Source organism: Umezawaea sp., from assembly GCF_036375055.1.
In the GTDB taxonomy this organism is placed as follows: domain Bacteria; phylum Actinomycetota; class Actinomycetes; order Mycobacteriales; family Pseudonocardiaceae; genus Umezawaea.
On sequence record NZ_DASUSQ010000023.1, the window covers coordinates 1 to 57,671 of the forward strand.

50 protein-coding genes and 2 pseudogenes (1 of these 52 running past the window's edge) are annotated in these 57,671 nt (G+C 70.2%); 30 read left to right on the forward strand and 22 right to left on the reverse strand.

The genetic code is table 11. From position 1 onward, the window contains the following. Window positions 1-123 precede the first annotated feature (123 nt). Both VFZ92_RS07540 and VFZ92_RS07545 read left to right on the forward strand, forming a co-directional pair. Window positions 124-1,236, forward strand: coding sequence for an IS630 family transposase (locus tag VFZ92_RS07540; RefSeq protein ID WP_330875072.1), 1,113 nt, complete (start codon window positions 124-126; stop codon window positions 1,234-1,236). 153 nt (window positions 1,237-1,389) lie between these two features. Next, complete coding sequence (locus VFZ92_RS07545; RefSeq protein WP_330875073.1) at window positions 1,390-2,337, forward strand: cold-shock protein; 948 nt, start codon at window positions 1,390-1,392, stop codon at window positions 2,335-2,337. Between the two features lie 92 nt (window positions 2,338-2,429). Here VFZ92_RS07545 and VFZ92_RS07550 read toward each other — a convergent pair. The 4 genes and pseudogenes from VFZ92_RS07550 to VFZ92_RS07565 all read right to left on the reverse strand — a co-directional run. Further along, a pseudogene (locus VFZ92_RS07550) lies at window positions 2,430-3,225 on the reverse strand (IS5 family transposase); the annotation flags it as partial. Window positions 3,226-3,295: 70 nt separating this feature from the next. Continuing rightward, window positions 3,296-4,123 (reverse strand): MerR family transcriptional regulator, encoded by an 828-nt coding sequence (locus VFZ92_RS07555; protein WP_330875074.1) that lies wholly within the window; start codon window positions 4,121-4,123, stop codon window positions 3,296-3,298. Between the two features lie 29 nt (window positions 4,124-4,152). Further along, window positions 4,153-4,965, reverse strand: a complete 813-nt coding sequence (locus tag VFZ92_RS07560) for an alpha/beta fold hydrolase (RefSeq protein WP_330875075.1) — start codon at window positions 4,963-4,965, stop codon at window positions 4,153-4,155. Between the two features lie 98 nt (window positions 4,966-5,063). Beyond that, window positions 5,064-5,552 carry a hypothetical protein gene (locus tag VFZ92_RS07565; RefSeq protein ID WP_330875076.1) on the reverse strand — a complete coding sequence of 163 codons (489 nt, stop codon included), beginning with the start codon at window positions 5,550-5,552 and terminating at the stop codon, window positions 5,064-5,066. A 203-nt stretch (window positions 5,553-5,755) separates the two neighbouring features. On the opposite strand from VFZ92_RS07565, the pseudogene VFZ92_RS42440 reads away from it, so the two are divergent. Further along, a pseudogene (locus tag VFZ92_RS42440) lies at window positions 5,756-6,220 on the forward strand (type I-E CRISPR-associated protein Cas6/Cse3/CasE); the annotation flags it as partial. Window positions 6,221-6,378: 158 nt separating this feature from the next. On the opposite strand, the gene VFZ92_RS07575 reads toward VFZ92_RS42440, so the two are convergent. Together VFZ92_RS07575 and VFZ92_RS07580 are read right to left on the reverse strand one after the other, a co-directional pair. Beyond that, window positions 6,379-6,729 carry a hypothetical protein gene (locus VFZ92_RS07575; protein WP_330875078.1) on the reverse strand — a complete coding sequence of 117 codons (351 nt, stop codon included), beginning with the start codon at window positions 6,727-6,729 and terminating at the stop codon, window positions 6,379-6,381. 464 nt (window positions 6,730-7,193) lie between these two features. Next, a complete protein-coding gene (locus VFZ92_RS07580) occupies window positions 7,194-7,376 on the reverse strand; it encodes a hypothetical protein (RefSeq protein WP_330875079.1) in 183 nt (60 codons plus the stop codon). Window positions 7,377-7,934: 558 nt separating this feature from the next. Between VFZ92_RS07580 and VFZ92_RS07585 the strand changes: the two genes are divergently transcribed. The 16 genes from VFZ92_RS07585 to VFZ92_RS07660 all read left to right on the forward strand — a co-directional run bounded on the left by VFZ92_RS07585 (window position 7,935) and on the right by VFZ92_RS07660 (window position 23,064). Beyond that, window positions 7,935-9,341: a hypothetical protein gene (locus VFZ92_RS07585; protein ID WP_330875080.1), complete on the forward strand. Its 1,407-nt coding sequence runs from the start codon at window positions 7,935-7,937 to the stop codon at window positions 9,339-9,341. Next, window positions 9,338-10,069 carry a class I SAM-dependent methyltransferase gene (locus VFZ92_RS07590; RefSeq protein ID WP_330875081.1) on the forward strand — a complete coding sequence of 244 codons (732 nt, stop codon included), beginning with the start codon at window positions 9,338-9,340 and terminating at the stop codon, window positions 10,067-10,069. The genes VFZ92_RS07585 and VFZ92_RS07590 overlap by 4 nt, the downstream gene beginning before the upstream one ends. Next, window positions 10,066-11,358: an adenylosuccinate lyase gene (purB, locus tag VFZ92_RS07595; RefSeq protein ID WP_330875082.1), complete on the forward strand. Its 1,293-nt coding sequence runs from the start codon at window positions 10,066-10,068 to the stop codon at window positions 11,356-11,358. The genes VFZ92_RS07590 and purB overlap by 4 nt, the downstream gene beginning before the upstream one ends. Then, window positions 11,345-11,752 (forward strand): GNAT family N-acetyltransferase, encoded by a 408-nt coding sequence (locus VFZ92_RS07600; RefSeq protein ID WP_330875083.1) that lies wholly within the window; start codon window positions 11,345-11,347, stop codon window positions 11,750-11,752. Before purB ends, VFZ92_RS07600 begins: the two co-directional genes overlap by 14 nt. Then, window positions 11,749-12,459, forward strand: coding sequence for a gamma-glutamyl-gamma-aminobutyrate hydrolase family protein (locus VFZ92_RS07605; protein WP_330875084.1), 711 nt, complete (start codon window positions 11,749-11,751; stop codon window positions 12,457-12,459). Before VFZ92_RS07600 ends, VFZ92_RS07605 begins: the two co-directional genes overlap by 4 nt. Beyond that, window positions 12,453-13,682 carry an MFS transporter gene (locus tag VFZ92_RS07610; RefSeq protein ID WP_330875085.1) on the forward strand — a complete coding sequence of 410 codons (1,230 nt, stop codon included), beginning with the start codon at window positions 12,453-12,455 and terminating at the stop codon, window positions 13,680-13,682. The genes VFZ92_RS07605 and VFZ92_RS07610 overlap by 7 nt, the downstream gene beginning before the upstream one ends. Before the next feature lie 73 nt (window positions 13,683-13,755). Further along, the gene (locus VFZ92_RS07615; RefSeq protein WP_330875086.1) at window positions 13,756-15,477 is read left to right on the forward strand and encodes a hypothetical protein; all 1,722 of its coding nucleotides are present in this window, start codon (window positions 13,756-13,758) and stop codon (window positions 15,475-15,477) included. Beyond that, on the forward strand, window positions 15,470-16,840 hold the full coding sequence (locus tag VFZ92_RS07620) for an amidase (RefSeq protein ID WP_330875087.1): 1,371 nt from the start codon (window positions 15,470-15,472) through the stop codon (window positions 16,838-16,840). The genes VFZ92_RS07615 and VFZ92_RS07620 overlap by 8 nt, the downstream gene beginning before the upstream one ends. Further along, entirely contained in the window at window positions 16,837-18,348 is a 1,512-nt protein-coding gene (locus tag VFZ92_RS07625) for a glutamine synthetase family protein (RefSeq protein WP_330875088.1), read from the forward strand. Before VFZ92_RS07620 ends, VFZ92_RS07625 begins: the two co-directional genes overlap by 4 nt. A 19-nt stretch (window positions 18,349-18,367) precedes the next feature. Then, complete coding sequence (locus tag VFZ92_RS07630; RefSeq protein WP_330875089.1) at window positions 18,368-19,339, forward strand: GNAT family N-acetyltransferase; 972 nt, start codon at window positions 18,368-18,370, stop codon at window positions 19,337-19,339. Continuing rightward, a complete protein-coding gene (locus VFZ92_RS07635; protein WP_330875090.1) occupies window positions 19,339-20,397 on the forward strand; it encodes a GNAT family N-acetyltransferase in 1,059 nt (352 codons plus the stop codon). The genes VFZ92_RS07630 and VFZ92_RS07635 overlap by 1 nt, the downstream gene beginning before the upstream one ends. Window positions 20,398-20,892: 495 nt before the next feature. Then, complete coding sequence (locus tag VFZ92_RS07640) at window positions 20,893-21,063, forward strand: hypothetical protein (RefSeq protein ID WP_330875091.1); 171 nt, start codon at window positions 20,893-20,895, stop codon at window positions 21,061-21,063. After that, entirely contained in the window at window positions 21,051-21,305 is a 255-nt protein-coding gene (locus tag VFZ92_RS07645; protein WP_330875092.1) for a GNAT family N-acetyltransferase, read from the forward strand. The genes VFZ92_RS07640 and VFZ92_RS07645 overlap by 13 nt, the downstream gene beginning before the upstream one ends. A 294-nt stretch (window positions 21,306-21,599) precedes the next feature. Further along, complete coding sequence (locus VFZ92_RS07650) at window positions 21,600-21,992, forward strand: hypothetical protein (protein ID WP_330875093.1); 393 nt, start codon at window positions 21,600-21,602, stop codon at window positions 21,990-21,992. Window positions 21,993-22,061: 69 nt separating this feature from the next. Beyond that, on the forward strand, window positions 22,062-22,346 hold the full coding sequence (locus tag VFZ92_RS07655; protein ID WP_330875094.1) for a hypothetical protein: 285 nt from the start codon (window positions 22,062-22,064) through the stop codon (window positions 22,344-22,346). Further along, window positions 22,309-23,064, forward strand: coding sequence for a class I SAM-dependent methyltransferase (locus tag VFZ92_RS07660; RefSeq protein WP_330875095.1), 756 nt, complete (start codon window positions 22,309-22,311; stop codon window positions 23,062-23,064). The genes VFZ92_RS07655 and VFZ92_RS07660 overlap by 38 nt, the downstream gene beginning before the upstream one ends. Before the next feature lie 162 nt (window positions 23,065-23,226). Here the strand turns inward: VFZ92_RS07660 and VFZ92_RS07665 are convergent, their stop codons facing one another. Then, window positions 23,227-23,664, reverse strand: coding sequence for a hypothetical protein (locus VFZ92_RS07665; RefSeq protein WP_330875096.1), 438 nt, complete (start codon window positions 23,662-23,664; stop codon window positions 23,227-23,229). A gap of 62 nt (window positions 23,665-23,726) precedes the next feature. Continuing rightward, window positions 23,727-26,510: a BTAD domain-containing putative transcriptional regulator gene (locus VFZ92_RS07670; RefSeq protein ID WP_330875097.1), complete on the reverse strand. Its 2,784-nt coding sequence runs from the start codon at window positions 26,508-26,510 to the stop codon at window positions 23,727-23,729. A gap of 861 nt (window positions 26,511-27,371) precedes the next feature. On the opposite strand from VFZ92_RS07670, the gene VFZ92_RS07675 reads away from it, so the two are divergent. Further along, complete coding sequence (locus VFZ92_RS07675; RefSeq protein ID WP_330875098.1) at window positions 27,372-28,532, forward strand: tetratricopeptide repeat protein; 1,161 nt, start codon at window positions 27,372-27,374, stop codon at window positions 28,530-28,532. A 189-nt stretch (window positions 28,533-28,721) separates the two neighbouring features. Here VFZ92_RS07675 and VFZ92_RS07680 read toward each other — a convergent pair whose 3' ends face one another. Next, window positions 28,722-29,942 (reverse strand): hypothetical protein, encoded by a 1,221-nt coding sequence (locus VFZ92_RS07680; RefSeq protein WP_330875099.1) that lies wholly within the window; start codon window positions 29,940-29,942, stop codon window positions 28,722-28,724. A gap of 642 nt (window positions 29,943-30,584) precedes the next feature. On the opposite strand from VFZ92_RS07680, the gene VFZ92_RS07685 reads away from it, so the two are divergent. Next, window positions 30,585-30,983 (forward strand): hypothetical protein, encoded by a 399-nt coding sequence (locus VFZ92_RS07685; protein ID WP_330875100.1) that lies wholly within the window; start codon window positions 30,585-30,587, stop codon window positions 30,981-30,983. 36 nt (window positions 30,984-31,019) lie between these two features. On the opposite strand, the gene VFZ92_RS07690 is transcribed toward VFZ92_RS07685, so the two are convergent. The 3 genes from VFZ92_RS07690 to VFZ92_RS07700 form a co-directional block, all read right to left on the reverse strand. Further along, complete coding sequence (locus tag VFZ92_RS07690; RefSeq protein WP_330875101.1) at window positions 31,020-32,363, reverse strand: NucA/NucB deoxyribonuclease domain-containing protein; 1,344 nt, start codon at window positions 32,361-32,363, stop codon at window positions 31,020-31,022. Between the two features lie 490 nt (window positions 32,364-32,853). Continuing rightward, window positions 32,854-33,393: an AfsR/SARP family transcriptional regulator gene (locus tag VFZ92_RS07695; protein ID WP_330875102.1), complete on the reverse strand. Its 540-nt coding sequence runs from the start codon at window positions 33,391-33,393 to the stop codon at window positions 32,854-32,856. A gap of 523 nt (window positions 33,394-33,916) precedes the next feature. Next, complete coding sequence (locus VFZ92_RS07700; RefSeq protein WP_330875103.1) at window positions 33,917-34,600, reverse strand: TetR/AcrR family transcriptional regulator; 684 nt, start codon at window positions 34,598-34,600, stop codon at window positions 33,917-33,919. A gap of 149 nt (window positions 34,601-34,749) precedes the next feature. Between VFZ92_RS07700 and VFZ92_RS07705 the strand changes: the two genes are divergently transcribed. Together VFZ92_RS07705 and VFZ92_RS07710 are read left to right on the forward strand one after the other, a co-directional pair. Further along, window positions 34,750-34,989 (forward strand): hypothetical protein, encoded by a 240-nt coding sequence (locus tag VFZ92_RS07705; protein WP_330875104.1) that lies wholly within the window; start codon window positions 34,750-34,752, stop codon window positions 34,987-34,989. A gap of 699 nt (window positions 34,990-35,688) precedes the next feature. Next, entirely contained in the window at window positions 35,689-36,375 is a 687-nt protein-coding gene (locus tag VFZ92_RS07710; RefSeq protein ID WP_330875105.1) for a response regulator transcription factor, read from the forward strand. 177 nt (window positions 36,376-36,552) lie between these two features. On the opposite strand, the gene VFZ92_RS07715 is transcribed toward VFZ92_RS07710, so the two are convergent. Both VFZ92_RS07715 and VFZ92_RS07720 read right to left on the reverse strand, forming a co-directional pair. Next, window positions 36,553-36,978 (reverse strand): Rieske (2Fe-2S) protein, encoded by a 426-nt coding sequence (locus VFZ92_RS07715; RefSeq protein ID WP_330875106.1) that lies wholly within the window; start codon window positions 36,976-36,978, stop codon window positions 36,553-36,555. 74 nt (window positions 36,979-37,052) lie between these two features. Continuing rightward, window positions 37,053-38,264 (reverse strand): hypothetical protein, encoded by a 1,212-nt coding sequence (locus VFZ92_RS07720; RefSeq protein ID WP_330875107.1) that lies wholly within the window; start codon window positions 38,262-38,264, stop codon window positions 37,053-37,055. Window positions 38,265-38,610: 346 nt separating this feature from the next. On the opposite strand from VFZ92_RS07720, the gene VFZ92_RS07725 reads away from it, so the two are divergent. Continuing rightward, window positions 38,611-40,686, forward strand: coding sequence for an MMPL family transporter (locus tag VFZ92_RS07725; RefSeq protein WP_330875108.1), 2,076 nt, complete (start codon window positions 38,611-38,613; stop codon window positions 40,684-40,686). A 55-nt stretch (window positions 40,687-40,741) separates the two neighbouring features. On the opposite strand, the gene VFZ92_RS07730 is transcribed toward VFZ92_RS07725, so the two are convergent. From VFZ92_RS07730 to VFZ92_RS07745, 4 genes are all read right to left on the reverse strand, one after another. Beyond that, the gene (locus VFZ92_RS07730) at window positions 40,742-42,175 is read right to left on the reverse strand and encodes a HAMP domain-containing sensor histidine kinase (protein WP_330875109.1); all 1,434 of its coding nucleotides are present in this window, start codon (window positions 42,173-42,175) and stop codon (window positions 40,742-40,744) included. After that, complete coding sequence (locus VFZ92_RS07735) at window positions 42,172-42,855, reverse strand: response regulator transcription factor (RefSeq protein WP_330875136.1); 684 nt, start codon at window positions 42,853-42,855, stop codon at window positions 42,172-42,174. The genes VFZ92_RS07730 and VFZ92_RS07735 overlap by 4 nt, the downstream gene beginning before the upstream one ends. Before the next feature lie 581 nt (window positions 42,856-43,436). Further along, a complete protein-coding gene (locus VFZ92_RS07740) occupies window positions 43,437-44,150 on the reverse strand; it encodes a hypothetical protein (protein WP_330875110.1) in 714 nt (237 codons plus the stop codon). A gap of 194 nt (window positions 44,151-44,344) precedes the next feature. Further along, a complete protein-coding gene (locus tag VFZ92_RS07745) occupies window positions 44,345-45,640 on the reverse strand; it encodes a VCBS repeat domain-containing M23 family metallopeptidase (RefSeq protein ID WP_330875111.1) in 1,296 nt (431 codons plus the stop codon). Window positions 45,641-45,914: 274 nt separating this feature from the next. Between VFZ92_RS07745 and VFZ92_RS07750 the strand changes: the two genes are divergently transcribed. From VFZ92_RS07750 to VFZ92_RS07760, 3 genes are all read left to right on the forward strand, one after another. After that, window positions 45,915-47,009 (forward strand): helix-turn-helix domain-containing protein, encoded by a 1,095-nt coding sequence (locus VFZ92_RS07750; protein WP_330875112.1) that lies wholly within the window; start codon window positions 45,915-45,917, stop codon window positions 47,007-47,009. Between the two features lie 275 nt (window positions 47,010-47,284). After that, window positions 47,285-48,229 carry a MerR family transcriptional regulator gene (locus VFZ92_RS07755; protein ID WP_330875113.1) on the forward strand — a complete coding sequence of 315 codons (945 nt, stop codon included), beginning with the start codon at window positions 47,285-47,287 and terminating at the stop codon, window positions 48,227-48,229. A 92-nt stretch (window positions 48,230-48,321) separates the two neighbouring features. Further along, window positions 48,322-49,503, forward strand: coding sequence for a fumarylacetoacetate hydrolase family protein (locus VFZ92_RS07760; RefSeq protein WP_330875114.1), 1,182 nt, complete (start codon window positions 48,322-48,324; stop codon window positions 49,501-49,503). A 139-nt stretch (window positions 49,504-49,642) separates the two neighbouring features. On the opposite strand, the gene VFZ92_RS07765 is transcribed toward VFZ92_RS07760, so the two are convergent. Beyond that, the gene (locus VFZ92_RS07765) at window positions 49,643-49,978 is read right to left on the reverse strand and encodes an ArsR family transcriptional regulator (RefSeq protein ID WP_330875115.1); all 336 of its coding nucleotides are present in this window, start codon (window positions 49,976-49,978) and stop codon (window positions 49,643-49,645) included. Between the two features lie 119 nt (window positions 49,979-50,097). Between VFZ92_RS07765 and VFZ92_RS07770 the strand changes: the two genes are divergently transcribed. Both VFZ92_RS07770 and VFZ92_RS07775 read left to right on the forward strand, forming a co-directional pair. Continuing rightward, window positions 50,098-51,249 carry an FAD-dependent monooxygenase gene (locus VFZ92_RS07770; protein WP_330875116.1) on the forward strand — a complete coding sequence of 384 codons (1,152 nt, stop codon included), beginning with the start codon at window positions 50,098-50,100 and terminating at the stop codon, window positions 51,247-51,249. 400 nt (window positions 51,250-51,649) lie between these two features. Beyond that, entirely contained in the window at window positions 51,650-52,063 is a 414-nt protein-coding gene (locus VFZ92_RS07775; protein ID WP_330875117.1) for a DUF5980 family protein, read from the forward strand. Window positions 52,064-52,195: 132 nt separating this feature from the next. Here the strand turns inward: VFZ92_RS07775 and VFZ92_RS07780 are convergent, their stop codons facing one another. Continuing rightward, complete coding sequence (locus VFZ92_RS07780) at window positions 52,196-53,905, reverse strand: ABC transporter ATP-binding protein (RefSeq protein ID WP_330875118.1); 1,710 nt, start codon at window positions 53,903-53,905, stop codon at window positions 52,196-52,198. A 65-nt stretch (window positions 53,906-53,970) separates the two neighbouring features. Then, entirely contained in the window at window positions 53,971-55,641 is a 1,671-nt protein-coding gene (locus VFZ92_RS07785) for a carbamoyltransferase family protein (protein ID WP_330875119.1), read from the reverse strand. A 232-nt stretch (window positions 55,642-55,873) separates the two neighbouring features. Here VFZ92_RS07785 and VFZ92_RS07790 point away from each other — a divergent pair, with 232 nt between their 5' ends. After that, complete coding sequence (locus tag VFZ92_RS07790) at window positions 55,874-56,932, forward strand: phytanoyl-CoA dioxygenase family protein (RefSeq protein ID WP_330875120.1); 1,059 nt, start codon at window positions 55,874-55,876, stop codon at window positions 56,930-56,932. 66 nt (window positions 56,933-56,998) lie between these two features. Here the strand turns inward: VFZ92_RS07790 and VFZ92_RS07795 are convergent, their stop codons facing one another. Then, window positions 56,999-57,671, reverse strand: the 3' portion of a protein-coding gene (locus tag VFZ92_RS07795) for a helix-turn-helix transcriptional regulator (RefSeq protein WP_330875121.1). It continues 221 nt past the right edge of the window; the window shows 673 of its 894 coding nt (coding positions 222-894); the start codon falls outside the window, past its right edge; it ends in the stop codon at window positions 56,999-57,001.

A 57,671-nucleotide genomic window follows, 5' to 3' on the forward strand; every position in this document is an offset into this window, starting at 1 on the left:
GCTAGTGCGTTGGCCACGAACGTTCACCGGGTTGGTGACACACCGGGCAAGGTCCTGGACCGCGGCCTGTGTTGATCTCACCCTCGACAGCGACGACACAGCTGTCGAGGGTGAGGAACACCGATGGCCGACCCGGTCGGAGCACGACGGTTAACCGAGGACGAAGGCCGCACACTTCTGCGGATCACTCGCCGCGGCAAGCACGAGTCGATCCGAGTGCGGCGGGCGACGATCATCATGGCCTCGGCCGCGGGGACCCCGGTACCCGCGATCGCCCGGCTGCTCGCCGCGCACGAGGACACCGTCCGCGACGTCATCCACGCCTTCAACGAACGAGGGCTGGCCGCCCTGGACCCTCGGTGGGCGGGAGGCCGTCCCCGCCTGATCAGCCACGATGACGAACTGTTCATCGTGGCGACGGCCACCACCCGGCCCACCAAGCTGGGCAAACCCTTCACCCGGTGGAGCGTGCGCAAGCTCGCCGACCACCTGACCCGCAACTCGGCCCGACGAATCAGGGTCGGCCGGGAACGACTCCGACAAATCCTGCGCGGCCACGGGATCACCTTCCAGCGCACCCGAACCTGGAAAGAGTCCACCGACCCGGACTTCGACGCGAAGCTGGACCGGATCGAACACGTCACGACCCGGTTCCCACAGCGGTGTTTCGCCTTCGACCAGTTCGGACCGCTGTCGATTCGCCCGCACCACGGATCCGGCTGGGCACCGCGCTCCAGGCCCGACCGGCTGCCCGCGACCTATCACCGCAGACATGGCATCCGCTACTTCCATGGCTGCTACTCGTTGGGGGACGATCAACTCTGGGGCGTGATGCGCCGCCGCAAAGGTGCTGATCACAGCCTTGCCGCTCTCAAGTCGATCAGAGCGGCAAGGCCGGACGGCGCACCGATCTACGTGATCATGGACAACCTGTCGGCGAACAAGACCCCGAAGATCCGTGCCTGGGCGACGCGCAACAACGTCGAGCTCTGCCTGACCCCGACCAACGCCTCCTGGGCCAACCCGATCGAGGCGCAATTCGGGCCACTGCGCACCTTCACGATGAGCAACTCCCACCACCCCAACCACACCGTGCTCGCCCGTGACACCCAGGCCTATCTGCGATGGCGCAACGCCAACGCCCGTCACCCCGACGTCCTGGCCGCCCAACGACGTGAACGAGCCCGCATCCGCAGCGAACGTCACCAGCGCTGGGGCCGACCACGAGCAGCCTGAACAACCCGGCGAACCTAAGTGGTCAACGCACTAGGTGAACCAACGGCCCGCCCCTGGCTCCGCACCGCCCGCCTTGTGGGCCCGGCCCGACGGACCGGAAGTCCGTCAGGGAGACTGGGGGCCAGTGCCCGCCCTCTCGACCTGGAGCCTTTGATGCCGCAAGGGACCGTCCGTTGGTTCGACGCCGAACGGGGTTTCGGCTTCCTCGCGCCCGAGGACGGCTCGCCGGACGTGTTCGTGCACGCCTCCGAGATCGTCGAGGACGGCGGCGCGAAAATGCTCCGCGAGGGTCAGGCCGTCGTGTTCGAGGTCGGCGAGAACGACCGCGGGCCCCAGGCGCTGCGCGTTCGCGTCACCGCCGATGCGGCCACCGGCAGCGCCGTGGGCCTGCTCGGCACCGTCAACTGGTACGAGCCGGGCAAGGGGTACGGCTTCGCGTCGCCGGACGGCGGCGGCGCCGACATCTTCGTGCACAGCTCCGCCATCGTGACCGGCGGCGTGGTCACCGAGGGGCAGCGGGTGGCCTTCCTGATCGTCGACGGCGAGCGCGGCCCGCAGGCCGGGCACGTGATCCCGCTGGGGGCAGGGGCAGGCTCACCCGCCGCGGCTGGTATCTCGGACGGTGCCGACGGCACGGTGGCCTGGTACGACGAGGACAAGGGCTTCGGCTTCATCAACCCCGACTCCGGCGCCGGGGACGTCTTCGTTCACGCCAAGGCCCTGGCCGAGGGGCTGACGTGGCTCGCGGAGGGCGACCGCGTCGCCTACGAGGTGGCTAGTGGAGACAAGGGCCCGCAGGCCCGCGACGTGCACCTGGTCCGGGGCGCCGAGCCCCGGACGGCGCCGCAGCGGTCGGCACCCGCCGCGGCCGCGGGGCCGGCCGCGCGGGGCGTGCCCGTACGAGGCGGCGAGGGCGTCGTCGCGCGCTACGACGGCGACCGCGGCTTCGGCTTCATCACCCCGGACGCAGGCGGCGCCGATCTCTTCGCCCACGTGTCCGTGATCATGGGGTCGGAGCCGCTGCAGAAGGGTGACCGGGTCCGGTACGCGGTGCGTCAGAGCGACCGGGGCCCGCAGGCCGACCGCATCGAACGCCTCTGACGAGGCGGCCCCACCGATGGCTGATCACTTCCCGACGAGAGTGCTCGTTCATCCCCGTCGATGGTGCCGTCGGCAACGCGGCTGCGGACGTTGATCACGGTGCAGGCCGGTGTGAGCAGCGCCGGCGTGGTGCGTTCGGTCCTGTCGTAGCGCAGCCCGAGGCGTGTGAACCGCAGCGGCCAGGAGATGGTGGGTTCGACGACCCAGCGGACCCGGTCGAGGCGGGACTCGCCCTCAATCCCGCGCCGGGCGATACGGACCTTGATACCGCGGCGGGTCAGGTGGCGGCGGCAGCGGCGGTAGTCGTAGCCCTTGTCGGCGTGCGGCTTGTCCGGTCGGCATCGTGGCCGGCCCGGCAGGCCGTGGTGGCCGCGCACGGTCGGGTTCGTGTCCAGCAGCGGCTCGAACAGCATGCTGTCGTGGGCGTTTGCCGCCGACAACACGCTGTGCGGCGGTAGCCCGTTCGCGTCGCGCAGAACGTGGTGCTTGGAGCCGGTTTACCCCGGTCAGCGGGGCTGCGGCCGGTCAGCTCGCCCCCCTTGTCGACCGCACCGACACCGCGTCGACGCAGCCCCTGGTCCAGTCGAGCTCGTCGATGTTGGACAGCTCGTCGAGCACGGGCTGGTGCGGCCGGTCCCACACGCCGGCGTCCTGCCACTCACGTAACCGCCGCCACGCGGTGTGCCCGGAACCGCGTCCGAGCTGCTCGGGTAGGTCTCGCCGGCGGCAGCCGGTGTCGAGCACGAACGAGATCCCCTCTGGCGCGGCACGGTCATCGATCCGGGGCCGCCCACCCGGACCGCGCGGTGCTGGTCGGGACGGGATCAGGGGTTCGATCAGCTCCCGGAGCCGGTCTTCGACCCGCCGCTGCTGCGTCGTCTTCGCCATGACCGCCCACGATCGACGACCAGGACCGGCAGGTTGCGCAGTGACACACCCTGGAGTTTTGAGACCAGGTCTAATGCGGGGGGCGTCGAAGGGTGGTGTCTTCCTTCCGTGTTCCGGCCGCACCCGGTGCCGGGTCCACGCGTTCGAGCTTCGTCCAGCCGGTCCAGCCGCGCGTCCTCAGCAGCTCGATCAGTCGACGAGCCGGCGGGGCGGTGTCGAAGGCCAGTGTGTCCATCAGTTTGGCGAACGGTGGCTCGACCTCGGTGTCGCCGACATAGTCCTCGTCCTGCTCGTCGGCCATCCACGTGATGTAGGTGGCCAGCTTGTCTGCCAGCTCGACCAGATCTGGATCGTCGTCGACTTGGTCCAGAGCCTGCCCCAGGGTGAGGTAGAAGTCGATGAGCGGTGGGTCGGCGATCTGCTCCCACTTGCGCGCCGCCCACTCCGGGACTCGCTCGGGTGAGTGCGCGGCCAGCAGGATCCAGCCGTCCCGTTCGACCTGGACGATCCGCTCGTCGACGCCGAGCGCCCGCAGCCGGTCGAGAACCTCGACCACCTCCGGGGGCAGCACCAGACTGTCCCCGGAGGCAAGGCGGGCGATCCGCTCGCGATGCCGCTGCCGCTGCCGGATCTCCGCCCGCAGCCGCTCGTCGATGTCGGTGACCGCCGCGGCGAACTCCTCCCCGTCGGCCTGGAGCAGCTCCCGCACCCTCGACAGCGGGACCCCGGCCTCGGCGAGGGTCCTGATCCTGATCAGCTCGACCACGGCACCGGCGTCGTACCTCCGGTAACCGGAGTGGTCCCGCTCGGGCTCCGGCAGCAGCCCCTTGGCGTGATAGTGCCGCACCGCGCGCACCGTCACCCCTGCGTACGACGCCAGCTCACCGATGGTCAGCATCGGTCCAGTGTCCTCAACCCTGGAGCTGGTCAGGATGCCGCCTGGCCGGCTGGCCTCCGTGTATCGCGAATCAGCCGGGCGATCTCCGGAGCGTGGGTGACGACGAGCCGGTGGTCGGCGTCGAGCCACGACGTGGAGACGTGCGGCCGTTCGCGGACGAGCCGCTCGATGCCGGCCCGCCAGTTCTGGTTGCGCCACTGCGCACGCCCTTCACCGCTGTTCCCGGCCATCGAGGTGGACATGATCATGCGTATCGGACGGTCGATCTTCCGGTACCGGTCGAGGATGCCGGAGCGCACCACTTCGATCTCGAGGTTCAGGTCGAGGAAGTCCTGAGGGGTCAGCAGCACCTGACGCGCGGTGCCCTCGGCCCGCTCGAACTCGTGCCGCAATCCCTCGGCCATCGCGCGAAACTCCGGCAGGTCGGCCTCGGTGATGAACGGTTCGGGCACCGGGTTCGCGCCGTCGATGAGGACGAGCTCGGCCACGGCGTCCGGATGCTCGGCGGCGTGGTGCACGGCCAGGTCCGCGCCCAGCGAGTGTCCCACAAGCACGGGCGCCGACGGCAGACCGCGGTTTCCCCACTCCGTCATCACGGCGTCGAAATCGCTGAGGAACGCCTCGAAGGTGTACCGGTCGGCGGGCGAGGAGAGGCCATGGCCCCTGAGGTCGAAGGTCACCACGTCGTAGTCGCGGCGTAGCAGCTCGATCAGCTCGTGCAGGTCGGCCTGTGTCGTGAGGAGCCCGGGACACAGGACCAGCAACTGTCCCCGGCCACCGCGAGAGACCCGGATCGTGACGCCGTTGTGGTGGACTTTGAAGTGACTGGCTTTCGTGGTCATGGCAACCATGCTGAGGGGTTGACCCTGCGTCAGGGTCAACCGGCGGGCAACAGGACCTCCGCGCACCTGCGGCCGCCGACCTCTGCCTCGGTGTGTGATCACGGCGCGGTGGGCTGTCGCGGTCGGTACGTGGTCATGTCGGTGACACCGCCGCGGGCGGCAAGTTCGTTGACGGGTCGGGTGTTCTCGACGGTGAGCCGCCGGATGTGTTCCTCGTAGAGCTCCACGTGCAGGCGCAGTTGTTCGTTCTCCTGCCGGAGCTTGGTGATCCGCTCGCGCAAGGCCTGCGCTGGTGTTGGTGTAGAGGGTGGTGCGGTAGTTCGGGTGGTGATCGCAGCACGGAACCGTTCGACGAGGGCTGGGTGATTGCGGTAGGGCGTGGGCCGTGTGGTGCCGGCCGTTTCGGCCCGCGCCCTGACGCTGGGTCGAGTGGTTCCGGCGTGTGCTTCGGCGATCAGCGTGTCGGCGATCGCTTGGAGCTGGGCTTCGGTGGGTTCCAGGAGTCGACTGATCTGTGTTCGCCGCTGCTGCAACCGGTCACGCACGTGGGGTGCGAGCGCGTCCCCGGTGGTGAGCGTGCTGTCCACTGTGGTCAGATCTTCCTGCCAGCGTCGCGGTCGTCGGTGGTGAGCGCGACGTTGCGACAGGCCAGTGGCTGGCAGTCGTCGAGCGAGGGGCCTTGGCGGGTGCCGTTGTGGCACAGGGCCCTGTTGGGTACTCACGCAGTCGGGTGCGGACTTCTGCGGCGGCCGGGCCGGCAAGGCGTTCGTGTTCGTGGCGGTCGACCGTCATGGCGAGGTCTTCGCCGCGAGCCAGGGCTTGTTCGGCTTCGACTTCGGCGCGGAACCCCGCGTTCGAGGTGCCGGCACAACCTTCGAACACCTGCACGCTGGACCCACATCGTCGAACAAGCCGGGTGGCCCGACGCCGAGGGCGAGCACGCCCTGGTCCGCGACTGCACTACGGCCAGGAGCGACCGTCACGCGGACTGCGGGTCGGACACCGCACCGTCGCCCACCAGATCGACTGGCTGCTGCGCCGCACCACCAAGTGGGGCTTCACCGTCCCCGCCTCCCGCACCGACACCGCAGCCCCTGGCATCACCGGCGCCGCTGGCGATTCCGCCCCGCACGAGGTGCGCGTTGCGGACACCACCGGCTACCGCGTTCAAAAGAAAGGCATGCGGCACCCCGTCACGATGCGCGCGGTCTCCTTCGAAGGACGCCTCACCATCACCGACCCGGAACTGCTCCGCACCGCGATGCTCACCGGCATCGGCCCCGACGAAGCCTACGGATGCGGACTGCTCTCCATAGGTTTTCAGGACTTGCCGTGCGTGGCCCTCAGCCATGATCAGGATGTGGTTGAGGAGTTCGCGTCGGATGGTGCGGATGACTCGTTCGCAGTGGGCGTTCATCCGGGGGCCCATGGCGCGCTTTTGAGCACGCGCAGGTCGTCGGCTTGGAAGACAGGGTCGAACGCGTGGCCGTACTTGCCGTCGCGGTCGCGGAGCAGGAATCGCAGGGACCCGATGTGGGTGCCGAGGTCGGTGGCGAGGTGTCTGGCTTGCTGGGCTGTCCATGCCTGGGTCGGGTGGGTGGTGACGCCGGTGATGTGCAGGCGTCGGGTGTGGTGTTCGAGAAGGGCCGGGGCGTGGAGGCGTGTGCCGAGCACGGTGTCGAGGTGCAGGAAGTCCGCGGCGATGATGCTCTCGGCTTGGGCGGTGAGGAATTCTCGCCAGGTCGGGCCGGTTGTCTCTGGCAAGCCGCAGCACGAGTGTCTTGACCGGTGCTCGTGTCGGTGGACGTCGGGTGCGTCGATGTGCGGTGTGGTCCCGCTTGCGGGCGATGAGCCTGCGGTGCCAGGCGAGCAGGGTGCTCGGCATGACTGGGAAGACCTCCCGCCAACGGCGTCGATCCACCAACCCGGACGAGGCGGCGAACCAGAACCGGTCCGCGGGTTCGTAGCGGATCGGACCCGTCAGCCGCCGTCGGGGTATCGCGTTCTCGTGCCGCAGCACGAGAAACTCGGCATCCTTGGCCGTCTCGGTGCTCAGCACCACCGACGGGACGGACAGCAGCTTCCTGGTCACCTTGTACAGCAGGGGGCACGATCAGGCCGTGCTCCCAGCACGGTGACACCGCCTGGCTCCACCAGCGGCGACCACTTTTCGAGCGGTACAGGCCGTTGGCATCAGGCATGCGGGTTGTGGTGATCCCGTACTCCGGTCACCGCCACTGCGTCGCCGGCCCGGCCTTCTCGCCATTGACCCACGCGCTGGCACTCAAGCCCTCCGCCTCCTGATCAGCGTGGTAGATGACCGGCAGGCAAGACTGCTGACGATCGTTGAGCCGTGCCCACCACGCGGCCCGCTGTTCGGCTTTGGTGGCCCGCTGCACCGCGGTGGCCATCGCTGGCTCCCCTCTCTGTCGTGCGGCGGTCGTGGGGGGTGCGGCCATCGATCTGCCTGGGGGTCGGCGGCGTACGGGACGCCGTCACGGCGGCGGCATCGGCATCGTCGAGGAACGCGTCCACGTCGTCCTGCCGCATACGCGTCCGCAGGCCGATTCGCCACCAGTTGGCCGGCGCCCTTATGGGCGCGATAGACATCGTGAATGAATGAACTTCGATTGGCCGCTTTCAGGTCGGTCGGCGAATGATAAAAGCCGGCGACCCGCCGACTGCCGGTCCATTTCCGGCACTGTCGCAGCGGTGGGGTCCGCGCGACTGACCTCGGGTGTTCTGGCTCAGCGCCGGACGGGTGCCCGCGTCGATCGGGGTCGCCGAAATCGACTTCCGTCGCCCTCTGTCACGTGGTTGGCGAGCCCTGCCTCAGTTGTACGCCAACTGGCTGACGTATTAACGGGAGATGTCCATTCATCATCGACAGGGTTCCACGCCGTGTATACGGTGGCCCTTGATAAGGCCCGACCGCCTGGGGGACGGCCCGTGTTCACGAATGGTTGGTCATGGGGGATTCCGCTGTGCGGTCGGCGACCGCGGTCGAACTGAGCGGCCTGTACGCCGCCTTGGCGCGGGAGGACCCGTCGTTCGACGCGGGTCTGCCCGCTGTCGTACTCGTCGGGACGCCTGCCGACGCGCTTGTGCGCAAACGGTTGCAGCACTTCGGGTTCAGCGTCCACACGCAGGATGGGCAGGCGCCCGGCGCCTACGTCCTCGGGGGCTCGCTGCACGGGACGTGCCTGACCGGCTCCGACTTCGTCGACGTGCTGGAGCGGGCCCGGCTGCGGGACTTCGCGGCCGACGTGGTGGACCAGCCGCGGTTCACCACCCTGCACAAGCCCGGTTCCGACTCGCGCGGGGTCGTCCAGTTCCACCTCGACGGCCGCGAGGTCGTGGCGAAGATCGGTGAGGCGGAGGCGATCGCGGGCGAGGTCGGGTTCGCCCGCGAGGTGAACGACCTGCTCGCCCGCGAGGGCAGGCGCGCGCTCTTCCCCGTGGTGCACGGACTCCGCGTCGAAGGTGGCCAGGCCGTCAGCCTCATGGAGGCGGGCGAGCCGATGCCCATCGCGCTCCTGTTCGCCGACGACGGGCGCACCACGCTCGCCGACGACGCCCTCGGTCGCCTGGAAGCGCACCTCGACCAGGTCTCTGCCTGGTACCGGCTCACCGTCGCGGACCGGCGGCCTACCGTCGCCGACTACCTCTACCGCGAGCGCTACCACGCGCTGCCCGTGGAACCCGCGTTCGTCTCCACGTTCCGCGCCCTGTTCGGGAACGCGGAACTGGACGACGTGCTCGACGCGCGGGTGCTCCTGCCCGGCGGTGTGGACCTGCCGTCCTACCGGGAGTCGGTGCGCGGGCTGGACGACATCGTGCCCGGCCTGCTGCCCGACCACGGCAGCGCGGTGCACGGCGACATCTACGCCGCGAACATGCTCCTGCGCGCCGACGGCAGCGCGGTGCTCATCGACCCCCGCACCGTGTGGGAGGGGCGGGACCGCCCGGACGTCGGGTACGGCGACCCGGTGTTCGACTTCTCCACGCTGCTGCACGGCGTGTTCCCGATGGCGGCGATCCTGCGGGCGGTCGAGACCGACACGACCGGCGACCTGTTCGGCGACCCGGTGCGGCCTGCGGCGGACGTGCTCGACCTGTCCTCGCTGCGCTTGCCCGTCGAGTTCCCGGATGCCGTGGAGAAGCTGAAAGCCGTGATGCTGCAAGGGCTGCCGCGTCCCGACGGGCACGCGCGCACCCGGCTGCTCATCGGCGCGGCCACGTCGCTCCTCGGGTGGCTCAAGTACGAGCGGTCACTGCGGACGCCGGAAGCCTGGCTGGCCACCTTCGGCTACGTCGCCTGGTACCTCGACCAGGCCAGGAAGTCGTGGGACGACAACGGGAGACAAGAGCTGTGACGGCACTGGACTACGACGACCTGGCCACCGAGTACGCCAAGCACCGGCGTCCCTACCCCGGCCTGGTCGAGCACATCGTCGAACGCGCGGGCGTGACGGCGGACTCCACCGTCGTGGAGGTGGGCTGCGGTACCGCGAACCACCTCGCCGCGGTGCGTCGCACCACGGGCGCGCGGTGCATCGGCGTGGAACCGTCGGCCGAGATGCGCAAGCAGGCCGCCGAGCACCCGGAGGAACTGGACCTGCGGGCGGGTCTCGCCGAGGAGCTGGACTTCCCGGCGAACAGCTTCGACCTGGTCATGTCGGTCGACATGATCCACTACGTGCGGGAGCCGCTTCGCTACTTCGAACGCGCGTTCCAGGCACTGAAGCCGGGTGGCCACTTCGTCACGGTCACCGACTCCGACTGGGCCATCCGCAACCGGATCCCGATGGCGAAGTACTTCCCCGCCACCATCGAGGTGGAGTTCGCGCGCTACCAGCCCGTTCCGGCTCTCGCGGGAGACCTCGCGCGCGCCGGGTTCATCGACCTCTACGAGCGGATGATCGAGAGCACCTATCCGCTGCACGAGGCCACCAAGTTCGAGGACAAGTCCCACTCCTGCTTGCACCTCATCGACGACGAGGCGTTCGCGACGGGCATCGTGGCCCTGCGCGCCGACTTGGCGAAGGGACCCATCGAGGCGAACCAGCGGAGCCTCGCGCTGTGGGGGCGGCGGCCGCTGTGATCGACCGGTACGCCCTCCCCGAGATGAAGGGGCTCTGGACCCCCGAGCGGAAGTACGCCTCGTGGGTCGAGGTCGAGGTCCTCGCGAGTGAGGCGCAGGTGCGGCTCGGCGTCGTGCCCGCCGAGGCGTTGCCCGCGATCCGCGCGGGCGAGGTGCCGGCGCCCGCTCGCGTCGAGGAGTTCGAACGCACCCGCGACCACGAGATCCTCGCGTTCCTGGCCGCGTACACCGAGACGATCGCCGACGGCCACGGCCGGTGGGTGCACCACGGCATGACCAGCTACGACCTCGTGGACACCGCGCTGGGCCGCACCCTGGCCGCCTCGTGCGACCTGGTGCTGGCCGAGGCCGTCCGGCTGCGGGCGGTGCTGGTCGGGCGGTCGAAGGAGCACTGGGACACGGTGTGCGTGGCCCGCACGCACGGCATCCACGCCGAGCCCACCACGTTCGGCCAGAAGTTGGCGTTGCACGCCTTCGCCGTCGACCGGAGCATCACCCGGCTGCGCGCCGCCCGCGCGGCGGTCGCCGTCGGCACGATCTCCGGCGCGGTCGGCACGTACTCCAGCATCGACCCGGCGGTCGAGCGGCACGTGTGCGACCGGCTCGGGTTGGGCGTGGAACCGGTGCCCAGCCAGGTCGTCGCCCGCGACCGGCACGCCGAGCTGATGTCGGCGCTGGCCCTGCTCGGCTCGGTCGTCGAGCAGATCGGCCTGGAACTCCGGCTGTTGCAGCGCACCGAGGTGCGCGAGGTCGAGGAACCGCGGACCAGCGAGTACCAGGGTTCCAGCGCCATGCCGCACAAGCGCAACCCGACGACGAGCGAGCGGATCAACGGTCTTGCCAGGCTGCTGCGTGCCTACGCCAACGCGGCCTACGAGAACGTGGCCCTGTGGCACGAACGCGACCTGGCGCACTCGTCGGTGGAGCGGGTGGCGTTCCCCGACGCGTTCACCATCGCGCACTACCAGGTGAGCAAGGCCGCGGACGTCATGGCGAACCTCACCGTCCACAGCGGACGGATGCGGGACAACCTCGAGGCCACTCACGGCCTGATCTACAGCTCCGAGGTGCTGCTGGACCTCGTCAACGCGGGCGAGGACCGGGACAGGGCCTACCGCGTGGTGCAGGCGGCCGCGCTGGAGTCGACCGAGACCGGGAAGCACCTCGCCGACACGCTGGCGGACCGGGGCGTCCCCACGACCGCCGCCCAGTTCCAGCCGGAACGGTTCCTCGGACGGCGGGACGTCCTTCGCGACAGAATGGAGAAGTTGCTAGATGTGGAAGTGTGAAGTCGTCCAGGGCGCCGACCTGGACGTGGCCGAGGTCGCTGCGCTCTACCACGCGTCGACCCTGGGGGAGCGCCGCCCGGTGCGGGACACCGAGCGCTTCCGGGACATGGTGCGCAACGCGAACCTCATCGTCGTGGCCCGTGTGGACGATCGACTCGTCGGTATCTCGCGGTGCGTCACCGACTGGTCGTACGCGACGTACCTGTCCGACCTGGCCGTGGACCAGGAGTTCCAGCACAAGGGGATTGGCCGCGACCTGATCGCGAAGACCAGGGAAGCCGCTCCCCGCGCCAAGATCGTGCTGCTGTCCGCGCCCGCCTCCGTGGAGTACTACCCCCACATCGGGTTCAAGCAGCACAACTCGGCCTGGGTGATGGATCCACTGACCCCATGACCACGAGCAGAGCGCCCCGGATCGGTGTCACCACGTACCAGGAGAACGCGTCCTGGCGTGGCTGGAACCGCAGTGCCTCCCTGGTGCCCAGGGACTTCCTCACCCCGCTGGCCGACGCGGGAGCGTTGCCGCTGATGGTGCCGCCCGACGGCGGACCGGCCGAGGCGGCGGACCTGGTCGCGTGGCTCGACGGGCTGCTGCTCGTCGGGGGTCCCGACGTGGACCCGGCCCGCTACGGCGCGGAGCGGGAGGAGCGCACCAGCGGCGTGGAGCCGAAGCGGGACGAGTGGGAGTTGGCGCTGCTCGCCGCCGCCATCGACGCCGGGCTGCCGGTGCTGGGCGTGTGCCGGGGCATGCAGCTGCTCAACGTGGTCCGGGGCGGCACCCTGCGCCAGGACATCGCCGCGACCGACCACCAGCCCGAGGGCAGCAGGTTCGGCACGGTGGCGGTGGACATGGTCGAGGACTTGCTGCCGGGCTCGGTGATCGGCCCGTCCACGACGGTCGCGTGCTACCACCACCAGGCGGTCGACGTGCTCGGGGCCGGTCTCGTGGCCACCGGGCGCAGCGCGGACGGCATGGTGGAGAGCCTCCAGCTCGTCGACCACGAGTTCGTGATCGGCGTGCAGTGGCACCCGGAGGTGGGCGGGGCGCAGTCGCTGTTCAAAGCCTTCGTGGTGGCGGCCGCCGGGCGGATCCCGTGCTGAGCGGCGTGCTGCCGCGCAGCCACCGCGGGCGGGTGCTGGCCGCAGGGGCGTTGCTCGACGCCGTCGCGACCGGCCTGTACCAGGCGGTGGCGACGCTGTACTTCGTCCAGCACGTGGGCATTCCCGCCGCGTCGGTCGGCCTCGCGCTCACGCTGGCCAACACGTGCGGCTTGCTCGTGCCGATGCCGATCGCCCGGCTCACCCGCCGGATCGGGGTGACCAAGGTCTACGTCGCGCTGCTGGTGCTGCGCGGCCTCGGCATGGCCGGCTACGTCCTGGTCGACGGCTACTGGCGCTACCTGCTGGTCACCGCGTTCTTCACCGCCGCGAGCCGAGCGGCGCTGCCGCTGCTGCAGGTGCTCGTGGGGCAGATGGAGGGCGAGGGTGACCGGACCCGCACGATGGCGTCGATGCGGACGGTGAACAACATCGGCCTCGCCACCGGCTTCTTCTTCGCCGCGGGTGTCCAGCTCTTCCACTCCCGCACGGCGTACCAGGTGCTGTTCGTGGTCGGTGGCATCGCTTTCGTCCTCGTTTCGTTCGTCACCGTCGCGGCGACGCGGGGGATCGAGGGGCGCGACGCCGCCGTGCCGGACAAGGCGAAGCGGCCCAAGACGGTCTATCGGGACGGCCGGTTCATGGTCGTCGCGGTCGCGAACGCGGCCCTGATGCTGCACGACAGCATGTTGTTCATCCTCATCCCGCTGTGGGTGGTGCAGCGAGCGGGCCTCTCGCCCACCGCCAGTTCGGTGCTGCTGATGCTCAACACCGCGATCACGGTGCTCATCCAGGTGCGCCTGGCCGCGTACGGCAAGGGTTTCGGCGGTGCGCTGCGGCTGCTCCGATGGTCGGTGGTGGCGCTGGGCATCGCCTCGCTGTTCCTCGGATCGGCGGGCGGCGGCGGGGACACCTGGGTGCTGATCGGCCTCCTCGCTGGGGCGGTCGTGCTCCTGACCGTGGGCGAGAACCTGCACTCGATCGCCGGGTGGGAGCTGTCGTTCCTGCTGTCGGCCCCCGAACAGCGCGCCCAGTACCTCAGCCTGTTCAGCCTCGGCTACACCGGCCAGCTCATCGTCGGCCCGGTGCTGATGACCTCCGTCGTGCTGCCCTGGGGCATGCCGGGTCTGTTGTTGATGATCCTCGTCTTCGTGCTCGCCGCGATTGCCACCTCGATCGCGGTGCGCGGTCACACGGCGGTCCGCGAAGCGGAAATGCGCGCGTGAGCACGCGGACCGGGTTCGTCTTGTCCCATCTGTCGCTCGTCAACGGACCGGCTTCCCCTGATCAATCCGGTGGATGCCAGCCACGGGAAGGGGAACTGTGGTCTCGCTCAAGTCCGAAGGATTCACCGAACTGGTCGCCGACGTCGCGCGAGTCGCGCGGTCGTCACGAGACGTCGCCGTGGTCACGAAGATCGCCCTGACCCTGGACGGCCGCCTCGGCGAGGACATCGGGTCCGCGGCGCTCACCGCCGCGGACCAGGTGCTGGTGGAGTTGCTGCGCTGTCCGGGGATCCACCTGAACACCGCCGCCCCCGACACCGACGACCGACTGTTCCTCACCCGCACCGGCAGGCTCGCCGTGCGGCTCGACGGGGCCGAGGGGCCCGACGACGCGTTCCCGCTCGGCGGGGTGAGGTGGGGCGACGTCGACCCCGCCCACGTGAAGGCGCGGGCGCGGGCCGAGCACGACCGGACCGCGCGGGCCGTCCTCGCGCTGCACGCTGAACTGGTCGCGGAGCCGGAGGCCGACGTCCACGCCCGGTTGGCGCGGATCGAGCACGCCGTGGTGCACATGGCTCCCGTGCTGATCTACGTCGACGAGCACGTCTACACCAACCTGACCAAGGCCGGCACGCTGCCGGGGAAGTCGCTGTCCGCGAGCCATCCCCGGTCGCTGCTCAACCGCCTGCGCGCGACCCCGGTCGCGGACTGGAACCCGGTGGACGCCTGCTTCGTGGCGTGCGCCGACGTCCTGCTGATGTCCGGGCCGCCGGTGCGCCTGGAGGAGTTCAACGGGACCCAACTCGACCCGGACACCCTGCGCAACTTCCTGGTCGAGCGCATCGGCACCTACGGAGGAGGGGCGCTGCCGGGGGGAACGAGCCTGCGGCAGCTGGAGGAACTCGCCGCCCGGTGCGCCGAGCTGCGCAAGCAGACCGTCGGCGGTGGCGAGTCGACGCCCTACCGCGTGATCAACGGGCTGAACCTGCACAAGTCCGAGCACCTGCTGCCGACCCCGGCGGTGCTCGGCGACGCGCCGGAGGCCGTCATGGGCCGATTAGCGGAACTCCTCGGGGTCGACTCGCCCGTCGACACCCGGATCGCCGACCTGGCCCCGCTGTTCGCCGACCTGGCCGGGCGACTCGTCGACGCGGCCGCGCCGGACGGGTTCACCACGGCGTTCGAAGCGGTCCTGCACGCGTTCGTGACCACCGCCGCCGAGGCGTTCGACGCCGACGTGGCGATGAGCAGGGGACCGGAGACCTTCGACCCGCTGCGCGTCGAGCACGAGGTGGACCCGCTCGGGCTGGGCACCGGGGACTTCTACTGCTGCGTCGCGCCCCGGCAGGCGTTCGTGGAGCGGTTCCGCGAATTCACGCCGGGCCTGACGCGGGCGCTGTCCGCCTACAGCGCCCGGATGCGGTTCAACACCTGGCACTACCTGCCCTCGACGCTGGGCATCGTGGAACGCGAGCCCGGTCGGGACGACTGGTTCTTCGCGCCGACCATGCCGGACGTGGCGTCATGGTCCGACCAGCACCACACCGGGCACGTGGCGTTCGGCGTCCGGTACGCCATCCGCGTGCCGTTCGGCATCGAGTACGACGGCCGCGCGATGCCTGGTCTCTACGACTTGCGGCTCATGCGCACGTCCCTGCCCGCGTTCACGGTGGCGGAGCTGCGCGGGGCCATCGCCACGGCCCTGCTGCTCAAGCAGCTGTACCAGGCGATGTCCGTGCACGACCCGAAGGTCGTGGACTTCGGCAAGAGTTGGTACGAGAGGTTCCATGGCTGACCTGCGCTACGCGGGCGCGGCCCAACTGCGCGCCCACTACTCGAACAGGGAAGTGTCCCCGACCGAGCACGTCCGCTCGACGCTCGACCTGCTGGAGCGAGCACAATCGGAGCTGCACGCGTTCACCACCGTCACCGCGGACCTGGCCTTGGCGCAGGCCGCCGAGGCGGAGCGGCTGATCCTCGCGCACGGCCAGGAGGCCTGGCACGGCCGTCCGCTGCTGGGCGTCCCGGTGTCGGTCAAGGACCTGACGCCGACCGCGGGGGTGCGCACGACCCGCGGGTCGCTGCTGTGCGCCGACTGGGTGCCGGACCGGGACGCGCCCGCCGTGGCGCGGCTCCGCGCCGCGGGTGCGGCGCTGCTCGGCAAGACGACCACCTCGGAGTTCGGCTGGAGCGCGGGAACCGTCAACCGGGTCACCGGGTCCGTGGCGAACCCGTGGGACCGCACCCGCAGCGCGGGAGGGTCCAGTGGCGGCGCCGCGGCAGCCACGGCGGCCGGGATCGGCGTCGCGGCACTGGGCACCGACGGCGCGGGCTCGATCCGGATTCCCGCGGCGTTCTGCGGGGTGGTCGGCTACAAGCCGACGTTCGGCCACGTGCCCTACGTGCCGCTGAGCCCCGAGGGCTTGTCGCACCTCGGCCCGCTGGCCCGTGACGTGGCCACCGCGCGGCTGGTCGCCGAGGTGATCGCCGGACCGCACCCGGACGACCCGCTGTCGGTGGTCCGCCCGCCCCGGCGTCCCGCGCCGGACCGCGTGCGGGTCGCGTGGCTGCGCTGGCCCGGCGAAACCGGCGGGTCCGCCGAGGTGGAGTCGATCGCGAGGGACGCGGCGGCCGAACTCGGCGACGTCGTCGAGGTCGACCTGCCGTTCACCGACCCGTACCCGCACCTGGTGACCATCCTCGCCGCGTTCGACGCGGGCCAGCGGCCCGAGGACGACGCGCTGTCCGACCCGTTCCGGCTACGCGTGGTCGAGCACGGGCGGCGCCTGGGGGCCGCCGACCTCGCGCACGCGCTGACCGAGCGGCAGCGGCTCGTCCAGCACGTCGACGCGCTGATGGAGCGCTTCGACGTGCTCGCCTCGCCCACCGCGTGGATCGAGCCGTTCGCGGTCGACCGGTGGCGGCCCGACACCGGCGCCGACCTCGACTGGCTGGCGTGGTGCCGCGCCGCGTACCCGTTCAACCTCACCGGCCAGCCCGCGGTCTCCGTCCCGGCGGGCTTCACCGCGGCCGGACTCCCCGTCGGGCTGCACCTCGCGGGCAGGCGACACGAGGACGACCTCGTGCTGGACCTCGCCGAACGGATCGAGAACGCCCGCCCGTGGCACCAGCAGTACCTTGGAGAGGATCAATGGTGAACAGCGACAGCTACCTCGCGCAAGCGGCGGGGCAGACGGACTTCGTCGCCCGGCACGGGTTGTGGGACGACGAGAAGCACGCCGCGGCCGCCGCGCTGGAGGCGCAGCTGGACTCGGTGGACTTCGTGCGGGTCGTGTACGGCGACCCGCACGGCGTCGCGCGCTCCAAGACCGTGAGCACGGAGGTGTTCCGCACCATCCTGCGCAACGGCATGGACTTCAGCCCCGGCCCGTTCGTCTTCGACACCGGGCACGCGGTCGCCGTCGACTTCTTCGCCGAGGGCGGCGGAATCGGCATCCCGGAGCTGACCGGGGCGGGCGACTTCATCGTGGTGCCGGACCCGCGCACCTTCCGCGTCCTGCCGCACACCGGCCGCCCCACGGGATGGGTGATCGGCGACGAACACCTCCGCGACGGATCGCCGCACCCGCTGTCGAGCCGGGCCGTGCTCAAGCGCCAGTGCGAGCTGCTCGCCGCCCGCGGCATGAGCTACGTGGTCGGGTTGGAGGTCGAGTGGTACCTCACCCGACTGACCACGCAGCCACTCCCGCCGCCCGGAGGGTTCGGCGTCCAGGGCGCGCCGCCCGCGGTGGAGCACGTCAACGGCGGCTACCAGTTCAACTCCGACTCGCTGCTCGACGCCGTCATGCCGGTGATCGACCCCGTGCTCGACGCCCTGCTGGCGCTGGGCCTGCCACTGCGGACCGTCGAGCACGAGTCGGGACCGGGGCAGCTGGAGTTCACCTTCAGCCCGATGGACGGCCTCGACGCCGCCGACGCGATGCTGCTGTTCCGCACCATCACCAAGCAGGTGCTGGCCCGCAACGGCTACCACGCGTCGTTCATGGCGCTGCCCGGCCTGCCGGGGTTCGACCCCAGCGGCTGGCACCTGCACCAGTCGCTCGCCGACCGCGAGACCGGCCGCAACCTGTTCGTCGCCGAGCCCGGCGCGGACGTGCTGTCGGAGCTCGGGATGTCCTACCTCGGCGGGCTGCTGGAGCACGCCTCCGCGGCGAGCCTGCTGTGCGTGCCGACGATCAACGGCTACCGCCGCATGCGGACCGGGTTCAGCCTGTCACCCGACCGGATCGTCTGGTCGACCGAGAACCGGGGGGCGTTCCTCCGGGTGCTGGGGGCGAACGGCGACCCCGGCAGCCACGTGGAGAACCGCACCGGCGAGCCGTCGGCCAACCCGTACCTGTACCTGGCGAGCCAGCTCAGCGCGGGGATGGACGGCGTGGACCAGCAGCTCAAACCGGGGCTGCCCGCGGGTGACCCGCACGGCACGACGTCGCTGCCACTGCCCACGACGCTCGTCGAGGCGCTGGAGGGCTTCACGGCGAGTGATCATTACCGCGTTACGCTGGGCGGGGCCCTGCACGAGGCGTTGCGGCTGATGAAGGTCAGCGAGCAGGCCAGGTACGACGAGTGGCGCACCGGAGGCGGTGCGGTACGGGACGACGAGGTCACCGAATGGGAGCACAGTGAGTACTTCGCCACTTACTAGCGGCGCTTATCGGCGTCGGGTGGTGCGCAGCGTCGACGACCTGAGCCCCGGCACGGCCGCCGTGGTCAAGGCCGCGGGCGCGAACATGAACTACAGCACCGAGTTCATGCGCGCTTACGAGCGCTACCCGATCCAGGCCGTGCACGGTTGCTACTACGTCGAGCTGCTCGACGGCGACGGCGAGGTGGTGGCGTTCGCGCCGTGCTTCGTGCAGGGCGACCCGCTCGGCGCGTTGGGCCTGGGCCCCGGCGAACACGCGCTGCTGAGCCAGGTCTGGCACTGCTCGGACACCCGGCTGGTCGCCGCCCTGGCGTCCCCGGAGATCGCCACCGAGCTGCTGGCCGCGATGCGCGAGGTGGCGGCGTCGCTGAACCTGACGCGGACCGGGTTCATCAACGTCGCCGACGGCTCACCCAGCGCCCGCGCGCTGGAAACCGCGGGTGTGAAGGGTGTCCACCTGGACACCCGGTACTGGCTCGACCTCGCCAAGTACGGCAGCGAGGAGAACGTCATCGCCTCGATCAAGCCCACCAACCGCCGCGAGTACCAGCGGCACTGGCGGCGGGCGACCGAGGCGGGCGTGCGGATCACCACCCGCCACGCGGGCCCCGATGAACAGGTGTCGAAGCTGAACCTGCTGCTCACGACGATGGACCGGGTCGGCTCGCCCGGCTACTACGACGCGGACAAGCTCGTGAAGTTCCTCGCCGAGACCCCCAGCGCCTGGATCATCGAGATCGCCTTGGACGAGAAGCTGCTGGGCTTCGCGATCCTGTTCGTGGACGACACCCGGCTGCACGCGTGGGCGCTGGGGTACGACCGCGAGGTGAAGCTGACGTTCAGCCCGTACTACCTGATGTGGGGTTCCTTCATGCGGCTCGGCTACGAGCTCGGGTTGCCGACCCTGGAGGCGGGGCGGCGCAACGGCGAGTTCAAGATGCGCCACGGCCTCGTGCCGCAGGACCTCAGCGCGTACGTGGTGGACGTGTGATGGAACTCCTGGTCACCCCCGGCCTGCCCGACGACTGGGACGCCGTGGCCGGTGACGGCCCGGCGGCGGGCCGCGGCCGCTGGGTGCGGTTCGGCCAGTCCTGGTACCCCGGCCCGTACCGGACCTTCGCGCTGCGCGATGACGACGGCGCCTGCCTGGTCGCCATGGGCGGCACGGTCCTGCCCGAACCGGCGGCGGTGCCGCGACGCGACGCGTACCACATCCTCACCGGCCGCACGGCCCACCTGGGCCTGTTCGCCGACGGCGACCACCCCTGGCCCGCGGACCTCGACCCGGCCGACGTCCACCCGTGCCTGGTGCTGATGTACCCGAACTACGCCACCTACCAGGCCGGGCCCGGTGCCGACGACCCCGAGGTGCTGCGCCGGTTCGTGGCAAAACTCGTGGCATGGGCCAAGACCGAGGGCATCGTCTCGATCGCCCTGCTGTACCTCACGCCCCGCGCCCAACCGCTGATGGACGAGCTGGCCAAGGCCGGTTTCGGCGTGCACCGCAAGGGCGACCGCTGCGACATGGCGGTCACCTGGACGGACTTCGACGGCTACCTGCGCGCGTTGCCGAAGAAGTACCGCGACGAGGCCAAGCGCGAGATCAACCGGATGAACGAGCGCGGCCTCGTCCGCGCCCACCGCCCCATGGCCGCCGACGAGCCCGAACTGCTCGACCTGAGGTGCCGCCTCATCGAGAAGTACGACGGGAAGGTCAACCGGGCCGACCAGGAGGCCATCTTCGACGGTATCCGCGAGCACGTCGCACCGGAAGACATCACGGTGTTCACCGTGTCCGACGGCGACAAGCTGCTCAGCTTCAGCCTGTTCATCCAGGACGGTCCGGAGTGGACAGTCATGCTGATCGGCTCGGACTACCGGGAACCGGACGCCTCCTACGGCTACTTCTCCTGCATGTTCTACCAACCCATCGAACTCGCGCCCGCACGCGGTGTCGAACTCCTGGCCTACGGCTACGGCACGTTGGACGCCAAGCGCCGTCGGGGGTGCCGGCTCTCGCCGTACTACACCGCCGACTTCCGCTTCTGACCGGTCGACGGTGGGGACAGGCGTTGGCACCTGCCCCCACCGTCGAAACCGGTTCAGCATCAACCGGGCCGCAGGCCGGACGAAGGCCGGGCTTGGGCCTCGCGGTGGAAGACGTCGTCCGGGCCCAGGCGCGGGCCTCAAGCCGGTTGTCCGGCACCGTGCTGGCCGAAGACCACGTCCGTGCTGGTCAGGCGGCTTGGTGGTACTCGTTGAGGATGCCGCCCAGTCGTTGTCGGCGGCGGACGTCCAAGTCGCTGGTCTGGGCTCGGTCGGTGATCGGTGGCGGCAGCGGGTGCAGTGGTCGTGCGTCGGCGGTGCCCCGTGGGGTGCCAATGACCGGCCACGTGGTCTGACCTGCGGCCAGGGCCTGTGCCGAAGTCGGCTGAGGTGACTTCGATCCAGGTTGGCGCTGTTCGGCGTGTTGGTGATCAAAAATGAGCGAGGTCTCCGGTAATCGGTTCGTCGACCAAGAAGAACCCGAACACCGGAGACCTCGTGGACACCACGAGCACGACCTCGCGCCGGGGCGACCGGCAGGACCTCGACCTGCTGCTCGCGTTCTTCGACGAGGCCGTCGAATGGACGGTCGCGCGAGGCCGGCCCACCCAGTGGGGCATCGAACCATGGTCGACCGACCCGAGCGGGTGTCCCGCGTGGGTGACCTGATCGAATCGGGGCAGCTGTGGATCGCCGAGCACGACGGCGTGCCCGCTGGCGCGTTGATCGTCGGCGACCGCCCGGACCCGCACGTGCCGCCGGCGGATGAGCCGGAACGCTACGTCCGGCTGCTGATCACCTCACGATCGCGCGCAGGCAAGGGCATCGGCTCAGTGCTGCTGGACAAAGCCGGGGACGTCGCCCGCAACGACGGCATCGAACTGCTGCTGAGTGACGTGGTGGACGGGTAGCGGGGCCCTGGTCCGTGCAGGAGCGCGCCGCCTCGGCGATCTGCGCCAGCCTCGACCACAGCGCGCGACGCGGCAAACCGGTCTTCGGTGCACGCCGGTGCTGGTGCCGACCGGCGTGCACCGCGAAGACGCACGGCCGCGAACCCATGGGTTGATAGTCGGTACACGATCGTGTGTCAGATTGAAAATGACGAGAAATTTCTGTAGTTTTCCTCGCGAGCCCTGGACTGCATGACAGCATAAGATTGCGCGTTTTGTAGTCAAGTTTTCCTGTGTCAAATTGGTGAGGGTAAATTGTTCAAGAAGATCGGTGCTGTTGTCGTCACCGCTGCGGCGGGGATGGGGGTGATGGGGGGAGTGGCCTCGGCCTCGACGGACTTCTGTGGCGACTACTGCCTCGCGGAGGATCCTGCCGACCGGGCCGAAAATATCGGACCGGAGTATCACTATCGCGCCGGCCTGGTGTTCGTCAACGGTGAGGACGTCGTCCGAAGCACGAGTTTCTCCAACGCGTTCTGCGGCAATGACGTCGATGCTGCCGGAGTGCGATCCCCTGCGGGGGACGCGGTCGACGGCGTGGATTTCCCGGTGATGGCGCCAGGGCAACATCAGCCTGTCAACGCATCGCCCGATTTTTGTTCCGTGTCGGGAACCATCGACCAGGGGATCGATTCGAACGGTCGCTGAAAGGACGGGCGGCCCTTCCGCTGCTTCATGGGCTCACCAGCGTGGAGCCCGTCGACGGGCTGGCCGTCGATGGTGAAGAAGTCCGACCTGATCGTGCGCGAGCGCATCGCGATCTTCGCTTTTCCCGGCTCGACGTCACCGGTCGGATTCCTCGGGTTCGCCGTCGGCGCGGTGGATCTCGACGTTGTCGAAGTCCTGGAGGAAGCCGCCCCGTCGGACAAGACGAGGACGGCCTCGACCAGCTGGTCGAGTACGCGACCCCACCAGTCAAGCGATCCTGCCGGCAACGTCGTCACCGCTGGGGCGTCCTGTCAGCATGACGTCGACTTCGGAGAGCAGCGTGGTTGCTGCTGATCCCGCCCAGGAAAACGGCTATGACGGTATCGCCGAGGGATATTCGGCCGAGAACGAGACCAACCTGATGAACGCCTACTACGAGCGGCCCGCGGTGCTGGCCCTCGCGGGCGACGTGACCGGCAGGCGGATCCTCGACGCGGGTTGCGGCTCAGGGCCCCTGTTCGCCGCGCTACGCGATCGGGGCGCGGTTGTGACCGGTGTCGACGCGAGCGCGGGCATGGTGGAGCTGGCCCGGCGACGGCTGGGTGCCGGGGCCGACCTGCGGGTCGCCGATCTGGCTGATCCGCTGCCCTTCCCCGACGGTGAGTTCGACGACGTCATCGCGTCCCTGGTGCTGCACTACCTGCGGGACTGGGGACCGACGCTGGCCGAACTGCGACGCGTCCTGACCCCCGGCGGACGGCTCATCGTCTCTGTCGAGCACCCCTTCGTCATCACCCTGGTGCAGCGCGAGGCCGGGGAAAGGCCCGACTACTTCCAGACCCGCAGCCGAACCGAGGAGTGGACGCTGGGCGGCCAGTCAGCCAGGTTGACCTTCTGGGACCGCCCGCTGCACGCGATGACCGATGCCTTCACCGCGGCCGGCTTCCGCATCAACGTCATCAGCGAGCCGCCGCCCGCACCCGAGGCCCCCGAGTTGTTCCCCGACGACTTCCGGCAGTTCACCGGCACGAGGTTCCTGGGCTTCCTCTTCTTCGTCCTCCAGGCCGACTGACCAGGGACGGCCACAGCATCGGCGATGCCCTGGTGGGGTCGGTGCGCGTTGGAGATCTGTAGCGGCGATGACGTTCCGAGCGGCACGGGCACGCGTGGCTCGGGTGCGCGGCGGCCGTGCTGACGCGCCCGCGGTGCCGGTGCACCGCGGGCGCGTGACCTGTCAGGGTCGGCAGACGGAGTCCGTCTTGCGGCAGGCCTTCGAAGCCTTGTTCTTGTGCACCGAATCGGTCAGCTGGATGTTGACCTGGTGGATGCCTCCCGGCACGGACGTCGACAGGGAGAAGTCCGCGATGGGCACGCTCTCGCACACCCAGTCCAGGCCGACCGGGCCGGCCACCAGCGTGTTGCCCTGGTATCCGGCGTAGCCGACGTTGACGCACTCGTCCGTCTTCACCGCCAGCGTCTGGTTCGTGAAGGTGACGGTCCGCCCGGAGGACGACCAGGCCAAGTTCCCCTGGATGTGACCGACGATCACGCCGGAGCTGTGCTGCACCACCACGTCGAACGAGGACGGGGCGGCGTTGGCCGTTCCCGCGGTCGTGGTGGCGAGCAACGCCATGGTCCCCAGGGCGAGTCCGGCTCGTTTCAGGCTGCGCATCAGAGAAGTTCCCTTCGACTGGCCGACTCCCTGCCGACCGGTTTCCATGACCGCAGCCGCCGTCACCGGTTCGTCCTCGTTCCGTCCTCACCGCCGCTGACCTGCGCGTGGGCGAGGCGTTCCTGCAGACGACCGTGCCGGAACTGGTAGACCCCACCAACCTGCCGCAACACGCCACGACGGTGGGCGTCGTCGAGGAACGTCAGGAAACGCCAGGGGACGCGGCCTCGGGCGGCCAGCCAGACGACCACGGGACCCAGTGCGCCGGAGGCACGGGCCAGCCACACGCTGAGCCCCACCGAGAGGCCGAACAGCCCACCCGCGAGGCACGCCTGCGCGACGCTCCGGGTGGGTTCGAAGATCTGCCCGCCGATGACCGCGCCCGCCGCCGCGTAGGCGAGACCGCCGGGACGGGGGACGAGCAACCGGCCCAGCAGACCCGCGGCCACCCCGCCCGCCACACCCAGGACCACGTCGAAGCGGCCGTTCAGGATCTCGGTCGTGGGGTCGTCCGGGGTGAGCAGCAGCGCCAGCGTGAAGAACAGGCTCAGCGACACCACGAACGAGGCGGTCAGGGCGAGCGCCGCCCTGCGGTCGTCGCGCAGCACGGTGCCGGGGCTGGAGACGCGGTTCGCGTCCAGCGGGGTGTCGAGCCAGACGTGCACTCCGATGGCCAGGCCGAACACCACCGAGAGCAGGCACGTCGCCCACACCGGGAGCGACCAGCCGAACCCGAGGCAGACACCGATCACCGCACCGATGGTGAACCGCTGGGCGAAGCCGGCCGCGGTGCCCGCGAACCTCGCCTCCACCCGCAGCGGACCCGGCCTGCGCATCGCCCGGTGCGTGACGAACCCGGCGGCGCCGAACGCGACACCGTAGACGATCCCGATCGCGGGACCTGCGGCGAACCAGCCGGTGAGAGTGAACAGCACCGCGGGCGGCAGCCCCAGCAGAAGGCCCGCGATCGTGCTCGGCACTGCGCGTTCGAGCTGCCACCAGGCGAAGTCGTGGGAGCCGCCCAGGTGGCGGGCGAGGAAACCGAGCCAGCGCCGTGCCTCGGCCAGTTCGTAGTGGCGTGCCCTGGTGGCGCTGCCGGGCGGAGCCGGACGATCGCTGTAGACGGCGGGGAGGTACGCGTCGAGCAGGTGCCGTTCGACCGCCGCCTGATCGGGGAACCGCGTGGTGTCGCAGAGTTCGCGGGGATCGGTCGCGGGGTCGCGGTAGGCGGTCTGGGCCAGGTCGACCATCAACGGCGTGCGCAACGCCCGTGCGAGCGCTCCGTCCGGTTCCTGCCGCAGCGCGCGCACCACCGGCTGCCACCGCGTCTCGCCGGTCCGGCGGCGCGCGGTGAGGAAGTCGATCGCGTCCTGCACCCGCACCGGCCCGATCTCCACCACGGCGGCGCGGACCAGGAACGCCCCCTCCTGCCGCACCGCCGCCTCGTACTCGTCGCCCCGGCAGGTCAGCACGAGCGGCCGATCGCCGGTGACGGCCCTGTTGATGGCATCGATCGCGGCTGTGTGCAGGCCCGGCGGTGTCTCGTCGAGGCCGTCGAGCACCGGCATGACCCGCCCTTCGAGCACCAGCCGCAGCGCTGCGTCCCGGCCGTACGTACCGGTGTTGCCGAGCCCCGGGTACTCCTCGACCAACCGGCGGGCCAGCCACGAGTGCAGGTGTTCGGTGTGCGGGTTCCACGACGCCGGCGACAGCAGCACCGGCACCGGCTCGCCCGGCAGGGGGTCCGCGAGCAGACCGAGCGTCAGGAGGATCGCCAGCACCGACTTGCCCGCCCCCGGTTCGCCGAGCACCACGAGCTGACGTGCCGGTATCTTGCGCAACGACTCGACGACGTCGCTGAGGTCACCACTCAACGCCAGCCGTTCGGGCACCTCGCCGGGCCGCGCGCCCAGCACCGACGAGGCCGCGGCCGCCACGTTGCGTTCGGTGCTGGACCACGTCAGCGGCACGGGCCGCAGCCGGTCCAGCGACCGCAGTTCGACCTCGGCCGTCCACTGCCTGCCGATCGCCGCCGCCAGCTCGCGCACCGCCCGGTCGAGTTCGTCGTGCCGGGCGAACGCGTCGATGTCCGCGGGCCCGCCGGGTGTTCTCGTCTCGCCGCGCAGCACGCGCTCGTGCAGGTCCCGGATCTCCTGACCGGGATCGAGGCCGAGTTCCTCGGCCAGGGTCGTCCGCAGCCTCTCGAACACCTGCAACGCGTCCGCCCGCCGTTCGCAGCGGTCGAGGGCGAGCATCAACTGCCCGTGCACCCGCTCCCGCAACGGATTCTCGGTGGCGACCTCGGCCAGCTCGTCGACGAGGTCCCGGTGCTGTCCCAGCGCGAGCTGCCAGTCGACGCAGCACTCGAAGGCGTGCAGCCGCTGCTCGTCCAGCCGAGCCGCCCGGCCGTCCAGCGCGCTCGCGCCCAGCCCGCTGAGCACCGGTCCGCGCCACAGCCGCAAGGCGGCCCGGATCTCGGTGACAGCCTCGTGCAGCGCACCGCGCTCACCCGTCTGCCGCGCCTGCGCCACCATCCTGGTGAAGCGCAACAGGTCGAGGTCGTTCTCGCCGACGGCGACGCGGTAGCCGGGACCATCGGTCACGATGATCCGCTGTTCGGTGTCGCCGAGGCGGTCGCGCAGCGCGGAGACGCAGTTCTGGACCTGCTTCGTGGCGGTCGCGGGCGGTTCGCCGTCCCAGGTCACCTCGACCAGCCTGCCGATCGTCACCACGGCGTTCGGTGTCAGCAGCAGCGCGGCCAGCACCCGCTGGTGCCTGCTGCCCGGCAGTGCGAGCCTTCCCTCCCCGGTCCACACCTGCAACGGTCCGAGCACGCGAAAGTCCACGCGACCACCCCCCGCGAGGAAGGTACCGAGGTCACTCGTCGGATTCGGGTGAGGATTTCCGGCTTCGCGGGTCGAGCGCTCAGGACCGCGACTCGTGCGACCGGCTGGCACGACCCCACGGCTTCCCGGTACGGCCGGTCGAGCACGCGGTACGGCAACCACCGCGCGAACCGGGCGATGGACGACCACGTCGACGTGATGCGGTTCAACCGCAAAAACGACTGACGCCGACCGGACGGGTCCTACGTCTGGCATCCGCTAGGCCCACGCCTTCGCTCGCTATCCCCTTTTGGCCTCGTGAGGTAAATCTCCCGGTGCACGAGTGCGAAAGTTGTCGTCTCCACGGGCAGAGGTACGCGATCCACTGTGGATGGACTTGATCACCCGGTGCTGCGGGCCCGGTGCTCCACGGGTGTGGACGAGGCGGCCGTATCCCCGCGCCCGTCGGGAAGCGGTGCGAGTGAAACGTTCGACGTTGCTTCGCCGATAACGACTTCTGGAGGTCCTGTGCGCGGAGTTGCGCCGGAAAGGAAGAAGCTTGCGGGCCGCGGTGATCGAGTGTCGGTCGCTGATATGAAGTAGGCGTGTTTTCGAGTAGAAACGCGCTCACGGCCGTTTTGGGGAAAGGTGATCTTTCACCCAATTGGTTGACATTGTTGATCATGTATGAAAGAACTTCACGTGCTCCGGTCGGTATGTATTCATCCATTCGATTCGTGCGGCGCTGGGTTGAACGGGCGACATGGACCCCGCTCCGGCGGTCGAGGCAGCATGATCGGGGGAGGGACCACCGGAGCGGGGCAGAGCGGAAGCCACACCGACAGAGGCGGCGAGTCGAGGTCGATCGAGGAGTTGTTGCTGGTGAGTCGGGCGCGGGACACACTGTCGAACGACGCCGAACTGCTCCTCTGCTTCCAAGTGCTCGACAGCCCCACGCTGCCCGCCCGCACTCTGGCCGCCGGTGCGAAGCGTGACCCCGGCGAACTCGACCGGCTCTCGACACGACACGACCAGGCACCCGCGGGCGTGGTCCGCCTCGACGAGGACCTGTTCGGCTGGCGCCCCGACGTCCCCGCCCTGCACCGACCGTGGACCGAGCCCGCCCGGCTGGTGACCCGCCGTCTCGGTGAAGACCTGCTCACCACCCTCGATGCCGCGTGCGACCGACTGGGACGCCCGGTCACCGGGTTCGCCTACCCGGTCAACACACCATTCCTGCCGCCGATGCGGTTCTCCGACGCGCCACAGGCCACGTCCTGGGTGCGCCGGCACCTGTCCCTCACGCTGGCCACCGTGCGCGCCGGCGGCACTGCGCGCTTGCGGTCGCTGGCCACCGCGCTCACGGCCCGTCTGTGGGCCTGCGCACCGACGGACGCGCCGCGACACTGGGCCGTGGATCTCGTCGAAGCGGGTACCCGCGCGGCGATCGACGACCGGCAACCGCACACCCTTGCCGGACTGCTGCGCTTGAGCGCTCGCTGGTTCGCCACGCAGGGCGATTTCGTCACCGCCGAAGCCCACGGAGTGCGGGAATGGGTGGTGTGGAAGGAACTCGACGACACCACCGGCATGATCGACACCCTCTGGCGGCGGGCGGTGATCTACCGCCAGGCCGGACGCGGCAATCGCGAGTTGGACTGCTACCAGCGTCTGCTGTCGCTCTACCGGCACACCGGGGACCGATTCGGTCTGGCACGCGCCCAGACCGCCCGCGGTGTCACCCTGGCCGCCACCGGGCGGGCCCGCGACGCGGCCGAGCAACTGCGCGACGCCGCTCGACTGGTCGAGGACCCCGACGACCTGCCGGGGGTGCCACCCGTCGAACTCGCCGGTCTGCTCGAAACGATGGGCCGCGCCTGCTGGAGCATCGGTGCCACCGGCACGGCCCGGCGGCATTTCAGCGACGCGCTGCGACTGCTGGTGGATGTGGACGAGCAGGTGGCGCACCGCATCCGCACCCTGCTGGCCACGCCCGAGAACCACCCCCTTCCCGGCAACGCCAGTCGGTCAGTCCCGCCATAGATGCACCAACGCGACGGCCACCTGGATCAGCGTGATCAGCGGTTTGAGCGCGGTCACCACCCGGCGGCGAACCGGGCGAGGCAGACGACGGTGCCGCCGGTGGTGGCGGCCGAGACGGGCAGGGCGGCGCGGTTCGGGACGGTCACAGGAGGACACGATCGGTCGCTGCTTTCGGAATCGGGGAACGGGTCAGTTCGCGGGAGGGGAGAAGACGGCCCTGTCCGACTCGGGGGCCTGCGGACTCTGCAACGCGTACACATCCAGCACCTGCCGGCAGACGAAGATCTTGTTGTAGGACTTGCCGCCGATGTTCTCCAGGACGCCGTGGTCCACCAGTTTGCGGGAGACCTGGGTGGCGGTGCGATCGGCCATGCCGTACATCGCCTCCAGCGCGCGATTGCTCGTCACCGGGGCGGTCATCAACCCTGCCACCACGCGCTGCACGGTGGGGGAGCCGTTCACCCGCTCGAGCAGCGCCACGCGCAACCCGTCCAACTCCTCGATCAACCGCAGTTGGGCGTGTGCCTGGGTTCGCACTCCGCGGGCGAAGAAGTCGATCCACTGCTCGATCGGACCGCCGTCGACCACCGCGCGGATCCGATCGTGGTACTCCCCGGCGTGCTCGTCCAGCCACGACGACAGTGGTAGGACGTGGCGGCGCAACAATTTCGAGCGCACCATCTCCAAGGAGCTGCAGATGCTCGTCAGGTAGGCGCCGGTGTCGGGAAACGGATCCAGCAGGGCCAGGTTCAGGTGGCCCATGGCGATCTTGCCGATCCGTGGCAGCGGATGCGGCGCGCGCACCCAGGTCGACCACTGGGCGAACGCGCTGTGCAGCATCGCCCCCGGTGGCGTGGTGAGGATGGGAACCTGCTGCGGCGACCTGCCCCGCAGCCACCCTTGACGAGTCCGCAGTCCCGACTCCAGCGGCCCGGTGACGGTATCGGTCAGCCTCTGGTTGATCTCGCCGAGCAGATCGGCATCGACGACCGCCCCGCCCGCCACCCTGGCCGTGCCGTGCTCGAAGGCGAGGATCACCCGACCGACCGGATGGCGCCGCAGCACCGCCTGCTGCGCGGAATCCCCGGCGGCCCGCGCCAACAGCAGTTCGGTCAACCACGTTTCCGACAGGTCCAGGCTCATCCCCGCCAGTTGCGCCGTGTTCTGCGCTTCTCGCAACCGTGTGCACAACGCGAACATCTCGCCGTGGGGCAGGCGGCGGGTGCTCTCGTTCAATTCACCCAGGGTGTACTCGGCCATCGCCAGCACGCGATGGGTCTCGGTGGGCACAATGAGGTCGGACGGCAGCGGGCGCGGCACGTAGGCCCGCATCCCGTGCAGTGCCTCAGGCAGGTCGTCGCTGTCCGACGCCTCGACCCACTCGCCGTGGGGTGCCGATGGGGAACTCATGGCGGAAGAGTGGGCCATCCGACCAAAACACTGCAACTGGTCAATTGTGACCATGCAAGATCAACATCCCGAGGCGGATGATCGTGCATCTGCCGGTGCACGGCCGGGTGACCGCCTCGAACCGGTGTTCATGCACGTCAACAACACGGGGACGGCCACGTGAAAGGGCAAAAATGCGGAGTGCGCGAACTCTCGGATGACTGCCGCCACCCATTCGGCAGATACCGCCTTGTCGATACATCGGCCTGCCGAGGTCGAAAAAATCACTCGATCGTGTACCTGGCTTGAGGTGTGTGCGGTTCTGCGGTCCTCTCGGGCGACACACTTCTGTGTGGCGAAGGTGCACCACGAGAACAGCCTGCTGCCAACACCGGCTGCGCGTGCGGCACGCCGCAAAACCCCGTGTTCAACACCCAGGGGTGAAGTCCCCTTCCGTGAACGGCCGCACCACGGCCTTGCCGCTACCTGGAGGTGGGTGCGCCCGCGCCCGTAGTCTCGCCGTGGGCTCCGCGGACGTGGAGCCGGTCGTTCGGTGGTTGACCACGACCAAACAGGCGTTCACCTGTTCCGGCCCACCGTCCGGGAAGCAGGTCACCGAGTGCGGGAGGTGGGCTTGTGCGCAGCCTCGATGACGAGGTGCTCGTGGAGCACGGCGTGTTCGGGCTGATGGATCTCGACGTGGACGGGTGTCCGCGCCCGTGGCCGGAAGGTTCGATGGAACCGGGTGCCGCGGTGGAGACCATCCGCAACCGGGTGGACATCGCGAGCGCGGCGCGGGACCACCTCGTCGCGGTGCGGCTCGAGTCGTGGTCGTCGAAGCCCGTCACGGACCGGGAGATCGACGACGAAGTGACCGTCGAGTTGACCTCCGGCACCGTGCAACTGTGGTCGGTGACCAGTGGGCCCGGCCGGGAGTTCGAGGTCGGACCCACTGGCACCTACAACCTGCGCGTGTCGTGCGAAGGGCACGAAGCGGCCATGCGACAGGACCTCGTTCCGGACTACACCGAGCGCTACCTGTTGCAGTTCTGGCCGGTCTGACCGGGCAGGGGGAATCCGGCCCGGTCAGGTGACGGGTCAGGACACGATCTTGATGAAGAACGCGTCGCCGTCGAGGATGCGGTCGTTGCCGTACCAGGTGCCCAGTCGACGTCCGGAGTTCTCGTTGTCGTAGCCGTTGATCGGCCTGACCGAGAACCGCCCGTACGGCTCGGGTTGGTACAGGTGCCGTGCCGCTCCCTCGTACGTGGAGGCGTGCGGGTACTCGTCACACTGCTGCCCGAGTTCCTCGTAGCCGGGCCACTGCTGCTTGCAGACCGGGACGGCGAAGTCCTCGCGGTTCTGCCGCCGCCGTTCCGCGTCGTGGTACAGCCGGTGCAGCGGGTCCTGCGCCGACGCACCGGGGATCGTCTTCCCCTCGATCCTCGGATAGGTCGACCCCGGCTGCTCTTGCGCGTCCTTGATGTGGAACGCGCTCTGCGTCACCTCGGGATCACCGGTGGACAGGGTCAGGTACGGGTCGACGCGGTTGAAGATGGAGCCCTGCTTGTTCGGCAGGTACCACGCCGAGTCGAACCGCACGCTGGTCTCGGGGCCATCGCGGTCCTGGGTGATCACACTCCGGAACTCGTACTCGATCTGGAACGTCCCCGTCGCCCGCTGCTCCCCCCTCGCGGGGTCCGGCGGGTCACCGGGGGAGTTGTAGAAGATCTTCCCGAGCTCGTCGTTCTCCCAGTCCGGCACCAGCTTGCTCACCCCGTTGTTGGCGGTGCGGCAACTTCCCGCGGGGTCGGCGGCGCAGTCGGCCTCGACCCGCAGGATGCCGAGGTTGCTGACCCCCCAGCTGTCGATCTCGTCGACCCGGATGCCCCAGTCCGTGTCGCGCAGACCGTTGTAGGCGTACCCCATGTTCGTGACCCGCGCGGAGAACCCGCCGACGGGGACGAGGAACGGTCCCACACGGCGGAACTGGTCGAATGAGAGCAGGCCCAACTGGCAGTACGAGAAGTGGTTCTTGATCCAGCCCTCCGGGCGCGAGGACTTCTCGGGGTTGGCCCGGCACTCCTCCGGGGTGATGTCGTCGATCAGCTGCTGCTCGACCGTCTCGCCGGCTGTGCCGTAGGTGGCGTCGTGCCGCAGCGCCAGCTCCCTCGCCTGCTCCTCACTGGTCGGTCGGACCTGCTGGTTCGGCTCCGACTTCGGCAGGTCCTCCACCCGCACGGTGTCGCTGGTCTCCTTGGCCCGGAACTCCGCGAGCGGTACCCCCGCCTCGTCGAAGTGCCGCGCTCCTGTCAGGAACCGCGCGACGCCGACGATCTCCCCTTCGGCCGGTTTTCGCCCCGCTACCGCGGGCTGAGCCGTCGCCGCGCCGATCAGCACGACGAACGAGGCCGCCAGCAGCGACCGGTTGCGTAATCGCATTGCTGTTTCTCCCCCCTGTTCCCCGACGAACGTGGGCGTTCGGTGTCGCCCGTGCATCGTGTTCCAGACGAACACTCGAACCCCCCGGTGCGGCAATCACCGTAGGGGCCAGAGGATCCAGGGGTGACGGGTTGCGAAACACCCATCCGATCGGCGGCGTCCAATCGGATGGCATGGCGTCGCCTGGGCCCGTGCGCCAACACCGCGGAGCCACGGGTCTCGACCCGTGGCTCCGGACGAGGCGAGACGGCCGTCGCGCGGCGACGTGATGCCGGTGCAGCGATGCCGCGAGGAACGCCTGATCAGCGGGAGAATCGCAGACCAGCCGCAGCAGCATGGCCGGCCATCGTCCTACAACGAGTGCCACCAGGCCGTCTGACCAGCGCGGACGACATTTCCGGCAAGCACGACACCGCTGCGCCTCAGACTGACCACGCCTCATTTTCCTTGCGCGGCAACAGCTACGCGGCCTTGGGGTGAGGCTCCTCCTTCACCCCGGCTGGTGGCGCGTCGTCTTGTCGCACTGCCAGGTGCGGATGGCTCGCGCCCTTCCGGCGTGGCTCCTGCTCTCCTCGACGCGGCCGAGTTCCCGCAGCGCCTCCGCCATGCCCTCGTGGGCGCGGGCCTCCTCGACGCGGTAGTCGGTGCGCAGAGCGAGGTCGACGGCCTCCTGGTAGTGGTCGAGCGCCGCTTCGGGGCCCTCGGCGCGGTGGACGGTCCACGCCAGGCACAGGTCGACGGTGTCGGGCGCGACGTTGAGCGAGTAGCCACCGTCCCGCCGGGTGATGGTCGCCCCGGTGTCGGCGAGCGCCTTCCGCAGCCGCGACACGTAGGTGCGCAGCACGGACCGCGCTCGAAGGGGCGGCTTCTCGTCCCACACCCGCTCCAGCAGGCGGTCGACCGTGACCGCCCGGTTCACGTCCACCAGCAGGGCGACCAGCACGCACCGCTGGCGCGCGTGCCCCAAGGGCAGCCGCCTGCCGCCCACACGGGCCTCGACACCGTCGAGGACCCGGAACTCCACGTCCACCACATTCCCCCTCCGCCCTTCGTACCGCTGTTGACGAGGGAATTCAACGTTTCGTCGACGGCTGCTCAACGCACAGCGCCCACCGTCGGTGGTGCGGTGGTCCTTCAGAGGGGTGGGCCACCGCGTCGACCACCACCGGGAGGTGCCGCGATGCACTCGCACCACAGCCACGATCCGGTCATCGTCCGGCAGCGCATGAGGGAAGCGGAGCAGGCGGCTGCGAACCACGGCCTGGCACGGCTCTTCACACGACGGCGGCGGAAACGCGTTCACCGGGAAGATCACGAACGTCGTGCTGGTGGGACTGGCCGAGGGCACCCCGGTTCGGCCAACCGCTTGCCGGGAGCGGGGACCGCCACGTCGTGATGGCCGTCCCCGCGACAAGCCCTGACGGTGCTCCACACCATCGGACGTCTCGGACCGCTGATCGGCTCGCGTGCCGATGGCGGCTGCACCGTCTCCGCCGGATGCACGATCGACGGGGCGGTCTCGGCGCTGGACAGCGAAGCGGGGTAGGGCGCGGTCATGGTTGAGCTTGCAGGATTCGGTCCAGGTGGTAGTCCAGGGTGCGCCGCACGTCTGCTCGGGTGCGGCGCTGGTGCAGCAGGTCAAGGCCGAGCCCGGTCACCCCGGCGACGAGCAGGTCGGCCTCGCGGGCCGCGTCGATCGAGTGCCGGGGCCCGGCCGCCGAGATCAGGGCCGTGACCATGTTCTCCAAAGGACTCCCGTCGTGCAGGAAGACCGATGCCAGCGCGGGATCGATCAGACTCCGCGTGTAGTAGGCGGTCATCACCCGCAGGCTGGTGCGGCGCTGATCGTCGAGCGGGAGCAGTTCTTCGAGCGCGGCACGCAGCAGCACCCTGGGATTCGACGCGTCGCGCAGTGCGGCGATCCGGTCTCGAGCCCGACGCTCGTTGTCGCGGTGCAGCAACCGCAGCGCCACGACCAGCAGGTCGTGCTTGCCCTTGAAGTGGTACTGGACCACCCGCGCCGACACGCCCGCCTCGACGGCGATCTCCCGGACGGTGGCCATGTCCAGGCCGCGCTCGGCGGCGATGCGCCAGACCGCCTCGACGATCCGGCGCTGACGCGCGGTCGGCTCGTCGACGACCACCGGGACCGGCGGGTTCTTGCGCGACCGGTACGCCCGAGCCCGGCAGGCGCGGGAGCAGTAGACAGGGCGACGGCCGCGCGAAGCCGGCCGCACCGGGCCACGGCAGACGCGGCAGCTCATTTCGTCACGCACATCCTCACGATACTTGACGTCAATACCGTGACGTATTGACTCATTGTGCCTTGATATAGCCAATTGTGAGTGATGAGGTTGATACGTTCGTATCCTGATGGAGGTGGCTCGTGGACGACGGCTGGTACCGGCTGGCACTGCTTCTCACGCTGATCGTGGGAGTCTGGGAAGGGCCGATCGCCATCATCTTTCGGGCCTTCACCGACAAGGGCCCGAACGCGCTCGTGGCGGCCAACTACCTCCCCGCACCGTGGTGCTACGTCGCCGCCGTAGCCGCGGGAGCCGTCGCGTTCGCGGTGATCGCCGTCCTGGAGACCTTGCGCAAGCACGCCGTGGGGGAAACCAAGTAGTCGAGCAGTCCGGCGCTGTTCGGCTGACGGCGTGAGTCCGGTCGACACGGAGAGGATCGACACGAACGCGGGGGAGGGCGTCGTCGTGCCGTTCGACCGTTGCCGTCGACGGGCGTAGAGGTCGGTGATCGGTGGTGGGAGCGCGTGCAGCGGTCGTGCGTTGGTGATGCCTCGGTGCGGAACTGGAACTCCTCCCGCTCCGCGTAGGGCACGCCCGAGCAGTTCGCAGATCACCTTCGACGGCACCGGCAGCGCGACCTCCGGCAGCGGATCCGCGCCGGGGCCCGCCCCCTCCAGTTGGTCGACCTGTTCGGTCACGACCTGTTCGACGTAGGGCTGGAGCGACCGCACCCGCTTGAGGGTGAAGGCTCCGGTGAGCATCCGGTGCGGCCGCGCGTGCTCGGTGCCGTTGTAGTCGAGCAGGAACCCCGGCTGGTCCTGCGGACCGGTGTCCTGCCCGTGGCGGGCAGGACACCGGAACCGGTCGCGAAGCGCGGATTGCCGGTGGCCAACCGCCCTGAGCGCCGTTCTAACGATCGTCTCAGGTTCGTTCGGTACGAAGTGGGCATCGCCGGACGACGCGGGTCTCGGCCTCGCCTGCGTGGCCGAACGCGCCGCGCTCGAAGGCGGGACGGTCAGCGCAGCCCTCGCGTCGGACGGCGGCCGCACCGTCCACGCGACCCTGGAAGGCAGCCATTCATGATCTCTGTGCTCGTGGTGGACGCCCAGCCGCTTCAGCGCTTCGGGTTTCGCATGCTGCTGGAGAGCACCCCCGACACCGAGATCGTCGGTGAGGCCGAGAACGGCGCCGAGGCCGTTCGGTGGACCACCGAGCTGCGTCCCGACGTGGTGCTGATGGACATCCGCATGCCGGGCGTCAACGGGATCGAGGCCACCCGGCGCATCGTCGCCGCCGGTTCGCGGATCCTGGTGCTGACGACGCTCGACGTGGACCGGTACGCGCTCGCCGCGCTGCGGGCCGGGGCAAGCGGTTTCCTGCTGAAGGACATCCGCCCCGAGGAGCTGCTCGCCGGCATCCGGGCCGTCGCCGCCGGGGACGCGGTGATCGCGCCCGCGCTGACCCGGCGGCTGCTCGACGCGTTCGTCGACCGGCTCGGCGATGACCTCTGCGGGCCAGCGCGGGAAGATCCCCGGCTGGCCTCCCTGACCGGCCGCGAGCGCGAGATCCTCGTCGCCATCGGCCACGGCCTCACCAACGGCGAGATCGCGCAGCGGTTCACGCTGGCGGAGTCGACGGTGAAGACCCACGTCGGGCGGGTGCTCGCCAAGATCGGCGCACGGGACCGGATCCAGGCCGTCATCCTCGCCTACGACCTGAGGCTCACCCGGCCGGTTCAGCGTGCGTCCGTCGGGTGCACGGGATGAAGTTCCCAGCCGATCCGCTCCGCTGCCCGCACCGGGCGCGCGACGCAGTACCCGGAGCGGGTCGTCGACAAAGCTGTTGCCGCGTTCCGAGGCAGCGCCGATCTCTCCGGCGAGACAGCGGCCACTGCCCCCGTGTCGAACGGCCCGCCGAGTTCCCGCAGGCCGTTCGACACCTTTCTAGGCGGTCACGACCGAGTCGCCGCTGATCTTCACCGGGATCGGGGTCAGGCCGGTGTTCGCCGGCCCCTTCTTCTTGTCGCCGGTCGCGGCGTCGAAGACGCTGCCGTGGCCGGGGCACGTGATGGTGCCGCCCACCGGTTTGGAAACGATGACGCCCGCGTGCGGGCAGACCGGGTTGAGCCCCTTGACCTCGTTCTCCGATGGCCGGACGATCAGGACTTTGCCTGACGGTCCGTCCACGATCGCCCCGCTGCCGACCGGGACGTCGGCCAGCTCGGCCAACGGCGCGCCACCGGAGCCGGGGGTTCCTCCGGCGGGCGGGTTGGCGGCGGGTGTCCCGGAGGAGCAGGCGGTCAGCGAAATCGGTGCGACCAGACCGGCTAGCAGGCCGCAGACGACCGTGCGGCGTGTTGGATCTGGCAAGACGGTGCCTCCTGAGCGCGAACAGTGGTGTTTTCGCTTGTCGACCTCGGTGAGGTCACACGTTCGACGCTTCGTCAGGACTCGCGAAGGGAGACCGTCATGATGCCCGTGCACATCTCGTCGCTGGTGCCGTCGCCCCACACCACGTAGCGCGGCGGCAGCTTGCTCAGCTGCGGCAGCAGTTTGCGCAGCCCCGCGTCGTGCGTGCACGTCACCCGCAGCGTGTCACCCGGACCGATGTCCACCGGCGACGGCAGTTTGATCAGCCGCTGGTCGTCGAAGTCGAACCGCGGCACGTCCAGCACGACCTCGGCGTTCGGCGTGCCGGGGTTGAGTTCGACCTTGATGGCCCGCCCGAGCAGGTGCATGTGGCCGAAACCGCCGAACAGCGTCATCGGCGCGGGCACCGCGTGGTCGCAGGTCTGCGTGTTGCCGGGCTTCGGCGCGCTCTGGCCGCACTCCTCCAGCTGCTCGTCCGCGGTGCTGCCGACCTCCTCCCCGAACCGCTTCGTCACGTCCGCGATCGAGGCCGCCCGGTCGCAGAGCGGACCCGACTCGTCGGCGGTGCAGGGCAGGTCGGTCGGCGCGTCGAGCGGCCACGTGACGAATTCACGGGTCTGCGGCGTGCCGTCCGTCAGCCGCAGCCGCACCGCCGTGCGATCCGACCCAGCCGACTTGCCATCGGTCACGAGCAGGTTGTAGTGGAGTTGGAGGATGATCAGGCTGCCCGCCTCCAGCTTGAAGCCGGCGTCATCGGCGAACAGCGTCTCCGTGGCGTTCGGCGTCCAGGTGTCCACCCACGCCGCGTTCCCCTCCTCTTCTTCCACGTCGGCGCCGGGCACGCCGGTCCCGCCGAAGCACCGCCAGCCGAGGCCGGGGGTCTTCTCGTCCTGCTCGCGCACCAAGGCGGCGACGTCCGGCCGCACCGCGTACACGACGGCGTGGTGCGCGATGGCGATGTTCTCCGGCACGACCTGGGTCCCGGTCAGGAACGCCGTCTTGGTCAGGCCCGGATCGATCACCTGGCACCGGTACTCGTCCGTGCCGCCCTCCGGCGGCGCGGGCGTGTAGGCCTCGGTCATCCTCAGGTCGAGGAACCGCTCGCCCGCGCGCAGCGGCTGCGGTGGACCCGACGGCTCGCCCGCGTGCGCGCTGTGCGAGCCCGCCGCGGCGGGCGCCGCCTCGTTTCCGGTGTCCGTCCCGCAGGCGGCGACCACAGTGAACGCCATCGCCAGCACCGTGGTGGCCGCCCCGAACCTCCACGGTGGACTATCAGGTTTCTTCATGGCCTGAACGCTAGGCCGAATTCCGTCCCGTTTCGTCGTACCGCGGTCGTCATCTTCGGGAGGAAGGTGGTACCACGGTACGTCTTCCCGGAGCGCCATTCGACAAATGGCTGCCGCTACGGCGATGCGCGGGCAGAACCTCGACACCACGCCGGCGCTCGCGACACCTGGTTCGGGCAACCGGTCTGAGCGCCGCATTAACGGTCCTCTCAGATTCGCTCGGTAGGAAGTCGGCGTCGGACAAGCGATGTAACCCTTGTGTAGGAGGCTAGTGATGGCAGTCAACGCAGCGCCGCCCGGGAAAGCGCCGGCCGGTCGGTTGGCAGGCCGGTGGGTGCCGTGGTTGGTGATCGGCTTGTGGGTCGCGCTGTCGGTGATCATGGTGCCGCTGAGCGGGAATTTGAGTTCGGTCACCACCGACAGCGCCGTGGACACCCTGCCTGCCAACGCCGAGTCCACCAAGGTCGCGGTGCTGGAGGACAGTCTCCCCGGCGGGGAGGACAACACGTTCGTCTTCGTGTACCACCGCGCAGGCGAGATGACCGACGCCGACCGCGCGACGGTCGAGCGCCACTACGACACCTTGGCCAAGCGGTACCCGCCGAAGGTGGCGGCCCCGGCGGGCGAGGACGACGAGGGTCCACGGACGACACCCTCCACCGACCGCAAGGCCATGATGTTCACCCTCGACGTGAGCACGGCCTACGGCGCCCCGGAGGCCATCGTCGGCCCGCTGCGCGACGCCGCGGAGGACCGCCCCGCCGGCCTGGAACTCGACGTGACCGGCCCGGCCGCGATCGACGGTGACATGGACGCCGTCTTCGACGGCATCGACCTCCAGGTCCTCCTCACCACCGTCCTCGTCGTCACGCTCCTGCTGATCCTCACCTACCGCAGCCCGGTGTTGTGGCTCATCCCGCTCGTGGCCGTGGGCGCGGCCGCACTGACCTCGATGGCGACCGTCTACCTGCTCGTCAAGGGTTTCGGCATCGTGATCAACGACCAGAACTCGGCGCTGCTGACGATCCTGGTGTTCGGCGTCGGCACGGACTACGCGCTGTTGCTCATCGCCCGGTACCGGGAAGCACTGCACCACCACGAGAACGTCCGGGTCGCGATGGTCCACGCCCTGCGCGGCGCGGCGCCCGCCATCGTCGCGTCCGCGGCCACCGTGATCGCAGGCCTGCTCTGCCTGCTCGTCGCGGACCTGAACAGCACCAGTGGGTTGGGCCCGGTCGGTGCTGCTGGAATCCTGTGCGCCCTGGTGGCCATGCTGACGCTGTTCCCGGCGCTGCTGGTGGTGCTCGGCAGGCGGATCTTCTGGCCTGCCATCCCGCGGCTCGGCACGGCCGTGCAGGAGAAGCCGGGACTGTGGGTGCGGCTCGGCGCCGCCATCAGCCGCCGTCGGTGGGTGGCGACGCTCAGCTCGCTCGCGGTCCTGGGCGTGCTCGCCATCGGGCTGACGGGCAACACCAGCGCTCTGCGGGAGCAGGACCAGTTCGTGTCCGCGCCGGAGTCGGTCACCGGCTTCACCGTTCTCCGCCAGCACTTCCCGGAGCTCGGCGGCCAGCCGATGACGGTCTTCACGCGACCGGCGCACCAGGACCGGGTGCTCGACGTCGTCAAGGGCACTCCCGGTGTGGCGATGGCCGTGCCAGGGCAGACCAGCGGTGGCTGGGCCGACATCTCCGTGTTCCCGACGGACGCGCCGGACACCGACGCGGAGTACGACACGATCAAGCGGGTGCGCACCGCCGTGCACGCGGTGAGCGGGGCGGAGGCGATCGTCGGCGGGCCGAGCGCGGAGAACCTCGACACCGAGGTGACCACCAGCCGCGACGAGAAGCTGGTGATCCCGTTGGTGCTGGCCGTCGTCCTGCTCGTCCTCGGGCTGCTGCTCCGAGCGGTCGTGGCCCCGCTGGTCCTGATGGCCACCGTGGTCGTCTCGTTCGCGGCGGCCTTCGGCGGCAGCGTGTTCGTCTTCGACACGATCCTCGGGTTCAAGGGCGTCGACTACTCGGTGCCACTGCTGGCGTTCCTGTTCCTGGTGGCGCTCGGCGTCGACTACAACATCTTCCTGGCCAGCCGGGCCAGGGAGGAGGCCGTGCGCCTGGGCACCAGGGAGGGCATGCTCAAAGCCCTCTCCGCCACCGGTGGCGTCATCACCTCGGCGGGCCTGGTCCTGGCGGCCACGTTCGCGGTCCTCGCCACGCTCCCGCTGGTGATGCTGATCGAGGTCGGGTTCCTGGTCGCCTTCGGCGTGCTGCTCGACGCGCTGCTGGTGCGGTCGGTCCTGGTGCCCGCCCTCACCCTGCTGATCGGCAGGCGGATGTGGTGGCCGAGCAGGCTGTCCCGGCCGGTGGAGCTGCCGGACGGTCGACGGCCGCTCGTGGACGATGAGGAGCCCGCGCTGCAACGGTGAGCGCGGCGGCACGAACGAGATCCGGGACGGGCCCCAGGCCCGTCCCGGATCTTTTTCACAGGCCCTGCGGTCCTGCGGCGCGCTGCGCGATCGGGGCGGTCGGAAGGTCGACCCGGAGCAGTGCGCCACCGCGTGGGGAGCGGGCGACGGTGACCCGGCCGCCGTGGGCGTCGACGACCCGCTGCACGATCGACAGCCCCAGACCGGATCCCGGCAACGCACGGGCGCTGTCGGCGCGGTAGAACCGGTCGAACACCCGCGGTACGTCGGCGGCGTCGATGCCCGGCCCGGCGTCGTCGACCTCGAGCACCGCCGACGCGCCCTGGGCGCGGAGCCGGACCTGCACCGGCTGGTCCGCGGGGGACCACTTGCCCGCGTTGTCGATGAGGTTGAGCACCGCCCGCTGGAGCGCGGCGGGCCGCCCGCTCACCCGCACGGGGGTCACGTCGAGCGCGATCTCGATGTCGGGAACGCGGGAACGCACCTGGGTCGCGGCGGCCACCACCACGTCGGCGAAGTCGAGCAGTTCGGTGCTCTCGTCGCTGACGTCACCGCGCGCCAAGTCGGTCAGCTCCGCCGCGAGGGTGCTCAACTCGGCCACCTGGGCGCCGAGGTCGTTGAGCAGCCGGGTCCGGCTCTCCGCAGGCAGGGCGCTGTCCAGGGCGCCGCGCCGATCGAGCCGGATCAGCAGTTCGATGTTGAGGCGCAGGCTGGTGAGCGGGGTCTTGAGCTCGTGGGCGGCGTCCTCGGCGAGCAGCCGCTGAGCCCGCCGGGAGTCCCGGAGCGCGGCGAGCATGTCGTTGATCGACTGGATCAGCCGCCGGATCTCCCCACCGCCCTCGTCCGGGATGTCGGCGTCGAGATCCCTGGTGTGCGCGACGCGGACCGCGGCGGCGGTCAGCCGGTCGATCGGTGCCAGCCCGGTCCGCGCCACGGCCCGCCCGACAAGTCCGCCGCTGACCGCGCAGAGCAGCCCGATCAGCAGCATGCCGAACCCGAACTGGTTGATCGGGCTGTCGTCGGCGGCGCGGGCCACCTGGATCGCGCCGCCGGTCGCCCGCAGCGTGTAGATGAGGTAGCCGTCGTCGTCGCTGTCGTCCGCCTCCACCAGGTCGGCCGACGCGCCCTGCGCCACGCGCCCGGCGGGCTCGCTGACCGGGGGCAGCGCCGGTTGGCCGTCCGGCGTCCGGATCGAGCCGTCGGCCAGGATGACCCGCACCAGCCGACCGGATCCGGGATACGGCGGTAGCTGGACCTGCGCCAGACCCGCGCGCTCCGCGTTCGTCGCCAGGACGCGGGAGTCGGCGCGCAGCTGATCCTCCGCGCTGTTCCGCAACTCCCAGTCCAGCAGCTCGCTGGCCACCTGGAAGGCCATGAACACGCTGACCGCGATGGCCGTCGCCGCGATCACCGTCAGCCTGCTCCGCAGGGACCGCCTGCGCCACCAACGGGTCAGCCCGCGCGGGCCCCGGCCTGCGGGCCTGCTCACGGAGGAGTCTCCCGCAACGTGTACCCCAGGCCGCGCAGCGTGTAGATCAACCTCGGCTCACCCCCGGCCTCCATCTTGCGGCGCAGGTAACTCACGTACACCTGGAGGTTGTTGGCGGTGACGCTCATGTCGAAGCCCCAGATCGCCTCGAACAGCGCGCCCCTGGTCAACACGCGGGTCGCGTTGCTCACGAGGACCTCCAGCAGGGAGAACTCGGTCCTGGTCAGGCGGAGCGGCCGCCCGCCCCGCCACGCCTCGAACCTGTCGGGATCGACCCGGACGTCGGCGAACGTCAGGACCTGCGACTCGTCGTCGCCCGGTGCGCGGCGGCGCAGCAGGGCCCGGACCCTGGCCAGCAACTCTTCGATGGCGAACGGCTTGGGCAGGTAGTCGTCGGCGCCCGCGTCCAGCCCCGCCACCCGGTCGGAGACCTGATCACGGGCGGTCAGCATCAGCACCGGCAGGTCCCGACCCGCCGCCCGCAACCGCCGGCAGGTCTCCAACCCGCCGAGGCGGGGCATCATCACGTCGAGGATCAGCAGATCCGGCGCGTCGTCACCGAGCTTGTCGAGCACGGCGAGACCGTTGGCGACGGTGCTGGTGTCGTAACCCTCGACCTGGAGCACCCGCTCCAGCGACTCGCGGATGGCCGCCTCGTCATCCGCGATCATGATCCGCACGCCTGCCCGCCTCCTCCGGTCGATGCTTTTGCCGGTCATCGTCCCCGACCAACCTGAGGCGAGCATTAGAGCGTCGCCGCTGTGGTGCCCGCGGGCCGTGCTCCTACCGCTCGGAAGTGCGTCCCGTCGGCGGTGCTGCGCAGCGAGACGGCCAAGGATGGCGAGTTGTTCGTGCTGCGGCACGAGAACGCGGTACGTCGACGGCAGCTGGCGGGTCCGGTCCGCTACGAGCCCGCTGACCGGTTCTGGTTCGCCGCCTTGTCCGGGGTGGTGGATCGTCGCCGCCGGCGGGACGTCCGCGTCGGCGAGGATGGTGTCGAACGGGGCGGGGAACCTCCCGTCGCGGTCGCGGATCGGGAAACGCGCGGAGTCGCCCGCGTCGTCGAGGTCCATCACGAGGACCTTCGCCGCCAGGGCGACCCGCGCCGCGGTCGGTCGCGTCCACGAGCCCGCGGGCTTCGCGTGGCGTCACCCGCACGGATGGGATCGTCGGCAACCCGCTCCACGTCGACCCCCTCCCGCCCTCCACCAGGTCCTCAGCCGACACCGACGTCATGACCCGCAACACTCGGACGCCCGCTTCAGGCCGCCTCGATGGCCTGGACGATGAGTTCGTTCCGAGCGTCTTGGCCCAGTGGTGCGGTGGTGTGGACGCCGTCGCGGAGGTACGCCGTGAGACGGGTCGGCTTCGCGGCGAGGAACTCGGCCCAGCGGATCACGACCAGGTTCGGGTGTCGGCGTTGGGCGTCGGCCAGTTGGAGATTGATCCAGGCGCTGTTGCGCTGGTCGGCCAACTGGACGTCGGTCGACTGGCTGGTCCGGTGAACCTGGGTGTTCACCCAGTACACCTTTCGACCGGGGCCCGCGATGCTCATCGTGCGATCGACCTGCGCGGCGAACACCGGCGGGGTGAAGATGTCGTTCGACCCGGTGGCCATCAGGATTCGGTTCGGCAGCCCGTAGGTGTGAGCCCACTGCGCCAGTGCGTCGACGGCCGGAGCCGTCGGGCGACCGGACCAGTTGTGCACGGCGATGACGTCTCCGGTCCGGCTGTGGAGCCGCTTGGCCAGGGAGCTGCCGTCCTGGACGGCGATGCTGTCCCCGAACATGAACAACCCGTCGGTGTCGAGAACCGGCCTGATCTGGGTCAAGGTGGAGATCGCCTTGGACAGCGTCTCCCACTGCCCCGACGCGCCCGAGCCGTACCCGTCGGCGAGCGCCCGTCCTGGGCTCAGGAAGGTGGAGCCGACCGCGACGACGCCCGCCGTGAGCAGTCGCCGGCGTGTGGTCGTCATCCGCGCGCTCACGGGACGAACCCGTGGTCGTCTGCCGCGGTGGGCATCGTGCAGGCGGTTGCCGGTCGGTGCATGGCGGGCCTCCGAACCAGTGATCACGCGGATCGTGGGTGGCGGGACGAACCGGGTACGGACGTGGTTCCTTCGACCGGCTGGGCCGCGCGCGGCAGGCGCCCGGCCCAGCCCTCGATCCTCTAGTTCACGGCGAGGTTGAAGCCGGCCCAGCCGCTACCGATCTGGGTGGACCGGTCGAACGTGCCTGAGCCGGTGCCGAGCCACTGCCACAGCGTGTTGTCCGACGTGCGGACACCCACGAGGTCTGCTTTGCCGTCACCGTTGATGTCCATCGAGACCATCTGACGGAACTCGTTCCAGCCCGTTCCGACCTTCACCGCGGTGGCGTAGGTACCACCGTCGCGCTTCCAGAAGTAGAGCTCTCCCAAGCTGTTGGTGGCCCAGATGTCGCCGTCGCCATCGCCGTCGGCATCGGCCGCGGTGTGCCTGAGAAGACTCGCCCAGCCCTCGCTGACCAGTGTTCGGGAGCTGAACGCGCCAGCGCCTCGGCCCGGGTGGAGGTACATGTTTCCGCCGTCCCTGGCGAGGATGTCGGTTTTGTCGTCGCCGTTGACGTCGGCGAGCGAGATCCATTCCATGGCCGACCAGCCGGGGCCCACATCCTGTGACGCGGCGAACGTGCCATCGGGGCGGTTGTGCCAGTAGTAGAGCGTGTCACCGCTGACAGCCCACAGATCCGCCCTGCCGTCAGCGTCGGAATCGTTGACCGCGATCCGGGAGAAACCACCCCAACCAGGACCGTGGCGCAGGGCCGCGGTGAAACCACCACCGCTTTTACCTCGGTAGAACCACGCGACCCCAGCAGGGTCGACACCGATCGCGTCATCGAACCTGTCCCCATTGACGCTCCTGCTCGGGCGGTTCGCCGAAGAGGCGCAGTTCTGGCTGACGTGGGTTTCGACGCCCGTGGTGTAGTCGAACGGATCGCCGTGGAAGGAAGCGGGCTTGATGGTGCCGTTGTAGCGGTACTCGAAGTGCAGGTGGGCGGTGATCCCGGAGCTGTTGCCGTCGGTGTTGCCGAGCGTGCCGATCTCCTCTCCCAGGCGCACCACGTCGCCGTCGTGCGCGCTCTTGCTGTTGAGGTGGGCGTACAACGTCGAGTAGCCGCCACCGTGGTCGATCTCCAGGAAGTTCCCGTAATCCGATGACTCACCGCCCTCCCGGACGACGGTCCCGGCAGCCGCCGCGTGGATGGGCTCGCCGAGGTCCTCGTTCCCCGAGGTACCGCTCTTGTTGAAGTCGATCTCATAGCTGACGTGCGCGCTGCTGCCCTTGGAGTTCCCGACCCAGGAGGTCTGGCAGAGGAACGGCAGTTCGAGCGCGGGCGCCGCGACGATCTGCGCGGTCGCCCCAGTGGCCTGCGCCAACGGCGCCAGCGTGGTTGCGGCGACGGCGATGGCGATGCCCGTCGCCATGCCGATTCTCGTGACCTGAGATGTACGCATTGGAAAGATCCGTTCTGCCATGGTGCTGATTCGTGTCGTTCGCAGGCCGTGGGCGAAGACAGCCGGTCGCCGACCCTGGAAAGCGTTTACCGCCCTTTTCCTTTCAGACCACTCTGCTGTGCACTGTTGATAAATCCTGGTGATTCGGTGTCGGGTGCCCTTCGGCCCCGCCACGGCAACCACTCCCAGCTTCTCCGGGCAACGGGTGAGCCCTCGTACCGCCGACGTTCGAAGACGACCCCTCATGAGCGTCGCCGCCGTTGTTCGCCAGGAGGCAACTCAACCCCGTACCAGCCTTGTGGTGAAAGCATTCGAACCAGTTCGAATCCATGGTCCGACTGCTACCCTGGGCGAGGTGCTGACGCTGCGCGTAGACGCCGACACGGTCTCCAGGACCCGGTTGTCGCCCTCCCCGGCGTCGGAAGCCATGGCATGGCTGAAGCTCGCCGCCGCGTCGGGCCGGCACCCGGTGTTCGGTGATCCCGGACCGCTCGCCCGCGCGTCGCTCACTCACCCGGACGTCGCCCTGCTCGCGGACCTGCTGCCGCGCAACGGCGACACCTACATCCCCGATCTGCTCACCCCGCAGCCGGGTTCGGCCTCGCGGCGCCGTGAGCTGATCGAGGAGCAGATCGCGCAGATCGAGGCAGTAGCGCAGGGCGAACTCGAAACCCAGGTGTTCACCCACACCAGGACTCACTGGAACAGGCCGCTGCGGGCCACGACCCGCCGGATCGCGGAGTCCGGGCGGATGCAGCGGCGTCTCGCCAACGGTGTCGCCCGGTTCTGGCGGGACACCCTCTCCGACGGCTGGCCCGCGTTGCGCGCGATCATCGACCAGGACATCGCCCACCGAGCGACGGCCATGGCCACCCGCGGCCTCGGCCGGGCTCTCGGAACGCTCCACCCCGACATCGAGTGGACGGGCGACGCCATCAACCTCTGCACGCCGTTCACCGGCGAAATCGACGTCACCGGCCGGGACCTGGTCCTCGCTCCCAGCGTGCTCAACTGGCCCGACGTCATCATCCAGGTCGACACACCAGGGCAGTTCGTCCTCTACTACCCCGCCCAACGGGTCGGAGCCGGCCAGGACCGCGGGTCCGGGAGCATCGCGCACGTTGTCGGCAACGCCCGAGCGGCCCTGCTGGCAGACCTCGACACCGCCAGGTCCACCGCGGAGCTCGCCGCCCGGACCGGCTACGCCCCTGGCACCGTCTCCTACCACCTCAGCGCACTGCACCACGCCCGTCTCGTCACCAAGGTCAGGGCCGGGCGCTACGTGTTGTACCAGCGGACCGAACACGCGACGGGTCTGCTGGAAGTCGCCCGCGATTGAGGACTTCCCGACGCCACCCCAGCGAGGCCACCTCACCGGTACGTGGAACGCGGGCAGGCGTCGCACCACCGCGGCGAGCACCGCGCGATCGGCCCAGGTCGACTGCGAGCGGGGGTTGGTTCGGCGCGGCGCGCTGGTCAGGGTTCCGGTGTGCGCGCTCCACGCAGGGGTTCGACCACGCCGAAGCGCCGCGGGAGACCGACTCGGGGCACCGGTTCGAGCCGGAGCGGCAAAGCAGTTGACTTCACAGCGGCTGCAACGTTGAGGATTCCCCCGTGGATGAACGCACGGACCTGCTCACCATCGGTCGGCTCGCACGTCGTACGGGGATCTCGGCGCGCACCCTGCGCTTCTGGTCGAACGAGGGGATCATCCCGTCGGCGGGCCGCACGGCGGGCGGTTACCGGCTCTACGACGCCGCGTGCGTGGCCCGCGTCGAACTCATCCGCACGCTGCGGGAGTTGGGACTCGGGCTCGACGACGTGCACCGGGTGCTCGACAACAGGGCAACGGTCGCCGACGTCGCCGCGGCGCACGTGGCCGCGATCGACACGCGGATCCGTGCCCTGAAGGTGAGCCGGGCCGTCTTGTCCACCGTGTCGAAACGTCGATCCACCCCTGAGGAGACAGCACTGATGAACCGGTTGGCACGGCTTTCCGCCGCCGAGCGGGCGCAGATCGTCGACGAGTTCAAGGCGGACGTGTTCGGCCGCCTCGACATCGCCCCGGAGCTGCGCGAACGGGCACGTGAACTCAGCGTCGATCTGCCGGAGGACCCCACACCCGACCAGGTGGACGCCTGGATCGAACTGGCGGAACTCGTGCAGGACCGGGGTTTCCGCGTTCGACTGGGAAGGTTTCTGGAACTCAACACACCCGCCCCCGGACAGCAGGCACCGCCCGGCGCGACCATCTGGTGGGCGCGGCAGGTGGTGAACACCGTCGCGCAGGCCAGGAAGGAGGGCGTCGACCCCGACGACCCGTCCGCGGCGGAGCTGATCTCCACCGTGTTCGGCGACGCCGATCCGAACGCGGTACTGGCGTCCCTGGAAGCGGGGATCGACGCGGGCGCGGAACGGTACCGGGGGCTCGTCAGTCGCGTGCGGGGGCGGTACGGTGCTCCGGACGCCACGGGAGAACTGCGCTGGCTCGCCACAGCTCTGCGGATCGCCACCGGAGGAGAAGTGACCCCAAGCCCGCCCTCCCGACGCACTCGGTGATCAGCCCACCGAGGACTGGCCGGTGGCGTGTCGACGAACTCCTGGATCCTGTCCCCGTCGTTGTCATCAGATGATCGGACTTTGGAGCACCAGTGACCCTCATCCAGTTGGCGGACCGGGTGGTTCTCGCCGATCCGGCCGCGGTGCTCGTCGGAAGGGTCTTCGACCCCGGTGCCGACGGGCCGTGCCTGGTCGTCAGGCGTGGCGACGAACTCGTCGACATCACCCCGCACGGGCCGACCTCCGCCGATCTCCTGGCCCGGTCGGACGTCCTGGACGTCGCCCGCCGAGCGGAGGGGCGGACCTGGAACCTCCGCGACGTCGTCCGCTCGACCATGTCCGGTGGCCGGGGGAGTGCGCACCTGCTCGCTCCCTGCGACCTCCAGGTGATCAAGGCGGCGGGGGTGACCTTCGCCAGCAGCATGATCGAGCGGGTCATCGAGGAACGGGTCGCGGGGGACGCCGCGCGGGCGGACGGCATCCGCGCGTCCCTGCACGCCATCGTGGGCACGGCCCTCACCGTCACGCCCGGCAGCCCCGAAGCCGCGGAGGTCAAGCGGGCGCTGGTCGAGCAGGGCCTGTGGTCGCAGTACCTCGAAGTCGGCATCGGACCCGATCCGGAGATCTTCACCAAGGCCCCCGTCCTGTCGGCGGTGGGGGTCGGCGCGGACGTCGGCGTGCTGTCGGGATCCTCCTGGAACAACCCCGAGCCCGAACTGGTCCTCGTCGCGGACCCGGACGGCAACGCGGTCGGCGCGACCCTCGGGAACGACGTGAACCTGCGCGACTACGAGGGGCGCAGCGCGCTGCTGCTGGGCAAGGCGAAGGACAACAACGCCTCCTGCGCGATCGGTCCGTTCATCCGCCTGTTCGACGGGGGTTTCGGCCTCGCGGACGTCGCGAGGACGACCATCACGACGCGCGTCACCGGTGAGGACGGGTTCGAGGCCGAGCACGTGGGACGCCTCGCGGACATCAGCCGCCCGCTTCCCGAACTGCTGGCGGGTACCTGCGGGCGCCACCACCAGTACCCCGACGGGTTCGTGCTGTTCACCGGGACCTCGTTCGCCCCGGCGATGGACCGGGGGGAGCAGGGCATGGGCTTCACCCACCACGACGGCGACATCGTCGCCATCGAGTCCCCCCACCTCGGTCTGCTGGCGAACACGGTGGTCAAGAGCGAGGACGCCGCGCCCTGGACGTCCGGCGTCAGGGCGCTCATGCGGAACCTGGCCGCACGCGGCCTCCTCGGCGCTCCGGGCGGTGCCCGATGAGCCCTGTGCCCGCCTGTCGTCCGTGCTGATCAGGCGGTGTGGTGGCACTCGCGGGGGATGCCGCCCGACCGGTCGTCCCCGGCGAGCCGCACTCCGAGCGTCGTGATCGCTGCCCCTGCCGCGGGACGAGGGGTGCTGTTCAGCGAGGAGCGGTGTCGTCCTGGTGTTCGGCTTCCAGGAGCGCGAGCAGTCCGGGAAACCTGCTCTCGACGTCCGTGCGCCGCAGGCGAATGCCCTTGCGGTTGCCGTAGTCGATCTCGGTGATGAGCCCTGCTCGGCGCAGGACCCGGAAGTGGTGGGTCTGGGTCTGCTTGGAGATCGGGAGGGCGAACGAGTTGCAGCCCCGTTCACCGTCGGTGTGGTCGGCGGCCAACTCCGTCATCACCGAACGGCGGTGCTCGTCGGCGAGGGCGCGGAGCACCACGCCCAGTTCGAGCGCGTCGACCTCTGGGCCGACCAGGTTCGTTCCGGCCACGGACACCTCCCTCAGGTACGTCTTGCATCGTACCTCAGGGGCGTGCTCTACTCGGGTACGAAATCGATCGTACCTAGGTGGCCGGAACCGCGGTCGTCGACGTTCCGAGAGGTCTTGTCATGACGAAGCCCGAGGTGCTGATCGTCGGTGCCGGAATCGCCGGGCCCGCGCTCGCGCACTGGCTCGCCCGGAACGGATACCGGCCGACCGTCGTCGAGCGTGCCCGGCAGCTGCGCTCCGGGGGCAGCGCGGTCGTCGTGAAGGGGCCCGCGATACCGGTCGCCGAGCGCATGGGCGTCCTTCCGCGGCTGCGCGACCTCGCCACCCGCAATCGGTCGCTGACCCTGCTGGACCCGGCGGGCGAACGGGTCCTGCGACTCCCCACCTCCTCGGGAGGGGCGCCGACGGTCGAGGTGACCAGGGCCGACCTGTCCGAGGTGCTGCACCGGTCGGCGCGGGGCGATGCCGAGTTCGTGTTCGACGACACGGTCACCGCGCTCGATCAGGACGAGGGCGGGGTCGACGTCACCTTTCAGCGGTCCGCGCCACGGCGTTTCGACCTGGTGGTCGGTGCCGACGGGATGCACTCCACCGTACGGCGTCTGGTGTTCGGGCCCGAACGGCAGTTCGTGGGCGACCTGGGTCTCTACGGCGCGACCGTCCCGCTGCGACCCGACGCCATCGACGACCCGAGCGAGCTGACGGTGCTGACCGTGCCGAACCGGATGCTGGTCGTCCACCCCTCGCGCACCACGCCGCTGGCGATCTTCACCTTCCGGGCCGCACGGCCCGCGCCCCACGACCGCGGGAACACCGCTCTCCACAAGCGGACCGTGGCCGAGGCGTACGCCGGCGTCCGGTGGCGGGCGCCGGAACTCGTGGAGGCGTACCTCGACCACCCGGCCCCGTTCTTCGACCCGCTGACGACCGTCCGGATGCCCTCGTGGTCCCGCGGACGGGTCGTGCTGCTCGGGGACGCGGCGGCGGCCACGGCCCTGCTGGGCGACGGGTCCAGCACGGCGGTGGCGGGAGCGCACGCCCTCGCGGAAGAACTCGCCGCCCACCACGGCGACCACGCCCGCGCCTTCGCCGCCTACGAGTGGCGGCTCCGCCGTGAGGTGCGACCGCGGCAGCGACGCGTCGGCCTGCTGTCCAGGCTCGTGGTGCCCAGCACCCGACCAGGCCTCGTGGTGCGCAACGCGGTGGGCCGCGCGGTCGGTCGCACGAGCCGGATCACCTCTCGCGACCCCGCGACCGGAAAGGCCGGGTAGCGGCGGCCGGGTGAGGAGACCAGGACCTCGGCGGGGACGATCACCGGCCATGGCTCTCACGCAGGCGGCCCGCCGGGGGTGACGGGTCGCACCGGCGCGACGACAGGTGTCGCCCAGCCGGCCGAGGTGCTGGAGGACGGCCAATCGAGACGTCTGTCTCGTGCGGCGACGGCCGCCCGGACAGCCGGTGACCGCTGCCGGCGTCGGCGCTTCGGTCCGCCCGAAACCGCAGGTCGGTCAAGTCGCCCCGCCCCGGGGGGACGGGACGCGTCCCCGCCCGGTCCGATGTGGACGGACGGGCGCGCAGTCCGCTGAGTCGAATGGTCGATTCCGGTCGAGGGGCGTGCGCTGCCACAGTGCCTTCGGTGATTGCACAACTCTTCTGCGCGAAGGAGGAACCTTGCGAGCACTCAAGACTGCGGCGACGGTCGCGGCCAGCCTGGCGTTGGTCGCGGCGGGCACCGCTCCGGCGACCGCCGCGACGTGGAGGATGGAGAAGGGCCGGCAGGGGGTGTGCTTGGACCCGGACTTCGGCCATCCGGGTGCCTACTTCATCGGATCCGTGGTGGGCACGTGGTCCAGGACGATCACGACCGGGCTCTCGAACCTGCCGCCGAACGCGGTCTTCAAGGGCTCGTCCGTGCTCCCTCCCGGCTCGCACGTGAACCCACCCGGCTCCTCGATCATCAACGTCTTCGCCGGTGTGGCGATCGGACCGGCGCCCGCGGGGGAGTACCACTCGGAGCTCTGGGCTACCGACGGCAAGCACACCGAGTCGACGCCGATCCGGATCACCTTCCGGGACGGGTGCTGAGCCTGCCCGCGACGACGCGGGACCGGTGCGGCGCCGGGTCAGGCAACGAGGACCAGCCGAATCCGGTTCGCCGGTCTTCTCGGCGAGCTGCCGCACCACCTCGGCGGGCGGCGTTCTCGGCGGGCGCGACGGTCAGGCGGTGGCGATCAACTGCGTGGCGGCGAGTTCGGCGTAGACGCGGTCCGTGGCGACGAGCCGCGCGTGGGTGCCGATGGCGTGGACGCGGCCCGCGTCCATCACGATGATGCGGTCGGCCATGGTCACCGTGGACAGCCGGTGGGCGACGACGAGCACGGTGGTCGTGCCCGCGACCTCGGCGACGGTGTCCCGCAGCGCGGCTTCGTTGACCGCGTCGAGCTGGGAGGTGACCTCGTCGAGCAGCAGCAGCCGCGGCTCGCGCAGCAGGGCGCGGGCGATGGCCACGCGCTGGCGTTCGCCGCCGGAGAGCTTGGTGCCGCGGTGTCCGACCTCGCTGTCCAGGCCATCGGGCAGGCGGGCCACCATCGCCCCGAGCCTGGTGGTGGCCAGCACCTCCGCGAGTTCGGCCTCGCCGGTGTGCGGCGCGCCGAAGAGCAGGTTCTCGCGCAGGGTGCCCGCCAGCACGGGGGCCTCCTGCTCGACGTAGCCGATCGTGGCGCGCAGGTCGGCGAGCGGCAGGTCAGCCAGGTCGGTCCCGTCGAGCAGGATCCGGCCGGAATCGGGTTCGTAGAAGCGTTCGAGCAGGGAGAACACGGTGGTCTTGCCCGCGCCGGAGGGGCCGACGAAGGCGGTCATGCCGCCCGCCGCCACGTCGAAGGTCACGCCGCGGTGCACCTCGGGAAGCTCCGGCCGGTAGCGGAACCGCACCTGTTCGAAGGTGACCGCGGCCGGTGAGGACTCGGCGGGCGCTGGCTCGGCGGGCGGCGCGTGTGGTTCGGCGGGAAGGGACTCGACCTCCCGGATGCGGGTGACGGCCGCCGCGGCGACCTGGTACTGACCGGCCACGTGCGTCAGCTCCCGCAACGGGGGCATCAGGTAGTACAGGTAGAGCAGGAACGCGATCAGGGTGCCGACGTCGATGGCGCCGGAGACGACGCGGCCACCGCCGAAGGCGAGCACCATGATGAAGGACAGCTGGAGCGCCAGCCCGCCGGTGCTGCCCGCCACCGCGTGCCACTTGGCGGCCCGCACCCCACCCCGCCACGCCCGCACCGCCGTGGCGTGGAGCCGGTCGCGCTCGCGCTCCTCGGCGCCGGACGCCTTGATGGTGCGCAGGTTCCCCAGCGCGCGCTCCATCGCCGCGCTCATCGCGCCGACGGACTCCTGCGTGTGCTCCGCCGCGCGCGCGATGCGCGGCACGACCACGCCGAGCACCACCTGGGCCACGCACAGCACGACCAGGACCACGGCGAGCAGCACGGGGTCGAGCAGCGCCATCATGGTCGTCGTGGCCAGCAGCGTCAGCACCCCCGTGATCCCGTAGACCACGGACCGGGTGCTCACCTCGCGCAGCAGCGTGGTGTCGGTGCTGACCCGTGACATCAGGTCGCCCGGCTCGGTGTCGTCCAGGACGGGGATCCGCAGCCGCAGCAGCCGCGACACCAACCGCTTCCGGGCGACCAGCACCACCGACTCGGCCGTCCGCTCCAGCAGGTACGCGCCGACCGCGCCGACCGCCGCGTGGGCGAGGACCAGCACGCTCATGAGCACCAGCAGGCCGGTGACGACCCGCTTCGCCGCCAGCTCGGCGATCAGGTCCCGCACCACCAGGGGCAGCGCGAGCCCGGTCGCCGCGGTGGCCGTGCTCAGCAGCCCGCCGAGCACCAGGTCCGTCCGAAAAGGACCGACGTACGCGAGCAGCACCCGCCACGGTGGTCGGCCGGACCGCTCACCCGCGGAATTCCGATCGACGGTAGGCCGGAGGCCCGTCATCGAACCGGGGGGTGAGGCTTCGTCACGAGGTGGTCCTCCAGGACGAGCGCGTCCAACGGCATCGCCAGGAACGCCGCCACCGCGTCGGCCGGGGTTTCGACCAGCGGTTCGTCGCGCCGGTTGAAGGACGTGTTGAGCAGCACCGGAACCCCTGTCCGGTCGGCGAAGCGGCACAGGAGCCGGTGGCAGACCTCGTCCTGCTCCCGGCTCACGGTCTGGACCCGAGCGGTGCCGTCGACGTGGGTCACGGCGGGGATGACCGCCCGTTTGGCGGGGCGGACCGGGACCGCGAACGTCATGAACGGGCTGGGGTGGTCCAGTTCGAAGTACTCGCCCGCGCGGTCCTCGACCACCACCGGGGCCAGCGGGCGGAACCACTCGCGCTCCTTGACGACCGAGTTGACGTGGTCGCGCATGTGCGGCCGTCGCGGATCCGCGAGGATGCTGCGGTGCCCCAACGCCCGCGGGCCGAGCTCCGAGCGTCCCCGGTACCAGCCGATGACCTCCCCGCGCTCAAGCCTGCTCACGACCTCGGCGAGCAGGGCGTCCTGGCCCGGCCGCGAGGAACGCAGCCGCGACCGGGCCGCGTCCAACGCCTGGTCGACCGCCGCCGCCGGGTACCGCGGCCCGTAGTAGGCCGTGTGCATGGTCGTGTCCACCGGCAGCCGACGCCGCTTGACCTCCAGCAGCACCTTGCCGATCGCCTGACCGTCGTCTCCCGGCGCGGGCACCACGAAGACCTGGTCGAACCCCGCCTGCCGGGCCACGCGCCCGTTCACCACGCAGTTCAGCGCCACACCGCCCGCCAGGCAGAGCCGGGTGCACCCGGTCAGGCGGCGAGCCCGTTCGGCCAGGCCCAGCACGATCTCCTCCAGGATCGTCTGCCCGGCGTAGGCGATGTCCACGTCCGCCCGCGTCACCGCGCGCCGGGCGTCCCCCGGCGGACCACCGCGTGCCGCCACGAACCGCTCCCACAGCGCCTGGTCCTCGGGCGTCGCGGACTCCCACCCGAAGAACTCCCGGCCCAGGGTGTTGGCCAGCACCGCCCGGACGAAACCGGGGGCGACGCGGTACGTGCCGTCCGCCGTGGTCCCGGCGAACTCCCGCAGGAGGTCCAGCAGTCGGGACGGCCGACCGTAGGCCGCCAGCGCCATCGTCTTGCCCTCGGCGTAGAGCTCCCGCATGCCCGCGAGCGCCCCGACGGCGGTGTAGAAGTGGCCGATCGACTCCGCGGCGAACGGACCGGAGGACGGGTTCAGCTCTTCCACCAGCCGCAGGTCCGGCCCGACGCCGTGCCAGATGGACGTGGTCGCCAGGTGCCCGTCCAGCTCACCCTGCCCGTCCAGCACCAGTACCGCGGCCTCGTCGAAGCCCGACCCGAAGAACGTGCTCGCGGCGTGGAACAGGTGGTGGTCGCAGGGCTCCAGTCCGAGGGAATTGTCGACGTAGTAGTCGTGTTCGCCGCCGAAAGATCGGGCGTACCCGTCGATACCGCGGAGATGGTGATAGGCCAGACCCGAGTTCCAGTGGTGTTTGTAGCGACCGCCGACCCTTTCCGAGGCGAGGGCGACGATCTCGCCCTCCGCTGACAGCAGCGCGACCCCGCCGTCGTGCCACGTGCTCGCGTGACCGTGCACTATCGGGGGCAGCTCGGCTAAATCCCCCACCGCCTCCCCGGAGGACCCGCCCACCGCTCCAGTGCCGGGATCCGGCATGCCGAGCACCCCCAAATGATCAATTCCCGACTCGCGGCCGTCAGCGGAACCTGATTACCTATACCACCCCCGTCACGGCTCGGTAGTATTGTTCCGAGGCCCAGATCGACATTCCGCCGGTGATACCGGTACCGACTGCTCCGTCCGGCCTCCACGACTTGCATCGCACGCGGGGGAGGCTGCGGTGGAACTGGTCCCGTTCACGGATTCCACGTCGTTGGTGGGCGATTCGCGCGCGCTGGCCTCCAGGCTCGCCGAGGACGGGTACCTCTGCTTGCGCGGTCTGCTGCCGGAGCCGGACGTCGCCGCGGTGCGCGACCGCATCCTCGCGCTGGCGCGCGGTGCGGGCTGGCTCCTGCCGTCGACGGGCACCGAACTCCCGCTGGCGGACCGGCGCGCGACGGCCTGGTGGCCGGATCCCGGCTACGTCGCCGTGCACGACCGGATGTGGCGCGACCGCGACCTCCACGCCCTGATGCACAGCCCCGCGCTCCTCGCCGTGCTGTCCGGCCTGTTCGGCGAGCCGGTCCTGGTCCACCCCCGCAAGGTCCTGCGGGTCGTGCACCCGCGGTGCGCGACCACGCCCCCGGAGACGGGCTGGCACCAGGACTACCCCGGTATCCAGGGCTCGGAGCGGACGGTCGCCGTCTGGACGCCGCTGGTGCCGGTCGAGCCGGGGACCGGTGCGCTGACCGTGCTGCCCGGCTCGCACCGCGCGGGGCAGCTCCCGATGCGGCTCAGCAACAACTCGATGGTCGGCTGGGAAGCCGATGCCGACACCTCCACCGTCCACACCGGACGCCTGGACCCCGGTGACGTGATCGTCTTCACCGCCTTCACGGTGCACAGCGGCAGCGCCAACGAAGGTCCTCGGCTGAGGATCTCGGTGGACTGCCGCTACCAGCCGGTGAGCGACCCGGTGTGCCCCGGAAGTCTGGAGTTCGACGACGGCAGGACCTGGGACGACGTCTACCGCACCTGGCCGAGCGGCGGACGGGGCGATCCTCTTTCGCACTACTGGCGCCGACTCCCGATCACCGTCGTCGACTACGACCCCGGCCCGCACAGCGCCCGCGAGCACGAGGTCATCGCCGCGGCCGAAGCCGGGAACCCCGACGCCCGGCGAGCCCTCCAGGTGATCTCCGTCTACGGCGGCGACCACGCGAGCAGGGAACGGGCGACCGCGTTGTTGCGGGAGCCGCCCTTCGGGGCCTCGCGGGTTCCCGTGACCTCGCCCGAATGACCCCGTGCTCGTTCGAGGTCGGTGGTCGTTTCCCCGCGGGGCACCGGTGCCGCTGGAGGCGCTGGACTACCGGCTGGGCGCTTGACCCCCGGTCGCCGTCTTCTCCCGGCCCGCCGCCCACGACGCCAGCACGGCCAGACCGTCCGCGGTCGCCGTGCCGGCTGGCGCGGTGTAGACGTTCAGGAGCAGGCCGGGTTCGGCGGGCACCTCCATGGACTCGACGTCCAGGTCGAGCCTGCCCACCACCGGGTGGTGCACGCGCTTGAGTCCGGACCGGTGGAGCTGAACGTCCTGGGACGCCCACCGCCGCCGGAACAGGTCACTGCGTGTCGACAGTTCACCGACCAGGGCGATCAGCTCCTCGTCGTGCGGATCGCGGCCTGCCTCCGTGCGCAGCTTCGCGGCCACGTCGCGGACGATCCGGTCGTGGTCGACGAAGAACGCCCGTGCCGCTTCGGGTTCCAGGTACACGAACCGCGCGGTGTTCGCGGGCCGTCGTGCGTCGGCCAGCACCGGTGAGAACAGCGCGCGGGCGAGGTGGTTCATGGCCAGCACGTCGTACCGGCCGTTGCAGATCCACGCCGGCGCGTCGGTGATGGCGTCGAGCACCCGCCGCAGCGCCGGACGCACGGCCACGGCCGGTCGCCTGCGGCGTGGAGCGCCGGGCGTCCTGGACCGCCGTGCGAGCTGGAGCAGGTGGTCGCGCTCGGCCTCGTCGAGTCGCAGGGCGGAGGCCAGC

Coding starts and splice junctions, on each gene's coding strand:
- VFZ92_RS07635 (WP_330875090.1), top strand. CDS start 19,339: ATGGAACTCCTGGTCACCCCCGGCCTGCCCGACGACTGGGACGCCGTG.
- VFZ92_RS07540 (WP_330875072.1), top strand. CDS start 124: ATGGCCGACCCGGTCGGAGCACGACGGTTAACCGAGGACGAAGGCCGC.
- VFZ92_RS07720 (WP_330875107.1), bottom strand. CDS start 38,264: ATGAAGAAACCTGATAGTCCACCGTGGAGGTTCGGGGCGGCCACCACG.
- VFZ92_RS07680 (WP_330875099.1), bottom strand. CDS start 29,942: ATGAGTTCCCCATCGGCACCCCACGGCGAGTGGGTCGAGGCGTCGGAC.
- VFZ92_RS07560 (WP_330875075.1), bottom strand. CDS start 4,965: ATGACCACGAAAGCCAGTCACTTCAAAGTCCACCACAACGGCGTCACG.
- VFZ92_RS07620 (WP_330875087.1), top strand. CDS start 15,470: ATGGCTGACCTGCGCTACGCGGGCGCGGCCCAACTGCGCGCCCACTAC.
- VFZ92_RS07655 (WP_330875094.1), top strand. CDS start 22,062: ATGGTGAAGAAGTCCGACCTGATCGTGCGCGAGCGCATCGCGATCTTC.
- VFZ92_RS07615 (WP_330875086.1), top strand. CDS start 13,756: ATGCCAGCCACGGGAAGGGGAACTGTGGTCTCGCTCAAGTCCGAAGGA.
- VFZ92_RS07585 (WP_330875080.1), top strand. CDS start 7,935: ATGGGGGATTCCGCTGTGCGGTCGGCGACCGCGGTCGAACTGAGCGGC.
- VFZ92_RS07665 (WP_330875096.1), bottom strand. CDS start 23,664: ATGCGCAGCCTGAAACGAGCCGGACTCGCCCTGGGGACCATGGCGTTG.
- VFZ92_RS07750 (WP_330875112.1), top strand. CDS start 45,915: ATGAGCGTCGCCGCCGTTGTTCGCCAGGAGGCAACTCAACCCCGTACC.
- VFZ92_RS07600 (WP_330875083.1), top strand. CDS start 11,345: ATGTGGAAGTGTGAAGTCGTCCAGGGCGCCGACCTGGACGTGGCCGAG.
- VFZ92_RS07545 (WP_330875073.1), top strand. CDS start 1,390: ATGCCGCAAGGGACCGTCCGTTGGTTCGACGCCGAACGGGGTTTCGGC.
- VFZ92_RS07710 (WP_330875105.1), top strand. CDS start 35,689: ATGATCTCTGTGCTCGTGGTGGACGCCCAGCCGCTTCAGCGCTTCGGG.
- VFZ92_RS07580 (WP_330875079.1), bottom strand. CDS start 7,376: ATGGCCACCGCGGTGCAGCGGGCCACCAAAGCCGAACAGCGGGCCGCG.
- VFZ92_RS07745 (WP_330875111.1), bottom strand. CDS start 45,640: ATGGCGACGGGCATCGCCATCGCCGTCGCCGCAACCACGCTGGCGCCG.
- VFZ92_RS07555 (WP_330875074.1), bottom strand. CDS start 4,123: ATGCTGACCATCGGTGAGCTGGCGTCGTACGCAGGGGTGACGGTGCGC.
- VFZ92_RS07740 (WP_330875110.1), bottom strand. CDS start 44,150: ATGACGACCACACGCCGGCGACTGCTCACGGCGGGCGTCGTCGCGGTC.
- VFZ92_RS07605 (WP_330875084.1), top strand. CDS start 11,749: ATGACCACGAGCAGAGCGCCCCGGATCGGTGTCACCACGTACCAGGAG.
- VFZ92_RS07770 (WP_330875116.1), top strand. CDS start 50,098: ATGACGAAGCCCGAGGTGCTGATCGTCGGTGCCGGAATCGCCGGGCCC.
- VFZ92_RS07660 (WP_330875095.1), top strand. CDS start 22,309: ATGACGTCGACTTCGGAGAGCAGCGTGGTTGCTGCTGATCCCGCCCAG.
- VFZ92_RS07690 (WP_330875101.1), bottom strand. CDS start 32,363: ATGCGATTACGCAACCGGTCGCTGCTGGCGGCCTCGTTCGTCGTGCTG.